Origin of the sequence: Shewanella sp. BC20 (genome assembly GCF_003129585.1) — a bacterium.
In the GTDB taxonomy this organism is placed as follows: Bacteria; Pseudomonadota; Gammaproteobacteria; order Enterobacterales; family Shewanellaceae; genus Shewanella; species Shewanella seohaensis.
In genome coordinates, this window is record NZ_NHRI01000001.1 from 57,672 (window position 1) to 115,342 (window position 57,671).

Annotated in this window: 49 protein-coding genes (2 of these 49 cut by a window edge); 16 read left to right on the plus strand and 33 right to left on the minus strand. The window is 49.6% G+C overall.

Going from position 1 to position 57,671, the window contains the following annotated elements; all coding sequences use genetic code 11:
• From CBX96_RS00275 to CBX96_RS00300, 6 genes are all read right to left on the minus strand, one after another.
• A protein-coding gene (locus CBX96_RS00275; protein WP_109285311.1) for an acetyl-CoA hydrolase/transferase family protein crosses the window boundary here: on the minus strand, nucleotides 1–86 show its beginning. It extends 1,201 nt beyond the left edge of the window; 86 of the gene's 1,287 nt are visible here — the first part of the coding sequence; its start codon is at nucleotides 84–86; its stop codon lies off the left edge, out of view.
• A 238-nt stretch (nucleotides 87–324) separates the two neighbouring features.
• Complete coding sequence (locus CBX96_RS00280) at nucleotides 325–1,446, minus strand: ABC transporter permease (RefSeq protein ID WP_011626661.1); 1,122 nt, start codon at nucleotides 1,444–1,446, stop codon at nucleotides 325–327.
• The gene (locus CBX96_RS00285; protein ID WP_109285579.1) at nucleotides 1,436–2,377 is read right to left on the minus strand and encodes an ABC transporter ATP-binding protein; all 942 of its coding nucleotides are present in this window, start codon (nucleotides 2,375–2,377) and stop codon (nucleotides 1,436–1,438) included. The genes CBX96_RS00280 and CBX96_RS00285 overlap by 11 nt, the downstream gene beginning before the upstream one ends.
• Before the next feature lie 95 nt (nucleotides 2,378–2,472).
• The gene (locus CBX96_RS00290; RefSeq protein ID WP_109285312.1) at nucleotides 2,473–3,486 is read right to left on the minus strand and encodes an HlyD family secretion protein; all 1,014 of its coding nucleotides are present in this window, start codon (nucleotides 3,484–3,486) and stop codon (nucleotides 2,473–2,475) included.
• Nucleotides 3,483–4,184: a TetR/AcrR family transcriptional regulator gene (locus CBX96_RS00295; protein WP_011623328.1), complete on the minus strand. Its 702-nt coding sequence runs from the start codon at nucleotides 4,182–4,184 to the stop codon at nucleotides 3,483–3,485. Before CBX96_RS00295 ends, CBX96_RS00290 begins: the two co-directional genes overlap by 4 nt.
• Nucleotides 4,185–4,406: 222 nt before the next feature.
• A complete protein-coding gene (locus tag CBX96_RS00300; RefSeq protein WP_011623329.1) occupies nucleotides 4,407–4,754 on the minus strand; it encodes a hypothetical protein in 348 nt (115 codons plus the stop codon).
• Between the two features lie 498 nt (nucleotides 4,755–5,252).
• Between CBX96_RS00300 and CBX96_RS00305 the strand changes: the two genes are divergently transcribed.
• The 8 genes from CBX96_RS00305 (at nucleotide 5,253) to CBX96_RS00345 (ending at nucleotide 17,230) form a co-directional block, all read left to right on the plus strand.
• Nucleotides 5,253–6,110, plus strand: a complete 858-nt coding sequence (locus CBX96_RS00305; RefSeq protein WP_109285313.1) for a hypothetical protein — start codon at nucleotides 5,253–5,255, stop codon at nucleotides 6,108–6,110.
• A 10-nt stretch (nucleotides 6,111–6,120) separates the two neighbouring features.
• Nucleotides 6,121–7,449, plus strand: coding sequence for a DUF4785 domain-containing protein (locus tag CBX96_RS00310; protein WP_109285314.1), 1,329 nt, complete (start codon nucleotides 6,121–6,123; stop codon nucleotides 7,447–7,449).
• A gap of 396 nt (nucleotides 7,450–7,845) precedes the next feature.
• A complete protein-coding gene (locus CBX96_RS00315; protein ID WP_109285315.1) occupies nucleotides 7,846–11,037 on the plus strand; it encodes a winged helix-turn-helix domain-containing protein in 3,192 nt (1,063 codons plus the stop codon).
• Between the two features lie 50 nt (nucleotides 11,038–11,087).
• Nucleotides 11,088–11,465, plus strand: coding sequence for a DP-EP family protein (locus tag CBX96_RS00320; protein WP_109285316.1), 378 nt, complete (start codon nucleotides 11,088–11,090; stop codon nucleotides 11,463–11,465).
• 322 nt (nucleotides 11,466–11,787) lie between these two features.
• Nucleotides 11,788–12,807 carry a sensor domain-containing diguanylate cyclase gene (locus CBX96_RS00330; RefSeq protein ID WP_089067446.1) on the plus strand — a complete coding sequence of 340 codons (1,020 nt, stop codon included), beginning with the start codon at nucleotides 11,788–11,790 and terminating at the stop codon, nucleotides 12,805–12,807.
• A gap of 60 nt (nucleotides 12,808–12,867) precedes the next feature.
• Complete coding sequence (locus tag CBX96_RS00335) at nucleotides 12,868–15,558, plus strand: FAD-binding protein (RefSeq protein WP_109285318.1); 2,691 nt, start codon at nucleotides 12,868–12,870, stop codon at nucleotides 15,556–15,558.
• A gap of 176 nt (nucleotides 15,559–15,734) precedes the next feature.
• A complete protein-coding gene (locus CBX96_RS00340) occupies nucleotides 15,735–16,631 on the plus strand; it encodes a DMT family transporter (protein WP_109285319.1) in 897 nt (298 codons plus the stop codon).
• A gap of 68 nt (nucleotides 16,632–16,699) precedes the next feature.
• Entirely contained in the window at nucleotides 16,700–17,230 is a 531-nt protein-coding gene (locus CBX96_RS00345; RefSeq protein WP_109285320.1) for a lipocalin family protein, read from the plus strand.
• Nucleotides 17,231–17,366: 136 nt separating this feature from the next.
• Here the strand turns inward: CBX96_RS00345 and CBX96_RS00350 are convergent, their stop codons facing one another.
• The gene (locus CBX96_RS00350; RefSeq protein ID WP_083757913.1) at nucleotides 17,367–18,959 is read right to left on the minus strand and encodes an ABC-F family ATPase; all 1,593 of its coding nucleotides are present in this window, start codon (nucleotides 18,957–18,959) and stop codon (nucleotides 17,367–17,369) included.
• A gap of 500 nt (nucleotides 18,960–19,459) precedes the next feature.
• Entirely contained in the window at nucleotides 19,460–21,736 is a 2,277-nt protein-coding gene (locus CBX96_RS00355) for a heavy metal translocating P-type ATPase (RefSeq protein ID WP_109285321.1), read from the minus strand.
• Nucleotides 21,737–21,873: 137 nt separating this feature from the next.
• Between CBX96_RS00355 and CBX96_RS00360 the strand changes: the two genes are divergently transcribed.
• Complete coding sequence (locus CBX96_RS00360; RefSeq protein WP_086902409.1) at nucleotides 21,874–22,263, plus strand: Cu(I)-responsive transcriptional regulator; 390 nt, start codon at nucleotides 21,874–21,876, stop codon at nucleotides 22,261–22,263.
• 123 nt (nucleotides 22,264–22,386) lie between these two features.
• Here CBX96_RS00360 and CBX96_RS00365 read toward each other — a convergent pair whose 3' ends face one another.
• From CBX96_RS00365 to CBX96_RS00420, 11 genes are all read right to left on the minus strand, one after another.
• Nucleotides 22,387–24,420 (minus strand): prolyl oligopeptidase family serine peptidase, encoded by a 2,034-nt coding sequence (locus CBX96_RS00365; RefSeq protein ID WP_109285322.1) that lies wholly within the window; start codon nucleotides 24,418–24,420, stop codon nucleotides 22,387–22,389.
• A gap of 57 nt (nucleotides 24,421–24,477) precedes the next feature.
• Nucleotides 24,478–24,720, minus strand: a complete 243-nt coding sequence (locus CBX96_RS00370; RefSeq protein WP_109285323.1) for a hypothetical protein — start codon at nucleotides 24,718–24,720, stop codon at nucleotides 24,478–24,480.
• Between the two features lie 207 nt (nucleotides 24,721–24,927).
• Complete coding sequence (locus tag CBX96_RS00380) at nucleotides 24,928–25,686, minus strand: SDR family oxidoreductase (RefSeq protein WP_011717645.1); 759 nt, start codon at nucleotides 25,684–25,686, stop codon at nucleotides 24,928–24,930.
• A 19-nt stretch (nucleotides 25,687–25,705) separates the two neighbouring features.
• The gene (gene mmsB, locus CBX96_RS00385; protein ID WP_011717646.1) at nucleotides 25,706–26,608 is read right to left on the minus strand and encodes a 3-hydroxyisobutyrate dehydrogenase; all 903 of its coding nucleotides are present in this window, start codon (nucleotides 26,606–26,608) and stop codon (nucleotides 25,706–25,708) included.
• Nucleotides 26,609–26,708: 100 nt separating this feature from the next.
• Nucleotides 26,709–27,860: an enoyl-CoA hydratase/isomerase family protein gene (locus CBX96_RS00390; protein ID WP_011717647.1), complete on the minus strand. Its 1,152-nt coding sequence runs from the start codon at nucleotides 27,858–27,860 to the stop codon at nucleotides 26,709–26,711.
• On the minus strand, nucleotides 27,860–28,633 hold the full coding sequence (locus tag CBX96_RS00395; RefSeq protein WP_011623346.1) for an enoyl-CoA hydratase: 774 nt from the start codon (nucleotides 28,631–28,633) through the stop codon (nucleotides 27,860–27,862). Before CBX96_RS00395 ends, CBX96_RS00390 begins: the two co-directional genes overlap by 1 nt.
• 64 nt (nucleotides 28,634–28,697) lie before the next feature.
• Nucleotides 28,698–29,855 carry an acyl-CoA dehydrogenase family protein gene (locus CBX96_RS00400; RefSeq protein ID WP_086902403.1) on the minus strand — a complete coding sequence of 386 codons (1,158 nt, stop codon included), beginning with the start codon at nucleotides 29,853–29,855 and terminating at the stop codon, nucleotides 28,698–28,700.
• Nucleotides 29,856–30,019: 164 nt separating this feature from the next.
• Entirely contained in the window at nucleotides 30,020–31,519 is a 1,500-nt protein-coding gene (locus CBX96_RS00405) for a CoA-acylating methylmalonate-semialdehyde dehydrogenase (protein WP_011623348.1), read from the minus strand.
• A 135-nt stretch (nucleotides 31,520–31,654) separates the two neighbouring features.
• Nucleotides 31,655–32,845 (minus strand): acetyl-CoA C-acyltransferase, encoded by a 1,191-nt coding sequence (locus tag CBX96_RS00410; RefSeq protein ID WP_109285325.1) that lies wholly within the window; start codon nucleotides 32,843–32,845, stop codon nucleotides 31,655–31,657.
• A 454-nt stretch (nucleotides 32,846–33,299) separates the two neighbouring features.
• Nucleotides 33,300–34,241 (minus strand): homoserine O-succinyltransferase, encoded by a 942-nt coding sequence (gene metA, locus CBX96_RS00415; protein ID WP_099457843.1) that lies wholly within the window; start codon nucleotides 34,239–34,241, stop codon nucleotides 33,300–33,302.
• Nucleotides 34,242–34,310: 69 nt separating this feature from the next.
• Complete coding sequence (locus tag CBX96_RS00420; protein WP_109285326.1) at nucleotides 34,311–34,745, minus strand: YbaY family lipoprotein; 435 nt, start codon at nucleotides 34,743–34,745, stop codon at nucleotides 34,311–34,313.
• 117 nt (nucleotides 34,746–34,862) lie between these two features.
• Here CBX96_RS00420 and CBX96_RS00425 point away from each other — a divergent pair, with 117 nt between their 5' ends.
• A complete protein-coding gene (locus CBX96_RS00425; protein ID WP_086902424.1) occupies nucleotides 34,863–35,606 on the plus strand; it encodes an SDR family oxidoreductase in 744 nt (247 codons plus the stop codon).
• Between the two features lie 84 nt (nucleotides 35,607–35,690).
• Here the strand turns inward: CBX96_RS00425 and ompW are convergent, their stop codons facing one another.
• From ompW to phhA, 7 genes are all read right to left on the minus strand, one after another.
• Complete coding sequence (gene ompW, locus CBX96_RS00430) at nucleotides 35,691–36,338, minus strand: outer membrane protein OmpW (protein WP_181382114.1); 648 nt, start codon at nucleotides 36,336–36,338, stop codon at nucleotides 35,691–35,693.
• A 455-nt stretch (nucleotides 36,339–36,793) separates the two neighbouring features.
• The gene (locus CBX96_RS00435; protein ID WP_109285328.1) at nucleotides 36,794–37,381 is read right to left on the minus strand and encodes a nucleotidyltransferase family protein; all 588 of its coding nucleotides are present in this window, start codon (nucleotides 37,379–37,381) and stop codon (nucleotides 36,794–36,796) included.
• A 300-nt stretch (nucleotides 37,382–37,681) separates the two neighbouring features.
• Complete coding sequence (gene maiA / locus CBX96_RS00440; RefSeq protein ID WP_109285329.1) at nucleotides 37,682–38,332, minus strand: maleylacetoacetate isomerase; 651 nt, start codon at nucleotides 38,330–38,332, stop codon at nucleotides 37,682–37,684.
• 83 nt (nucleotides 38,333–38,415) lie between these two features.
• On the minus strand, nucleotides 38,416–39,402 hold the full coding sequence (locus CBX96_RS00445; protein ID WP_011717657.1) for a fumarylacetoacetate hydrolase family protein: 987 nt from the start codon (nucleotides 39,400–39,402) through the stop codon (nucleotides 38,416–38,418).
• Between the two features lie 338 nt (nucleotides 39,403–39,740).
• The gene (gene tyrR / locus CBX96_RS00450; protein ID WP_011717658.1) at nucleotides 39,741–41,279 is read right to left on the minus strand and encodes a transcriptional regulator TyrR; all 1,539 of its coding nucleotides are present in this window, start codon (nucleotides 41,277–41,279) and stop codon (nucleotides 39,741–39,743) included.
• A gap of 275 nt (nucleotides 41,280–41,554) precedes the next feature.
• On the minus strand, nucleotides 41,555–41,893 hold the full coding sequence (locus CBX96_RS00455) for a 4a-hydroxytetrahydrobiopterin dehydratase (RefSeq protein ID WP_069454624.1): 339 nt from the start codon (nucleotides 41,891–41,893) through the stop codon (nucleotides 41,555–41,557).
• A gap of 82 nt (nucleotides 41,894–41,975) precedes the next feature.
• Nucleotides 41,976–42,791 (minus strand): phenylalanine 4-monooxygenase, encoded by an 816-nt coding sequence (gene phhA, locus CBX96_RS00460; RefSeq protein ID WP_011626687.1) that lies wholly within the window; start codon nucleotides 42,789–42,791, stop codon nucleotides 41,976–41,978.
• 322 nt (nucleotides 42,792–43,113) lie between these two features.
• On the opposite strand from phhA, the gene galU reads away from it, so the two are divergent.
• The 6 genes from galU (at nucleotide 43,114) to CBX96_RS00490 (ending at nucleotide 50,216) form a co-directional block, all read left to right on the plus strand.
• On the plus strand, nucleotides 43,114–44,022 hold the full coding sequence (galU, locus tag CBX96_RS00465; RefSeq protein WP_109285330.1) for a UTP--glucose-1-phosphate uridylyltransferase GalU: 909 nt from the start codon (nucleotides 43,114–43,116) through the stop codon (nucleotides 44,020–44,022).
• The gene (galE, locus tag CBX96_RS00470; protein ID WP_109285331.1) at nucleotides 44,022–45,035 is read left to right on the plus strand and encodes a UDP-glucose 4-epimerase GalE; all 1,014 of its coding nucleotides are present in this window, start codon (nucleotides 44,022–44,024) and stop codon (nucleotides 45,033–45,035) included. Before galU ends, galE begins: the two co-directional genes overlap by 1 nt.
• A 73-nt stretch (nucleotides 45,036–45,108) precedes the next feature.
• A complete protein-coding gene (napF, locus tag CBX96_RS00475) occupies nucleotides 45,109–45,594 on the plus strand; it encodes a ferredoxin-type protein NapF (RefSeq protein WP_109285332.1) in 486 nt (161 codons plus the stop codon).
• A gap of 93 nt (nucleotides 45,595–45,687) precedes the next feature.
• On the plus strand, nucleotides 45,688–46,128 hold the full coding sequence (locus CBX96_RS00480; protein ID WP_109285333.1) for a polymer-forming cytoskeletal protein: 441 nt from the start codon (nucleotides 45,688–45,690) through the stop codon (nucleotides 46,126–46,128).
• Between the two features lie 304 nt (nucleotides 46,129–46,432).
• Nucleotides 46,433–47,437 (plus strand): LysR family transcriptional regulator, encoded by a 1,005-nt coding sequence (locus CBX96_RS00485; RefSeq protein ID WP_109285334.1) that lies wholly within the window; start codon nucleotides 46,433–46,435, stop codon nucleotides 47,435–47,437.
• A gap of 490 nt (nucleotides 47,438–47,927) precedes the next feature.
• The gene (locus CBX96_RS00490; protein ID WP_109285335.1) at nucleotides 47,928–50,216 is read left to right on the plus strand and encodes an OmcA/MtrC family decaheme c-type cytochrome; all 2,289 of its coding nucleotides are present in this window, start codon (nucleotides 47,928–47,930) and stop codon (nucleotides 50,214–50,216) included.
• Between the two features lie 92 nt (nucleotides 50,217–50,308).
• Here the strand turns inward: CBX96_RS00490 and CBX96_RS00495 are convergent, their stop codons facing one another.
• The 7 genes from CBX96_RS00495 to CBX96_RS00525 form a co-directional block, all read right to left on the minus strand.
• The gene (locus CBX96_RS00495; RefSeq protein ID WP_109285336.1) at nucleotides 50,309–51,004 is read right to left on the minus strand and encodes a DUF2982 domain-containing protein; all 696 of its coding nucleotides are present in this window, start codon (nucleotides 51,002–51,004) and stop codon (nucleotides 50,309–50,311) included.
• A gap of 4 nt (nucleotides 51,005–51,008) precedes the next feature.
• Nucleotides 51,009–51,743, minus strand: a complete 735-nt coding sequence (locus CBX96_RS00500) for a YdcF family protein (protein ID WP_109285337.1) — start codon at nucleotides 51,741–51,743, stop codon at nucleotides 51,009–51,011.
• A gap of 107 nt (nucleotides 51,744–51,850) precedes the next feature.
• Entirely contained in the window at nucleotides 51,851–52,771 is a 921-nt protein-coding gene (gene mak, locus CBX96_RS00505) for a fructokinase (protein WP_109285338.1), read from the minus strand.
• 62 nt (nucleotides 52,772–52,833) lie between these two features.
• A complete protein-coding gene (gene cysQ, locus CBX96_RS00510; protein WP_109285339.1) occupies nucleotides 52,834–53,640 on the minus strand; it encodes a 3'(2'),5'-bisphosphate nucleotidase CysQ in 807 nt (268 codons plus the stop codon).
• A 346-nt stretch (nucleotides 53,641–53,986) separates the two neighbouring features.
• On the minus strand, nucleotides 53,987–55,036 hold the full coding sequence (gene rfbD / locus CBX96_RS00515; RefSeq protein WP_109285340.1) for a dTDP-4-dehydrorhamnose reductase: 1,050 nt from the start codon (nucleotides 55,034–55,036) through the stop codon (nucleotides 53,987–53,989).
• Nucleotides 55,037–55,073: 37 nt separating this feature from the next.
• Nucleotides 55,074–55,832: a phosphatase gene (locus tag CBX96_RS00520; protein WP_109285341.1), complete on the minus strand. Its 759-nt coding sequence runs from the start codon at nucleotides 55,830–55,832 to the stop codon at nucleotides 55,074–55,076.
• Between the two features lie 85 nt (nucleotides 55,833–55,917).
• Nucleotides 55,918–57,671 carry the 3' portion of a DEAD/DEAH box helicase gene (locus CBX96_RS00525; RefSeq protein WP_109285342.1) on the minus strand. Its footprint extends 1,495 nt past the window's final position, so 1,754 of the gene's 3,249 nt are visible here — the last part of the coding sequence; its start codon lies off the right edge, out of view; the stop codon is at nucleotides 55,918–55,920.

The following is a 57,671-nucleotide window of genomic DNA, read 5'->3' on the forward strand; positions in this document are numbered from 1 at the left end:
GCCCCCATGGAATGGGTCCACAGGGTTTCGCCACTTTGAATGAGCGATACCGCTTCGAGGGCACTTTGACACACAATCGCAGGCATACTGAATTCCTTCGCTAAACTGATCCCCATCCCTTTGCGCATCTTGTGGCGAGGATGCGCCACACGCTTTGTGTCTCCGCTCCCCCAAGGGATCCGCAAAGCCAATACCGCAAAGGAACATTTTATTAGCAGCAGTGTAAGCGAGTTCTAAAGTAACTAACATCCATTTCAACGACTTAGTCCGATTCTTTACCAATACTTTGCGTTAAGTCAAAACTCGCACCCAAAGCGAGAGCCGTTAATCCAAACGTTTAGAGAATCGCAGGCTCGCCACCAGCAGCCCTAGGCAGGTAAAGCCAATCATCCACAAGGCATCAAATTGCAAGTCACTCACCTCGGCATCCCTCAGCACAATCGCGCGGGACATGCGCATAAAGTGCGTCGCGGGTAACGCCTCGGCAATCCACTGCGCCGCCACGGGCATGGCCTCGTAGGGGAACATAAAGCCCGACAACAGAATCGACGGCAGCAGGATAAACACCGTCATCTGCATCGACTGTAACTGGGTTTTCGCTATGGTCGAAATCACTAGGCCTAAGGTCAAACTGGCGCAGATAAACAGCATGGCCGCCAGCGCAATCGAGTCCAAACCGCCGCGGATCGGCACGGCAAACAGTAAATGTCCGGCGGTGAGAATAATGGCCAATTGCACAAAGCCCACTAATACATAAGGGGTGATTTTCCCAAGCATTAGCTCCAGCGGCCTCACCGGCGTAGTGATTAAAAACTCCATATTGCCCTGCTCTCGCTCGCGCACAATCGCGGCCGAGGTAAACATCACCATGGTCATAGTTAAAATGACCCCTAAGAGGCCGGGGACGATATTCACCACAGAACGCTGCTCAGGGTTAAAATACTGCACCACCTCAAAACTAGGGGGATTCGATTTGACCGCCCTGCCCGCAATTTCATCCAGTGGCATTTGCCTTAAACTGCGAATGGTGGAGGCAACCACAGTATCCGAGCCATCCACCAACCATTGCCCCACGGGCTCGGCAAAATAGGCCTGCCCCGCAAAGGCGGGATGTCGCACTAAACGCTCGTCGAGATCGGCGCCCAAATACAGCACGGCTTTTACTTCGCCCCGAGTAATGGCCGCATCCGCCTCGGCGGCGCTCAAATAGCGATGTTTAAAATCAACGACTTGAGTCGCTTCTACCGCTTTGACCAAGGCGCGGCTATAGGCGGAGTCGCTTAAATTCACTAAACCTGCGGGCAAATGGCGCGCATCGGTGTTGATAGCATAGCCAAACAGCATCAACTGCACTAAGGGGATCATCACTATCATGCCGAAGGTCATGCGATCCCGCGATAGCTGCCTGAGTTCTTTGACGACCACGGCCCAAATTCTACGTAGCATCTTGAGCCTCCACTGTCATGGCCTGACTGCCGTTTGGCGGTGTTAGCTGGGCACGCCCGCCCGTACAAGTGACAAACACATCCTCAAGGCTTGGGCGCACCTCGGTCAGTGCCCGCCCCGCTACCCTTGGGCTTAGCCAAGCCAGCGGATCTGCAATCGAACTTTGCACTAATACCCGTAAACGACTGCCAATCTGCGCCGCCGATAACACGTTGGCGTCGCTTATCAGTGATTGTTTAAGCTTGCGTAAATCCTCCCCCGACACTTCAATGACCCGCGCCCCCATGGCCGCCATGAGTTGTTGCGGCGAGCCGTCGGCGCGTTTTATCCCGCGCTCTAAAATCGCGAGACCATGGCAACGCTCAGCCTCATCCATATAGTGGGTCGAGACTAAAATCGTGGTGCCTTGGGCACAGAGGTCGAACAACCGCTCCCAAAACTCGCGGCGATTTTCAGGGTCGACCGCCGACGTCGGCTCATCGAGAAATAACAGCTCGGGGTGATGCAAGGTCGCGGCGGCTAAGGCTAAACGCTGTTTCTGCCCGCCACTCATGGAGCCAGCCATTTGCTTCTCGCGCCCCGCCAAATCGTACAGACTTAATAGCTCGGCCAAACGCGCCTTGGTTTGGCGACGATTCAGCCCATAAATTTGCGCCACAAACTCAAGGTTTTCCCGCACCGACAAATTGTCGTAGAGGGAGAATTTTTGCGTCATATAGCCAATGCGGCGGCGCAGTTTTTCCTCGGCGCCGGGCAAGGTTTCGCCCAGCACCCGAATATCCCCCGAGGTTGGACTCAGCAGTCCAGTTAACATCCGAATAGAGGTCGATTTACCGCAACCATTGGGGCCTAAAAATCCATAAATCGTGCCCTTAGGGATAGCTAAATCGAGATCTTCGACCGCATTGATGCCACCGAAGGCGCGGGTCATGCCGCGGGTTTCGATAGCAAACTCAGAAGCCGCGTTTGATGTTTCTGCCGCTGATGTCCCAGCGACGGATATCCCTGCTGAAGCCTGTTGAGCACTCATGGCAGCAGTACCTCAAGGGCCATTCCCGTGGGTAAATCCTCTCCCTCTGGCGCAATATCGATATCGGTGAGATACATCAGTCGTGCCCTATCACGTTCATTTAACGCATAAAAAGGAGTGTAAGCCGGTTGACTGCGAATATTACGCACTGTGCCTGCAATAGGCTGGGTGCGACCATCGACAAGGATCTTCACTTGGCTCCCCGCTTTGACCCTATCGAGCCAAGTTGCTGGCAGATATACCCGTACATAGGGATGTTCAATTGCCAATAAACCAATAAGTTGGCTACCTGCGACCACCCTGTCCCCCACCCGCCAAGGCAAGGTATCCACCACTGCGGGTCTTGCTGCCACTAGGCTTAAATCCTTGAGGGCTTTTTGCTCCTGCGCCACGCCTGCCATCGCCGCCTCGACTGCGGCTCTGGCTTGCTCGAGTTGCTCACTACGGGTGCCGTTTTGCAGCAGTCTAAGGCTCTGCTCGGCTTCGGCCTGCTTGGCAAGGCTGGTATCACGCGCCGCGCGCGCCGCATCTAAGTCCGCTTGGCTGAGCACCTTAGTCTTAAATAACTGTTGCGTACGCTCAAAATTCTGCCGCGCTTCTTTCACGCTGGCATTGGCGCCATCGAGGGCCGCGCGGGCTTTATCTATGTCTTCCGAGCGAGCCCCCGTCACGGCTTCTTCCAGCTTGGCCTGCGCCTGTTTAAGCTCGGCCTGACGCTGGCCAAGGCGCGCCTGAGCGGCTGTGCTGTCCAACTCGAGTAACACTTCCCCCGCCTGCACTTGCTGGCCTTCGACCACATTAATCCGATTAATCAGCTCCCCCACGGGGGCGGTGAGGGTTAACCTGTCGCGCTCGACGGTGCCCAGCACGCGGGGCGATTCATCGCCGCAGGCCGTCAATTGCAATAACAGCGCCGCGCCCAATAGACTCGCCACCAGCTTGCCCCATCCTCGGGGAGAAGGTTGCCGCACCTTAACTGACCTAACTGTTAACCTATTGGTTAAAATCATAATTCACTCCTAGGTTCACGCATCACCCCCTGCGTAAATACCTGCATATTGTGTAGCGCTAACCGTTGTAAATCCGTGCCACTGGTACTAAAGAGGCCAAACTGACGCATCAATACCGGAGGCGCGATCAGCGGAAACACCATCAAACTGACAAAACTGAGTCGCACAAAATTCGGATCTAGCCCCTCCTTGAGAATGCCAGCGCTAACAAATGAGGCTTCGAGCCATTGGCGCGAGAGGGACAGCATTTGCTCAAACACAGACAGCATGATCCGATAGGCTTCGGTGCCATCACTCTCCTGCAGCACACGGACAATCAATCGCGGTAATCCGGGGTTGGGCGCCATCACCCGATAATAGGTTTGCATTAAATCGCCCACATTATTAGGCGCTTGCGCCGTGGACACTTCTCGTAAACGGGTAATCACAGGCTCGAGGGTTTCTCGCACCATCTGCTCAAACAGCCCAGCCTTAGAGCCAAAGTAATAACGGATAAGCGCCGCATCCACCTCGGCCACTCGAGCAATTTCACGGGTCGACACTGTGGGATAACTGCGTTCACTAAAGAGGCTGACGGCGGCGGTGATCAGCCGTTGGCGCGCATCTGAGTTGCCCTTAGGGCGGCCTGCCGCCTGAGAGGTGTCGGCATGGGTAGCAAATGGAACCACCCCACGGGGGCGGCTGGGAATAAGCGACATAACCAGCTCCAGCAGAATTCATCTATTGATGAATATACTGAAAAGCTGCTGGAAAAGGCAGCAGTTAAATTCCTCATTTTGATTCAAATTGAGGAATTTAACCTAAAAGGCTTAAGGTAGAGGTTTCAGCCGCTTAAGCCACTTTTACCTCTCACTCAACGGCTTAAACGCAGGAGTTGAGCTTAAGGCTCAGGGTTCAAGGCTGAGATTTTAGGCTACAGCTTACGCCCCTTTAACGATGGCGCTTAAACGTGCGATAAATTGCTGCACAGCTTCAAGGGTATCAAAACTAAACGCCAATCCGTAGTGGGTTTCGTTAAGGCTTTTATGTAAGCGCTTGGGAAAACGCGTCATTTCCGCATTGTGGTAATAGTCATACTTGGCATGTACGCCCGCTAAGGTGGCTAGTTCGCTTGAAAACACCTCAAAAGCTGGGCGAATAATCAGCTGCGCGGTTTTGCCCTCCATATGCAGATAAAATGCTTCCTTGGTTTCCGGCAACATGTATTCGGTAATGCTCTTCACCGAAAAATTGCTGCGACAATTTAGCTCGGTTAAACAGCGGCTCATTTCCTGTTGTGTAATAGCCAAAAGTGCCTCCTGAAAGTGTAAACATCTTGATATACAGAACAATAAACTGATTAGCCTATCAGTGTTAATAAAAATAATTTCCCACAGCTTTAGGCAAATTTAAACAGCTTAATACGCCATGCGTTTTATTAGCGTTTACTGATCAAGTAATTAGCGTGTCCCTCCCCCCTATTAAAACACAGTCAAAAGATTGTCGCTATGTCATTAAATTGTATGGTGAATTTTTGCTTGCTAGCAGAAAATGTTGCGACTAGGTTAATAACCCAGAGTGGAAGTCGGGCCAGTTTAACCCTCGATGCTAAAGCCTAGTAATGATGTGTTTTAGGCTTCCATTCCCAAGGTTTCGCCGTATTGATTAAACCTGACAAACGCTTGCCATGCCGAACGCTGCGACTTAACGCCATTCACCCGACACTCAATGGCCGTTAGCAATGGACTGCAAGGCCGTGCTCAATCACTAAGAGATGAGAAACACCCATGAAGATAAAAAACACCTTAATGCTCTTGGGTCTGTTAGCTGTCAGCCCCACGGTATTTGCTGCAACGGGTATCGCCTTTGTCCACGGAACGGGACACCAAACCAATGCGTTAGCCGACTATTGGACATCGGAGTTTGTTAACTCGGTGCGCCAAGGGATCCCCGTTCCCAATAATTACACTGTCATCAACTGTGACTTCGACCAATATATGTGGGAAGAAACGGCCGCTGGCTGCCTTGCCACTCAGCTCAATAGCTTTATTCAAGCCAAGAATATTGATGATTTAATCCTGCTCACCCACTCCAATGGCGGCAATGTGGTGCGCTGGATTTTATCCAACCCCACCTGGGACAGTCGTTATCCTGCGGTGATCAAAGCCACCTCCAGAGTCATCGCCCTCGCCCCCTCGAGTGGCGGCACGCCGCTGGCCGATGCGGTCAATCAAGGCAATGTGTTCGAAACCAGCCTAGGTTGGCTATTAGGTTATGGCAGCAATGCGGTCAAACAGCAGCAAGTCGGCTGGATGGCAAACTACAACAACACTTGGCTCTATGGCACCTCGGGTCGCCCAAGTTTAGGTAAACCCTTCGAGGTGGTTGTCGGTTCGGATGTGGATTCCGCCATTTGGGACAGCGACAGCTACTGCGCTGGCTATCAATATCAGGTCGCCCTCGAAACCACCCAAAACTGGCTCGATAGCTGCTCCGACGGCTTCTTAAATTGCAGCTCGCAAAAAGCCGCAGGCACAGTCTGGTTTACCGATAAACAAAAGACCCGAGGCCAAGAACCGTTAAGCCATCAGCAGAGTCGCCGTGCCTGCTTTAACTTAGACACGCTGATCCGCAACCATATTTAAGGAGCCTAACATGCAACCTTTTACACTCCGCACCTTAAGCAAAATGGTCAGCCTCGTTATCTTAGGTGGCCTGCTCGGTGCCTGTCAGGATGAGGCGCCCGCGCCAGAGCCACAAAAAGAAGCCAGCCCAATGTATGCCAAGGGTTTAACCTTAGCCGCGCCGACGCAGAGCGATCTTGTCGATACTAATATCGCCTCGCCAACCCTCGCGCCGATTAATACCAGTACCGATTACGTCAGCTTTATCACCCCTCTCTACGGCGAATACCAAGCCAGTCAGCCCATGCTTGAGCAGGCAAGCCAGAGTGATGAGTATTGGCTCAATGTCACCGGCGCCGAGCTAAATGCTGGTGTGCAACTCAACTTAAGCCAAGCGGGCAGCTTAGTGCGGATTGCGCCCCGCGGCGATGTCAGCACAGGTGCCTTAATGCATGCCGATGTCGTTTCCCCCGAGCGGGTGCAAATTCAGCGGATAGGCCAAACGCCGCAGGGGAAAAACGCCAGCCCACAAGCCACGGAATCCTTGGTTAAATCGCTGGTGAGCGCCGACGCCTTAGCCAGCGCAGGGTTAGCCGATGACTCCAGCGCACTGCAAATGTCTGAAAAGGCCACGGCCGGAGAATATCGCCTGCAAGTCAGCCAGCCCTTGGTCGCTAAGGCCAACTATCTGGTCAACGTGAAGGAAAAAGGTTCGCCCTATCAACTGAGTATCAAGGCGCCGAGCGCGATTGCGGCCGATGCCCAAACGGTTGGGGTAAAACTCGCCTTAAGCCAAAGCGACAATCAATTTGCGCCTCAGGCCAAACTCAAGCAAGCCGATGGCACAGAGCAAGCGCTGGCCATGGTGAAACAGGGAGATGAATGGCAGGCTTTAGTGCCCGCAGACTTACCGCTTGCCAGCAGCAATGCGGGGCTGAGTGAAATCGAAGTCACAGTCCAGACTCAGGTCGATGGCCGCCCAGTACAGCGCACGGTGAAAACCGCGTTTAAGTCCTTTGTGAACTCGGCCAGCATCAAACCCGAAGTGCTAACCGTCTGGGATAAAGGCGTACCAAATCAAGTCAACTTTGAGCTCGATATCGCCGAAGCGGGACGCTTTGGTTTGAGTGGCGTGCTAACGGGCACCAATGCCGAGGGTCAAAAAGTGGCGATTATGCGCACCCAAGCGGCGACTTGGTTAACGCCCGAATCCCCCAAACTCAAGCTGATGTTTGACCCAACGCTCATCCAAGCATCGGGTCTGCAACCGCCCTTCGAACTCAACGAGCTAGAGCTGCAAGACCAAGGGCAAATGGCGCGGTTAAGTTTTCAGGCCAACGCACTGGTGCTTACTCGCTAACTCAATTGAACCTAATCCCCACCCTTTTCTCCCTTCGCAACCGCTTTGAGTGCCCACCTTGGGCACTCTTTTTTTTTTGAGCACTGTCGCGAGCCAGCCACTGCGCAAGCTGCCTCAACTTAACAACAAAGGTTGCCGAGTGATAGCCAAAACCCGCAACCCTGTGATAAACAGAGTGCTAAGCCACGCAATATCGTCACAATGACGATATAAAATTTACATTGATTACCTAGGGTTATTCCTTTTAAATAACAAAGGGTCTAGGCATAATGTCAATGTTTTGACGTCATGCGAAATGATGACACTCAATGTATAAAACGCGCTAACAATAAAAATAACAGCGACTCGCGGCTCCCTATTTCCCGCCTGAGTCGATGCTCAAGCAATGGAAATCCTATGAGTGACAGCACATTTTTTTTGGGTGAATGGCAAGTTAATCCCAGCGCCAACAGCCTGCTTCTGGGTAAGCAAGTTAAACAGCTTGAGCCTAAGGCGATGGATGTGTTGTTATTTCTCTGCCAAAACGCCGGTGAAGTGGTTAGCAGCGACGAGATTGTCAGCCATTGCTGGCCGGGAGTCGACACAGGCGATAATCCACTGCACAAAATTATCAACCAGTTACGTCGCGCACTTGGCGATAGCGCCACCGAATCCCGTTACATTGAGACCATCCGCAAACGCGGTTATCGCACCTTGGCCGAGGTGCGCTTTCCCGTAGGCCACGAGGCCAGCGTCACGCCACAGACTTGGCAAGGTGGCTCGCCGTTTCCGGGCTTGCAAGCCTACAGCGCCAACTATGCCGACGTGTTCTTCGGTCGCAGCGAGCAAATTAGCACCCTGCTGAATCGCATTAGCCAACAAATCCAATTTGGCCGCGCCTTCTGCTTAATTTTGGGCCCCAGTGGTAGCGGTAAATCCTCCTTAATTAATGCTGGTGTATTGCCTAACCTCATGGCCGCCAATGGCTTTAATGGCGTCGGCGTTGTGGCCTATAGCAGCCTCGATTTTGCCGATGTCAGCAAGGGACAACTGCTCACCGATCTGGCCAGTGCCATGCTCGACTGGGAGCTAAACGACACCCCAGTCTTTGAGGGAATGAGCGCCGATACGCTTGCCGCCAAGCTTGAGCAAGATCCACAGAGCATTGTCGATATATGCAAACAAAGTCTTAAAAATCAGACCTATGCTACACCACGCTTTGCCCTATTTATCGACCGATTAGAAGTCTTATTATCATCGCCGCTGTTTAGCGACGCCGAGCGCAGCACCTTTATCGAGCTGTTAGAGCGCCTTGCCACTTCCCATGCGGTGTTGATTTTAAGTGCCTGTCGCAATGACTTTTATCCGTTGCTGGTCAACTACCCCAGTCTGATGGCAGGCAAAGCGCGCGGCGCCCATTTCGACTTAGCGCCGCCCACTCGCACCGAGCTGTTGCAAATGATCCGCCTGCCAGCCGTTGCCGCCAATTTAACTTGGGAAATCGATAGCGACACCGCCATGCCGCTCGATGAAATGCTCTGTAGCGATGCAGCCAGCAACCCAGATGCGCTGCCTATGTTGCAATACACCTTGCAGGCGCTGTATTTACAACGCAGTGACGATGACAAACTATTGGTTTCTGTGTATCGCACCTTGGGCGGTATCGAAGGCGCTATCGGTAAAAATGCCGAGCAGGCCATCTCCCATTTAACCGAGGCCGAAAAAGCTAGTCTTCCGCGGATTTTGTCCCTGTTAGTCACCCTGCGTGAGGATGAAAAATCCATCACCAGCCGTACCGCCCGCTGGTCACAGTTGCAAAGCGCGGCCGAAACCGCCCTAGTGCAAGCCATGGTCGATAGCCGCTTATTTGTGTCCCATCTGCAAAATGGTGAACCCTGTTTTAGCATCGCCCACGAAGCCCTGCTGCGTCGCTGGCCAAGGGCGACGGCATGGATCAGCGAACATAACGACAGCCTTAGCATTAAGAGCCGACTGCAGCATTTATCCCAGCGCTGGCTCAGCGAAGCCAAACACAGCGCCTATTTGCTGGCCGAGGGTAAACCCTTAAAAGAGGCCCAAAGCCTTAGGCAAAACCCCTTGTTTGACTTAGACGAGCGGGAAACCGACTTTATTGCCGCCTCCAGCAAACGCGCCACTATGCTGCGCTGGACGAGGCGCATCACAGTCGCCCTGCTGTGCGTACTCACCTTAACCTCGGTCATTATGAGCGTTCGCAGTATCGAAGCCGAAAAGCTGGCCCAGCAAAAACGCCTCGCCGCCGAAGATTTGCTCGGGTTTATGGTGGGTGACTTCGCCGATAAGATGCGCGGCATCGGCCGGATGGACTTACTCGACGGCATCAGTAATAAGGCCTTGGAATATTTCACGGATTTCTCCAGCCAAGACGATGAGAAGTACTTAAGCTTCGACGCCCGCTTCCAGCATGGGCAGACCTTAGAGGCCATGGGCGAAGTCGCCTATTCACGCAATAAAATCGATGAAGCCCGCAGCGCCCTACTCGCCGCGCAGGAAAAAATGCTGCCGCTACTCGAATTGCAGCCAGACAACTTGGCCCTGCTAAAAACCTTAGGCGCCAATGCCTTTTGGTTGGGTCAGCTTAAATATGATGTGAGTGATTGGGCATCAGCACGTCCTTTTTGGGAGCAATATTTACTATACAGTCAAACCATGTATGCCATTGCGCCAGATGATAAAGATGCGCAGATGGAGCTGTCCTATGCCCATAACTCGCTGGGTTCTGTATCAATGAACCAGCAAGAATTTGCTAAAGCACAGCAAGATTTTGAAGAATCATTACGATTAAAGTTATTGGCGCTCAAAAATGCCCCTGAAGATAGCCAACTGATTGCCGATGTGGCCAATGCGCGTTCTTGGTTAGCTAGTGCATTAACCTCCCTTGGCGATATAGATACCGCAATCAAGCTCCAAGAAGAAACTCAAAATCAATTACTCAACTCCCTAAATCAAAATGATGCCTATATGCGCGATAGATTAGCCAGTACTCTAGGCAGATTAGCTGAATTACTTGAGTACAAAGGCAATTTAAAAGCAGCACTTGAAAAATTGTTACAGGCCAAAAACTTAACAGAAAAATCTCTACTTTTAGACGCTGATAATGAAGTCTGGAAAAGAGATTTATTCTATATTCGGACAAGAATATTGTTTTTAAATAGTTTCATTAGTGACCCAAGAGTAAAAGAGACTTCTCAATCACTTTTAGAACTTTTTGACTCCAACTTTAAATCAATGGACAAACAAAGAAGAGATTATTTATATGCTAATGCATTATTCTCAGCTGCCATAAATGAAATTAAAAATAATTCACCCCTAGGCTATGACAGCCTAAAAAAATCAAATGCCATCTTCTCTGAGCTAGTAAAAAACGCCCCACAAGAAAGAAGATACATCATTGGTTTTGCAAAAACTAATATGGCAATAGTTGAAGCTAGGATGACAGTAGACAACAAAGAAGAGTATTTAACACTTTGCCAAGAAACCCAAAACATATTGCAACCATTAATAGAAAAAGATAAGAATCCCGAAATAACCATGCCTTACTTAGACTCGAAGAACTGTCAAGAAAGATAATCTTAACTCCCAAATATAATCAGTAACTGTACTTTAAAGAGGAAAATGAAATGACTACAACACAAGGCTTATCTCAGTTTATTAAAGTGAATGTCACCTTAGAAAACGGTGAACCTGAATTTATCTATACCGATGCCAGCGGTCAACAGTGCCCAGGTGATGTCACCATCACTCAAGCTGGTACTGTAACTTACTTACTCAATGACCAAACTGGTAAAGGTTTAAAATTTGTCGGTGTAGGTTTTGTGACCCCATTCGACGAAATCGTCGATGCAGTTACCATTAGTAATGATGGTATGTTAGTGCAACTCGTGGATCTCGATAGAACCCCAGGCACCACTAAATTCCAATTTGTATTAAGCAATACGGCAAATACCTTACTAATTTTAAGTCCTGATCCTGAAGTAATTAACAAGCCAAATCTATAATTAGAGCGGGACTGCTAAGCAGTCCCTTTTTTCCCTTCCCCCCCCTCTACTTGCCACAGCCAAACGCCTGAGTGTCAATTCCCCCCCTTTTAACCAATCCTTCTTTGCAAATTTGTGGATTATTTCACCTTCATACGACATTAATAGCGCCGAATCGGCGTGAATACTACCCAAAACCATTCGGAAGTTAATTTTTTATTCATTTATAAACAATAATTTAAAACAGAAGGTAAGCAGAAGGTATCTTTTCTTCCGCCAGAATAAAGTCATCCTCAGAAAAGCGCCTAGCGCAGATGATTAAAGTTCACGGAGAAAGATAACAATGACAAACTCACCGAAACTGGCTCGCCAACAACCCGCCTTATCCATTGTCGATGATGCTGCATTGCCCGCAACTCAACCTGCAAAGAGTGCCGAGCTACCGCTGAACTTTTTCGAGCATTCTTCCCTCGAGACCATTGAGCTCTTTATTCAACATTTAACCGAAGCCGTGATCTTAGTGAATGCCAATGGCTTTATCCGCTCGTGCAATCAGCGCAGTGCCGAGCTGCTCGATTGCCCGCAGGCGACTTTAAAGGGCCAAGACTGGCGCAATTTTTTGACCGAACATCATCAAGCGCGCTATGACAATCTTCTGAGCCACGATGTGCAATTAGGCACCAACTGCGGTCACCCCGTGCAGCACCCAGCGCAGGAAACTACGCTGATTTGCGCCTCTGGCAAGGCCAAAGATGTGGAGTTGTCTATCTCTTATATTCCCAGCCATGAACCAGTGTTTGTGATGGTGATGCACGATTTAACTCAGCATAAGGCGGAAAACCAAAAGCTGCGTAAGTTGGCCGCCACCGACTCCCTCACCCAACTGGCGAACCGTCGCTATTTTGATGAAATGCTGCAACAGCACTGGGAAGAATGCACCGCCAAACTGCGCCCTATCAGCGTAGTCATTATCGATGTGGATTATTTTAAGGTGTTTAATGATCAGTTCGGTCATATCCAAGGTGATGAATGCCTTAGAAAAATTGCCAAAGTGATCGCCACTATTGTGCCTATCGACATCGGCCTTGCGGCCCGTTACGGCGGCGAAGAGTTTGCGCTGATCCTGCCTAATCACAATGCCAAAATGGCGCTGACCATAGCGCAAAAAATTCAGCAAGAGATTAATAACATACGTTTTACTGACCAAGGGCTCAGGGATTATGTCTCGGTAAGCGCCAGCCAAGGGATTGCCAGTGAAGTCAATGGCCAGTTCCGTACCTCACTCGCCATGGTGTGCGCCGCCGATACCGCGCTTTACCGCGCCAAGGCCGATGGTCGTGACCGGATAAACGCCTCACTGTAGGTCGAAGCGATTGCAGCTTAAGCAATTGTCAGGGAATGAAATTAAACAAGGATGTTGCCGATGAAAACGCCGAAAACACCCCATAGCGCTTCGGATACGTTAATCAACACTGTGGCTCAAGCACAGAGCCAAGAGACAACCGCCTCAATGAATTCACTTTCCTTAACGCCATTGCCCCTCAGTCACACACTCGATGTATTTACTTTCCAGGCGTGGGTGAAAACCCTGCAGGGCGGGACTGTATTTCAATATTGCGACCAAGCCAATTATCCCAGCTTTATCGTACAAGTTACGCCACTTGGCCATATTGAGATTCGAGTTAATAGCCAGTTATTACAGATTGACACTATTTCCACCTTAGGCGGCTTAAATGATGGTTATTGGCATTTATTATCCATTACCTACCAATACCATGAATTAAGCTGTTTTATCGACGGAGATGAAATCCATTTACAACAGTATTCAATCCCCTTAACGGATGAGGCTCAATTAAAATTTGCCACGCAAACCACTACGGATTTTGATGGTGAGATAGTTAATATCAACTTGATTGAAAGCTGTTTAACAGAAGCCGAAATTTTAGATTGTTATTTACATCCACACCAACAAGCGGCGCTGATTGACAGTAATTTATATATTTATCCTAAAAAACATGCAAAGCATGAACTCCACTTAATGCCAACTCAATTGGCAAGACAGGAAGTCATGCTCATTATTTTTAATGACACCGAATATAGTTTTAATAAGCAGAACTTAAACAGCAACCACTTTAATAAGCAGCTACCCAGTATTATCCCTGCCCATGAACGCTGCGCTTATATGATTGAATCCAGCAGTGATAATTGGCCGCATTTTATTTATAAGGCGAACTATCAGGCGAAAGAAAGTGCCGATATCAAACTAAGCTTCGATATTTTAAAATCCCTCACGCCCCATCGCTCACACATTGATTTACAACTGAGCAATGAACTGGAATTTGATTGCTTTATTAGCCAGTCGACCTCGAGCCGATTAACGGCCGAGATCCGCATCAGTGAAAATGTGGTCACCCGACAAGCTAAGCATTTTATGCGCTTTATTAACGAAGTGCGCAGCCATATTGCCAGCGACCATATCATTACCGATGGCCAGTATTATGCTGAGCAGGATTTTTGGGTGAGCACGGGACAACAGATGTTGGCCTACGAAAAAGCCTGCCAACTGTTTAATCGCCGCTTGCAAAAAAAGCCCCTTGCCATCATCAAATGCCGCAGCAGCCAAGAGGTAAAACTGGTCTACAAGACGGCGGTCGATTATCACCTTGCGATTAGCGTGCGCTCCAGCGGCCATGATCACGAAGGGGAAAGTGGCGAGACCAATAGCATAGTGATCGACTTATCTTCGATGAACAGCATAGAGCTCGATCCCATCAGTGGCATTGTCGCCATTGGGCCAGGTTGTACCATGCAGGCCTTAACCCACTTTCTCGCCCAAAAGGGCTTAATGCTGCCCCACAGCACCAGCGCCTCCCATGCCTTGGCGGGCTTTATTATGGGCGGCGGTTGGGGACCTTGGTGCCGCAAATACGGCATGTGCTGCGAAAGTTTAGTGCAGGCGGAAATCGTGTTGGGCATAGGTGAAACCCAAGTGGTCTCGGCGGCCAATAAGCCCGAACTCCTTTGGGCGCTCAAGGGCGGCGGGGGCCTAAGCTATGGTATTGTGACCCGTTTTTTTGTGCAGACCTTTGCTCTGCCCCCAAGCCTGCTGAAATTTGAGCTGGAGTGGAACCCGTATCAGAAGGACAGCCAACAGCTACGAGAAACCACCCCGACCTTAAGATTATTGGAGCGTTGGGAGCAGATTATTCTGGCCGATAATCTGCCTTGCTTGCTCGGGACTAACCTTAAAATTCAAGCCAAACCCGCCCTGTTACAAGGGGTAAAACCGCCATTAAGCACTGTGATGCAGGCGCCCCAAGAGGCTAAACATAACTGCATTATGTATGGCTATTGGGAGGGCAATCCCGCAAGCCTTGCGCACTTTATTAAGGCCCAGTTTAGTGAAGTCGGTTTAAAGCCAAACCGGGTACAAATGGCGGCCATGGGCGGCTTAACCCAATCCTATGGCGATGAATTGATGGAGAGCTGGAACCGCGAAACGATTCAGGATTTACAACCCGTCTTAAACCATAGATTGGCTGAACTGCTTAATGATAAGGACATACAACTCTATAAAAATCAGCGGCAACACTCACAGGATCTACTCAGACCCGCGCCCCATAGGGTGACATCACGCTTGGCCCATGCGCAGGGACTAAAACAGGGGCACATCGCGCTTATCGACAGCCTCACCTCATCCCAACTGATTGATGGCAATCGGCAATTAGGCTTGTTTACCTATGTCACCCTAAGCGCAATTGCCGGGGATTTTTATCGCACGCTCAGTGAAGTACAAAAAAGCCAGAGCGCCTTCCCCTACAAGGAGCAGGCCTACATTATTCAGTATCAAGCATGGTGGAATAGTGAACTCCAAGAGCAAGCCTTAATGCAGGTGAACTCAGTGTATCCCCGAGTGAATAAGGCGCTCGACTGGATAGACACCTGCCGCGATGCCAGCATTGCCAATAGCTCTGGCGCCTTTATCAGCTTTAAGGACAATACCATACCGACCGCACGCTACTTTGGGCAAAATTACCAAATGTTGCAGCAGGTTAAGGCCAGTTATTGCCAAGACCCCTTAAATCATTTTCGCTCGCGTAAGTCGATTGTGTAGCTGAGGATTGATGGCTTGCTAGCGCAGTCAACCCATCAATCTCGGCTTGTGTCGGGCGGTCTGCATCTTTATCACACCGCGCCAACACAGGGTTCGCAATAGCACTCGCCTAGGCGGCATTTTTAAGGCAAACTCAGCTCCCTTCGTCGTTGAATTATTTGCATTAAAGGTGATACATGACACCGCCACCCGCACTGGCCATAGTGCTTGCCCTACTGGCCGCGAGCCTGATGGGCACCATTGGCGTATTCGCCCGTTTTGCCGCCCTGCCCGCCGAACATATTACCTTTTACCGCCTGCTACTCGGCGCGCTGTTTTTAATGGCCTATATGTTGTTAACGGGTAAGGGACAGCAAATTCGCCACAAACCCAGCAAGCGCACCTTGATAAATGGCGCTATGTTGTCGGGATTTATGGCTTTTTATATCGAGGCCATTGAATATACCCAAATGGCAACGGTGATCATGATTATCTATCTCGCCCCTGTGCTGGCGTCACTCTTTGCCCATTTTGTGTTTCACGAGAGGCTTAAGCGCTCCAGCATCGCCAGTGTGGTGCTCGCCTTGCTAGGCTTTATGCTGATGCTGCCCGTAACCTCGAGTCAGTCACTCTACGACAATGAAATCTTGGGATATTTTTATGCCCTGCTCGCATTGCTGACCTATTGCGGCTTTATCATAATCAACCGTAAACCGAGCGCCGCTTCGCCCTATCAAAGCACCTTAGTCCAGCTCAGTGTCGGCGCCCTCTGCTTACTACCCTTAGTGTTAACGACGCCCTTAGTGCCGAGTCTGAATCAATTTGCTTGGCTGCTGGCGATTGGCTTCTTTCCGGGATTTTTAGCCATTCTGTTTGCGGTAAAAGCCCTCGCGCAGCTGCCTTCGGTCACCTATGGCACCCTCTCCTACGTCGAACCAGTGGTCGTGGTCGCACTCGCTTGGTGGTTATTTGATGAGGCGCTCACAACGCAGCAAATGCTGGGGGTGGCGCTGATTATGTTGGCGGGTATGGCACAGGGCTACTTAAGCCAGCGCCACTCGGCCAGCAAAACCTTGAAGGATTGCCCGACTTAAGCGTACAGTTAAACGCACAATTAACCATATGGCTAATAATGGGCACTCGGGTTTAACAGGAGTCTTAAGTGAAAAAACTACTCTTACTTATCAGTGTATTAGTGCTATCGGGTTGTTTGGGCATGCCACGCAATGTCGAACCCGTTAAGGATTTTGAGCTCGAGCGTTACTTAGGCAAATGGTATGAAATTGCGAGGCTAGACCATTCCTTCGAGCGCGGATTAACCCAAGTGACCGCCGAATACAGCCTTAAAGCCGATGGTGGGGTGAAGGTGATTAATCGAGGTTATTCTGCCGATACCCAGCAATGGAAAGAAGCCGACGGTAAGGCCTATTTTGTCAACGGCGATGGGGAAGCCTATTTAAAAGTCTCCTTCTTCGGGCCATTTTATGGCTCCTATGTGGTCTTTGGGCTCGACCAGCAAGATTACCAATACGCCTTTATCTCGGGGCCTGATACGGATTATTTATGGCTATTGGCAAGAACCCCGACCGTGTCCCCTGAGGTGATTAAGCAATTTGTCGAGATGGCAAGCGCCCGCGGCTTTGATACCAGCAGCTTGATTTATGTCGAGCAAAAAGCCGAAGTTAAGCCATAACGGCTCAGCTTAGGCCAACACTCAAGCCCAATACTCAGGGCCAATACTCAAGCTAAAAGCCAGCAACAAAAACGCCGCTAATAAGCGGCGTTTTTTATCTGAACACTTAAGGCGAGTTAATCATTAAAGCCAGTGATTAGCCTTCGATGCCCTTGCTCACGAGGAACTCATCATAGGTGCCCTTGAAGTCATTCACGCCGTTCGGAGTGATTTCAAGGATACGGTTGGCCAGTGACGATACGAATGCGCGGTCGTGACTCACAAACAGTAAGGTGCCTTCGTATTTTTCCAGCGCGTTGTTTAATGATTCGATCGATTCCATATCCATGTGGTTGGTTGGTTCGTCGAGCATCAGGATATTTGGTTTTTGCATGATGAGCTTACCAAATAACATACGACCCTTTTCACCACCCGACAGCACTTTGACTGACTTTTTGATGTCATCGGCGCTAAACAGCATACGGCCTAAAATACCGCGTACCGCTTGGTCGTCGTCCTCTGGTTTACGCCATTGGCTCATCCACTCGAAGAGAGTCATATCGTTTTCGAAATCTGACTCATGGTCCTGCGCGTAGTAACCGATGTTGCTGTTTTCAGACCATTGGATCAGACCTTCATCCTGAGGAATATCATGGATTAAGGTACGCAGTAAGGTCGTTTTACCCACACCGTTTTCACCGAGGATGGCGATACGCTCACCCACTTCAACGATAAGGTTTAAGTCTTTAAACAGCGGCGTGTCGTAACCTTTGGCTAAGTTTTCAACCACTAATGCGTTACGGAACAGTTTCTTTTCCTGATCGAAACGAATGAATGGGTTAACGCGGCTAGAGGCTTTAACTTCTTCCAGCTTGATCTTATCGATTTGACGTGCGCGCGAAGTTGCTTGTTTTGCCTTAGAAGCGTTCGCAGAGAAGCGCGCCACGAAGGTTTGCAGCTCAGAGATTTGCGCTTTCTTCTTGGCGTTGTCGGCCAGCAGGCGCTCACGGGCCTGAGAGGCCGCTTGCATGTATTCGTCGTAGTTACCTGGGTAAACGCGCAGTTCACCGTAGTCTAAGTCTGCCATATGGGTACAGACTGAGTTTAAGAAGTAACGGTCGTGCGAAATGATGATCATGGTGCTGTCGCGTTGGTTCAGTACGTCCTGTAACCAGCGGATGGTGTCGATGTCCAAGTTGTTGGTGGGTTCGTCGAGCAGCAGTACGTCTGGATCGGAGAACAGCGCCTGTGCCAATAACACCCGCAGTTTTAAACCTGGCGCGATTTCAGACATCAGACCGAAATGGCTTTCGATACCAATACCGACACCGAGCAAGAGTTCACCGGCGCGAGATTCGGCGGTGTAACCGTCCATTTCGGCAAATTCCATCTCAAGGTTTGCCACGGCAATGCCGTCTTCTTCGCTCATTTCTGGCAGAGAATAAATACGGTCACGCTCTTGCTTCACCTTCCACAGTTCACGGTGGCCCATGATCACTGTATCGATTAGGGTGAATTCCTCATAACCGAATTGGTTCTGGCTTAACTTACCCAGACGCTCGTTGACGTCTAAGGATACGTTACCGCTGCTCGGCTCTAGATCACCGCAAAGGATCTTCATGAAGGTTGATTTACCGCAGCCGTTCGCACCGATAAGACCGTAACGGTTACCGCCGCCGAATTTAACTGAGATGTTTTCAAACAGTGGCTTAGAGCCAAACTGCATGGTGATATTCGCTGTAGTGATCAAAATGAACTTCCAAATCGAGTTAGGTTGGCCGGACGTCTGGCAAGGCAACTAAGTATAACCCTATTTGCAAAAGCCAAGCTGTCTAACCTGAGGGGGTAAAAATAAACGTGGCACTATAGCAGTTTGGGCTAAATTATCAACTAAAAAGGCCTAGTTAACCGCGAATCGTGAAGCAGAACAAGGAGCTATAGCACTCAATTTTACGCTGAGTTTTGGGCTGAACTTACTCCTTGATTTCGCGCTAACTTTGCCCTTATTCGGCTTTGGCTTTCCCCATTAGATAAGGATCTTTGTTACCTGCACTTTTGTCTGTAAGGCTCAGGCTAATTCAGTTGGATGACAGCAGGATGAATCGGCTTAAGTGAGCATCTATCCAAACGTTTGGTTTAGGTAGGCGTAAGAGCGATACAGCCCGCAAAATGCGGGCTGGATTGGGAGTGCTTACTCACTGTCTCTCGATTTAGTGAGGCAAAGTGTTATCACTCATGCGAGCGCAAGCGTTATAACTTTTGCTGTCTTAATCGGTTCGCATTGGTGACCACAGTTAGGGAAGACAGCGCCATCGCCGCCCCGGCAATCACAGGGCTTAACAGCATACCCGTGAGCGGATACAAGACGCCCGCCGCCACTGGAATACCTAAACTGTTGTAGATAAAGGCCCCAAACAAGTTCTGTTTAATATTGCGAATGGTCGCGCGAGAAAGTGCCAATAAGTTAGCAATCACTATCAGCTGCTGGGACAGCAGAGTCATATCCGCACTTTCGATCGCCACCTCAGTGCCCGATCCCATGGCGATCCCCACATCGGCGCTCATCAGGGCGGGTGCATCGTTGATACCGTCCCCCACCATGGCAACCACATGGCCTTGCTGTTGTAAGGCTTTAATATGCTGCTGCTTTTGCTCGGGTAACACGCCCGCAATCACTTCCTCTATGCCCACTTGTGCTGCTACCGCCTGCGCCGTTTGCGGATTATCTCCGGTCAACAGCACTACGCGAATCCTCTGTGAACGGATGGCGCTGATCGCTTCTTTAGCGTCGGCCTTGATCGGATCGGCAATGGCGATAGTGGCCACTAACTTGCCTGCCTTGGCGACATAAATCGCCGTCTTGCCCTGTTTGGCAAATTGCGCGGCGGCTTCTACCGCAAAGCCTGGGTGGCTGCCTGTGACGCCCTCAGTTGACTGCACATCAAATGCCGCCATTAAGGCTTGATTACCCACTAAAAAGTCGGCGCCATCGACTCGCCCTTCGATGCCCTTACCTTGATGATTGGTAAAAATCTCGGTCACGGGCAATGGAATCGAGGCTTGCTTAACATAGCTGACAATTGCACTAGCTAGCGGATGCTCTGAATGCTGCTCAAGACTGGCGATAGCGCCAAGTAGCACGCGCTTGTCTTCATCAGTGAGCGCTTGGTCATTAGGAGCTTGGTCATTACCTTCAATCCAATGGATATCGGTCACTTCGGGTTTCCCCTGAGTCACTGTGCCGGTTTTATCCAGCACCACACAATCGACCTTGCTGGCGCTTTGCAGTGCCTCACCATTTTTAACCAATACGCCCATTTGAGCGGCGCGGCCAACGGACACCATGATAGACATAGGTGTCGCTAACCCTAAGGCGCAGGGACAGGCGATGATCAGCACACTGGTGAGCACCACAAGTGCATGGCTGAGCGCGGGTTCTGGCCCTACAAAATACCAAATCGCCGCCGCGAGTAAGGCGATGACCACGACCGTTGGCACAAACACCGCCGAAATTTTATCGGCCAGACGACCAATCGGCATCTTAGAGGTTTGCGCCTCCTGCACCAGTGCGATGATTTTGGCAAGCCGCGTATCCTGCTGCCCCGCGGTCACTCGGTAGACTAAACTGCCGTTACCATTGACGGTCCCCGCACTGAGATTATCCCCAACATGCTTAGGCACGGGAATAGGTTCACCCGTCAGCATGGCCTCATCGAGTAATGACTGGCCGGACTCTACCACGCCATCGAGTGCAACCCTGTCGCCGGGGCGAAGTCTGAGTCTATCCCCCAGTTTGAGCTGGTCGATTTCCACCTCTTCATCGCCATTTTCACCAATACGAATCGCGGTAGAAGATTGCAGGCCGAGTAAGCGCTGTACCGCCTCGCTGGTCTTGCCCCGAGCTTTGAGTTCGAGGGCGTGACCTAAGTTAATCAAGCCTAAGATCATCACGCTCGCCTCGAAGTACACGTGGCGAGTGTCCATTGGAAACGCACTCGGGATAAGCACCACCAGCATAGAATAGAGCCATGCCGTACTCGTACCCAACACGATTAAGGTATCCATATTGGTGGTTTTGGCTTTAAGCGCGCGCCACATTCCCTGATAGAAATGGCGTCCGGTACCGACTAAAAGTGCCAGGGTAACTAAGCCCATAATGCCCCAACCAAGCTGCATGCTAGGGCTATTAATCATCATTTCGCCGCCCAGTAATCCCCATAACATCATCGGGATACCGACAGCGAGTGCGGCGATGGCCTGACGCATCCGCAGGCGATACTCGGCCGCATCTTCGACCCGCTTTTCCTCAGCAGCCGCCTTTGCGTCCACAATCAACTGGGCGGGATACCCCGCCTTATCCATTACTGCTAGCGCCGCATCGCTGCTCATCTTGCCATCCACAGTCACTTGCTTATCGGCGAGATTAATACGGGCACTCACATTCGGCTCGGCCGCAAAGGCCTTTTCAATTTTGGCGACACACCCTGCACAATTCATGGTGGCGACATAGAGTTTTATCTGCGACATGGGAGATCCCTCACTTGAACTTAACCGCTATAGGATTAAGATAAAGTCTCCCATCACGGGAGAGTCAAGCATGTTTTTGTGGCAAGTATCACACTTGTCTGCACGAGTCTTTAGAACAGATAAGAACCGAGGTCAGTATGAAAATTGGTGAAGTCGCGAAGCACACAGGGTTAAGCGTCAAAAGCATACGCTATTACCACGATATCGGCCTTGTCTGCGGTGAGCGTAACGAGGCGGGATACAGGGTGTATCGCCATAGGGATATCGAATCGCTGAAATTTGTCCACCAGTGCCGCGACTTAGGTTTTAGTCTCGAGGATTGCAAACTCCTGCTTGGCCTTCGCAATAACGACAGCCGCAATGCCGAAGAGGTGAAGCAACTCACCCGCAACCATTTGGCCTATGTTGAGGAGCAAATTGGTAAATTGCAGAATCTTCGAAGCCAGTTACAGCAAATGGTCAGCGAGTGCCAAGGTGGCGACCAGCCCCACTGCGCGATTATTGATAGCCTTAACCACCAGCACTAAATGCTTAATCATCTGCATTAACCCAGCCATAAAAAAAGCCTGCTTGGATGCAGGCTTTTTTATGGGGTAGTCACTAAGGCTTAAGCGCCAAGGCGTGAGTGCTTTTGTTTTAGCGCATTTGTTTTAGTGCTTTAGCGCGGCCACATTATCCAACTGCAAGGCTGGCAACTTACCCGCAGGGGTAAAGTGAAATACTTGGCCATAAAAGGCTAACTCGGTTTCTAACCCTGCGGCTTTATGCTCAGGCGTTCGCCCCTCATCGGAATCATCACCATAGTCGATATAGGCCGTCGGCACGCCTTTAGCTTTCAGTGCCTCATAAATTTGCCGCGACTGGGCCGTCGGCACAATCTTGTTTCTCAAGCCTTGGAAAATCAGCAGGGGTTCGTTCAAGCCATCTAAGTGATTAAGTGGCGATAACTCACGATAGCGTTGCTTCATCTCGGGATAGGGGCCGATAAGCTGATCTAAATAGCCAGATTCAAACTTATGTGTGCCCTTGGCGAGCTGCTCAAAATCGCTGATGCCCTCGTAGCTAACACCCGCTTGAAACACATCATAAAACGCCAATGAAGACATCACGGTTAAGCCTCCGGCGCTGATCCCGCGAATCGCCAACTTATTTGCATCGACCCAGCCCTTAGCCACTAAATACTTGGCCGCATTGACGGCATCTTCCACATCGCTTTCACCCCATTTGCCATACAGGCTCTGACGATAGGCGCGGCCAAAGCCACTGCTGCCACGGAAGTTTAAATCTAACACGGCAAAGCCACGGCTGGTCCAGAATTGGATCTCACTGCGATAGGCAAGTGAAGCGCGCGCCGTCGGCCCGCCATGTAACATCACAATAAGCGGCGGCCTTGTGTCGTGGGGCGCAATGTAATTGGGATTCACCGGACCATAAAAATAACCATAGGCCTGCTGATTTTTGCCCGTCGCGAAGGCGATATTTTTCGCCCGTGACACATAATTAGGGTCAAGATTCGGCAGTGCAGGCGCATAGACTAACTCTGTGCCACGGCCGACAACTCGATATATGCCCTTCTCTGGTGTCGCCTTAGCACCGACAAAATAAACCCCATCTTCGCCCTTCACCACCTGAGTAATCTCAGCAAAATCAACGGCAAGAGATTCGGTCAGCCCCGAATCTAAGTGCATACGCAGCAATGCAGCTCGATTACCTTCGACATAGCTGGCTATCAAGGTCGAGGCATTTTCGAAGGCGTAGTTATGATTACCTAAACGCCAATCGGCAACGGCAAACTCGGCATTTTTACTCAGCACTGGTACTAAGGTTTGTTGTGGCGTCACGCGGTAGATGTTCCACCAGTTACTGAGATCGGACACCACATACAAGTTGCCGTCCGGGCCGAATAAGGGTTGAGTCACCGAAGAATCCTTGGGCGTATTCACCTTACGAATATTTTTTAACTGGCCCTTACGGTCAAGATCCCCAAGCCAGAGCACGCTGTTATCCCAAGGCATATAGGGATGTTCCCAAGTGATCCACGCCAATTGCGTGTTGTCGGGGGAAATCGTGGGGGAAGAAATAAAGTCATGACCAGTGACAAAGGTATCGCCTTCACCGGCAAAGTTAAGATTGATGGTCACTAGGCTGGCTTTAGGTTCGCCGCCCTGACGGTGATCTTCACGCACACAAATAATCCGCGAGCCCTTGGGGTACGCCACGCAATCGGCATGACGGGTACCATTAGGGGTTAACGGCAATGGCGGTTGATTCGGGGCGAAACGATAAAACAGCTGATCCTGCAATTTAGTGGCGAACAAGCTCTGACCTATGCCTAGGAATGCGGCTCCGCCATACTCATGCACGGTAGATCTGACATTAAAATCAGGGGGAACTACTTCGGTCACTTTACCAAGGCCATCGAGGCGTTTAATGCCAACTTTGCCCTGTGCGCTGCCGCTGGATTCGGCAAAATAAATCGCGTCGCCAACGCTTTGCAACTCGGCAATATCATCGGCCTGCTCAAACACCGAGGCCGCAGACAAGGGTGATTGCCAGCTGCCATAGGGTGCAACTTTAATATCGCCATTTTCCTTGGCACTTGAATCGTGTGTATCCGTACGCTCACACCCGCCCAGCAGCAAAACTGCACTCAGCAGATATGGTAAATAGCGTCCTAACCCCATTGTATTCCCCAAGTTTGCCAATTGAACAAACCGAAATATGCTACTGCCCTTTTGGGCTTATTTTTTAACTTTTCTGATAAACCACTTGATGACATTGGCCTGCTGCACTTGCGTGAGACCAAAATAAATACAAATCCAAGGTGACAGCAGAAAAAACCACGGGATCACCGCGACCGAACGACCTGTAAAAAGAAGAAAGAAGAAGCCGTCGTAGATCACTATCACACCCAAGACACCGACTATCAGCATCATGCGCTTAGTGATTTTTTCAAGCCAAAGGGCCTTATCCTGCCATGACATTCAGATAATCAACTCCATCACTATAATGTCAACCCTATTTGTAAAGTTATGTAAAAAAAGTGGAGTGCGATTGTTGAAGGATAGCCAGTAAATGTCAACTCCGATCCACCGTTGTGCGGCGCGAAAATCGTCCGCCACACACAAATCTTTACCCAATAAAAAACCGAGCAAATGCTCGGTTTTGTTTAATATCAATAAGATACCATATTACAGACGGATACCGCCATCCACTTCAAAGACACGGCCATTTACATAATCGTTTTCAATGATAAAGCGTACGGTAGAAGCTATCTCCTCCGCCTGGCCTAAACGGCCAACGGGCACAAGCTTCTCTAATCGCTCAAGCGCTTCTGGCTTCATCGCCGCAGTCATTTCAGTGGCAATCACTCCAGGTGCTACCGCTGCGCTACGGATATTGTAACGGGCTAACTCTTTTGCCCAGCCCACAGACATGGCCGCCACACCCGCTTTAGAGGCCGCGTAGTTAGATTGGCCTACGTTACCCGCTTTGGCGAGGCTAGAAATGTTGACAATCACCCCAGCTTGACCCGATTCGATCATCGCCGCAGCCGCCTCACGGCCACAGAGGAAGGTGCCAGTGAGGTTAACATTGATCACCGATTGGAATTGGTCGAATGACATACGGTCAGTCACTTTGCCGTCTTTAGCTTTAACTAACATGCCATCGCGTAGGATGCCGGCGTTATTCACTAATACGTTGATTTTGCCGAAATCTTCCAATATGTAAGCAAAACCTGCGACCACATCTTCTTCGTCGGTAATATCTAACGCATAACCTTGGACTTCAGTGGCTGAGCCTAAATCGGCACAGGCGCGCTCGAGTTTTTCTTGATCAACATCGATCAGCGCCAACTTAGCGCCCGCCTGCGCAAAATTGTGCGCCATTGCTAAGCCTAAACCACCCGCGCCGCCAGTGATGACGACAACCTTATCTTTTAAATCCATCTGGTTATCCCTTGTTTATCTATTTTTTAAGTGGTGCAAATTGTTCAAAAATACTGGAGAAGTCTCGGCGACCATTGCCTTGTCTTGCATGATTCACATACAAGCTGCGCGCGAGTGAGCCCATGGGGGTACTCGAATTGCTCAATAATGCTGCTTCTTGAGAGAGGCCGAGATCTTTAACCATCAAATCTACCATAAAGCCGCCCTGATAGCCCTTAGAAGAAGGCACATTCTCCATTACGCCCGGGCAAGGATTGTACTTCTCTAAGGTCCAGTTACCGCCGCTGCTGACCTTCATAATGTCCGACAGCACTTTAGGGTCAAGACCATGGTCAATCCCCATTTGCAATGCCTCAGATGTGCCAACCATCAACACAGATAACAGCATGTTGTTGCAGATTTTAGCGACCTGACCCGCTCCGGCGCCGCCCGCATGGAAGATATTCTTGCCCATGGCATTGAGCACAGGTTGCGCGCGTTCGAAGGCGATATCAGAGCCACCACAGATAAAGGTCAAGGTGCCTGCTGCCGCACCCGCCGTACCGCCCGATACTGGCGCATCGATAAATTCGATACCACTCTTAGCCGCTTCGGCCGCCACCAATTGGGCGCTTTGGGCATCAATGGTCGAGCAATCAATCAACAAGGTATCGCCAGCGACTACCTCGAGTAGGCCTTTCTCGCTGCCATTACCTAAGTATAAGTTTCTGACATGCTTACCCGCAGGCAGCATAGTGATCACCACATTGGCGCCTGCCGCAGCGCCGCATGCCGTGCTCGACACTAAAGCGCCTTGGTCGGCCAAGGCTTGCATGGCGGCTGGTACTAAGTCGAAGACACGTACCGTCATGCCCGCTTTTAATAAATTGGCCGCCATTGGGCCGCCCATATTACCTAAACCGATAAATGCTACTGTACTCATGCCATCACTCCTGTGTTCTGGTGTCTTTATTATTCCAGATAGTTGTTATTCCAGACAAAAATGGCAGGCAAAGCGCTCGCTCTGCCTGCCATCGATTGGCTTAGCTTAATTGGCTTAAGGGATGCTCTTCTCCCCAAGGTGAGGTCAAAATGTCCTCGATAACGCTGTTTGGCACGGATTGCACATCGGCAAATTGCCATTTGGGCTGTCTGTCTTTATCGATCAGCAGTGCCCGTACGCCTTCACAGAAATCGCCCTTAGCGCAGGTGTTAACGCTGACGGTTAATTCCCATTTAAAACATTGCGCTAGGCTGAGTTTAGTGCCGAGTTGGGTTTGGATATACGCCAAATGCCAACTGATAGGACTGCCCGCGAGCATGGTCGCACAGGCTTTATTTAACCAGGCTTCTTCGGTGCTTAAGGTTGACATACGGCTGACGATATCCGTCAAGCTGCCCGCCATCAGTCGGTCGATCATCTCTTGGCTCTCAGCCAGTAAACTATCGCCCTTAGGGATGTCCACTTGGTTCGACAGTTCGTTGATCATCGTATCGAGTCGTTGATGGTTTAGCGCTGGCGTATCGCTCCAGTCGAGGGTCGCCATGGCATCGAACATCAGCTCTTTGTCGTCACGATTCAGATAATGATCGGCAAGGCCAACGTAACAGGCATCGGCGGCATTCATTTGATAGGCCGTTAGCCCTAAAAACAGCCCCATCTTGCCCGGCATACGGTTGAGGAAATAGCTGCCGCCCACATCGGGATAAAGCCCAATGGTGACTTCGGGCATGGCGATACGGGAGGTTTCAGTCACGACTCTATGACTTGCGCCCGCCATCAGGCCCAGACCGCCGCCCATCACTATGCCATCTCCCCATACCAGCACAGGTTTGCCATAGGTATGCAGTAGATAATCGAGACGATATTCTTCTTCGAAGAATACTTTAGCGACCTCAGTCACTTGTCCCTTAGCGGCAACAGACGCGTGATATAACGCGCGCACATCGCCACCCGCACAGAACGCCTTTTCTCCGCTGCCATCGAGTACCACACAGGCGATTAACGGATCTTTTTTCCACAAATTGAGCTGCACCGTCATGGCTCGAACCATATCGAGATCCAAGGCGTTGAGGGCTTTTTCAACATTGAGCGTCACCACCCCAACTAATTTACCTGAGGCGGTGGCTAAGGTTTGAAAAACCACATTTTGTGTGGTGGACGTGTGTGCAGCCTTATCTACTAAATTTGTCATTAGCGGTTCTTCCAATCAGCTTTACGTTTTTCCAAAAACGCGTTCACGCCTTCGGCCTGATCTTCAGTATCGAACAATCCGACAAACAGTTCACGCTCTATCGGTAAGGCTTGGCTGCGCGGCATTTGACGCCCAGCTTGGATAAGTGTCTTACAGGCAGTCACACTGCTTGGGCTCTGATTCGCCACTTTGGCGGCCAGTGCAATCGCCGCATTTAAGGCTTCACCCGTTTCAACCACTTCCTCGACTAAACGCAAATTCAGCGCTTGGGCGGCATTCACCCGCTCACCGCAGAGGATCATGCGTTTTGCCCAACCTTCGCCTACTAAAGCGGTCAGGTTTTGGGTACCGCCCGCACAGGGCAACAGGCCAACAGTGGCCTCAGGCAATGCCATCACGGCTTGGGTTTCGGCGATACGAATATCACAGGCCAGCGCGACTTCTAAGCCGCCGCCCATGGCATAGCCGTTAATGGCGGCAATCGACACGCCGCGGAACTGGCTTAAGGTTTCAAATGCTTCGCCAAAGTGTTTTGCCATGCTCGCCGCATTGCCCTTATCACCGTCGCTAAACAGTTTTAAATCGGCACCCGCGGAGAAAAACTTGTTGCCCTCGCCTGTTAACACCAGCGCGTAAATGTCCTTGTTGGCATTAAGCTCCAGCACTTTGGCCTTGAGCGCCTGCAAACTCTGGGCGGTCCAAGTGTTGGCCGGCGGATTATTCATCGTCAGAATCGCCGTGTGGCCTTCGATACGCTCAACTAAATATTCCATCTGTTTCGGCTCCCTTATATTTCCAATCGGTTATCGCCAAATCCTACAGTCCCATCTGGGCAGCTTAGAGGATTTGTCCGGCATTTTCGTCGAGTAAACGACGGGCGATAATGAGGCGCATAATCTCGTTAGTGCCCTCTAAAATCTGGTGTACACGAACATCACGGAAGTGACGCTCTAAGGGGTACTCCCTGATATAACCATATCCGCCATGAATTTGCAGCGCAGCGTCACAAACTTGGAAGCCGACATCGGTGGCAAAACGCTTCGCCATCGCGCAATAGGCGGTAGCTTCTGGGTCACCACTGTCGAGTTTAAAGGCGGCCAAACGCACCATTTGGCGCGCGGCCACTAATTCGGTCGCCATATCGGCCAGTTTAAATTGCAGTGCTTGGAAGGCTGCCAGCGGTTTACCAAATTGCTGACGCTCATTCATGTACTGAGTTGCACGCTCTAAAGCCGCCTGCGCCGTACCGACAGAGCAAGTAGCGATATTGATACGGCCACCGTCTAAGCCTTTCATCGCAAAGGTAAAGCCTTGGCCTTCTTCGCCGAGCAGGTTCGCCACAGGCACGCGCACGTTATCGAAGGTCACTAAGCGCGTCGGCTGCGCGTTCCAGCCCATCTTATCTTCGGCCTTGCCATAGATAATGCCTTCACTGTCGGCAGGAATGGCAATCGCGGAAATCCCCTTTGGCCCAGCTTGCCCAGTGCGGCACATTACAACTAATAATTCCGTTGAACCTGCGCCCGAGATAAACATCTTAGAGCCAGATACCACATATTCATCACCCTCACGCACCGCTTTGGTTTGCAAGGATGCCGCATCCGAGCCGGCACCTGGCTCAGTTAAGCAGTAAGAGGCGAGCATTTGGCCCGTGGTCAAAGGCTCTGACCATGCTTGACGCAGCGTCTCTGTGCCCCAAGTGGTGACCATCCAAGTGGCCATATTGTGAATCGTCAGCATGGCTGTTGTGGCTGTACAGCCTTTCGATAGCTCTTCGAAAATAATCGAGGCATCTAAGCGCGACAGTCCCATACCGCCTTCCGACTCGGGGGAATACAGGGAGCAGAAACCCAGCTCACCGGCTTTTTGGATCACATCCTTAGGGAAATGATGTTCTTCGTCCCATTTGGCGGCAAAGGGGGCGAGTTCATCCGCCGCGAACTGGCGGGCCAGATCGGCAAATTGGCGTTGGTCTTCGTTGAAATTAAAATCCATTTGGCTCTCCTATGACTCTTTGGCCATTTCTTTTCGTCAATATCTTTTGCGTAATACACAGTGATTTTATCGGCAGGCTTATCATCAATGGGCGCCAACTGGCGCCACGTTTAGACTAAAAAACCTGCTGTTTCACAATGCGTTGAAACTGTTTTTAAAACCGCTTAGCGCAAGTTAATACTCATATTTGGACCTGCGGCCACGGCAATGTCCGACTCGAACCAGCGGGAAGTAATGGTCTTAGTTTCAGTGTAGAAACGTACCGCTTGCTTACCGTAAGCGTGTTGGTCGCCGTAGAAACTGCCCTTCCAACCCGTGAATGAGAAGAAAGGTAATGGCACAGGGATAGGCACGTTAATGCCGACTTGGCCAACTTCGATTTCGTGTTGATATTTACGGGCGGCGGCGCCGCTTGCGGTAAAGATAGAGGTACCATTGCCGTAAGGGCTGGCGTTAACCAGTTCGATGGCATCTTCTAATGAATCGGACTCCATACAGCAAAGCACAGGGCCGAAGATTTCTTCTTTGTAGATGCTCATATCGGTCGTGACCTTAGTGAACATGGTCGGTCCTACCCAGTTACCCGACTCGAAACCGGCCACGCTAAAGTCGCTGCCATCGAGTAAACACTCTGCGCCTTCTTCCTTACCTTGGGCGATAAGTTTGAGCACGCGCGCTTTAGCGGCTGGGCTAATCAGCGGGCCGTAACCGGCTTCTTTATCGTCCCATAAACCTGGGCGAACCTTAGCTAAGGCTTCTTTAAGCTCTGGGATCCACTCTTTAGCCGCGCCGACAAATACCGCGACCGAAATCGCCATACAGCGTTGACCCGCAGCGCCAACCGATGCGCCCACTAGGTTGTTGATCACTTGCTGCTTATTCGCATCAGGCATGATCACGCAGTGGTTTTTCGCCCCAGCAAAGGCTTGCACGCGTTTTAAGTTATCGGTACCAGTTTTGTAGATGTATTGACCTACAGCCACAGAGCCGACGAAGGAAATAGCTTTCACCGCAGGGTCTGCCAGCAGGATATCGACCGCCGTTTTATCGCCATGCACCAGTTGTAATACGCCCTTTGGCGCGCCCGCTTCGACAAACAGCTCAACTAAGCGCTGCGGCGTCATTGGGTCTTGCTCTGATGGCTTAAGGATAAAAGTGTTACCGCAGGCAATCGCCAGAGGGAACATCCACAGCGGGATCATCGCTGGGAAGTTAAATGGCGTGATGCCCGCACACACACCAAGAGGCTGAGTGTAGCTGTAGGTATCGATTGAACGCGCGACGTTCTCAACGGTTTCGCCCATCAATAATGAGGCAATGTTGCAGGCATGTTCTGCCACTTCAATTCCGCGCCACACATCGCCCTTAGCATCTTCAAAGGTTTTGCCCGTTTCTTTGGCAAGGATAGTCGCAAGTTCGTCGTGGTGTTCTTTAAGTAAGTGTTGGTAGCGCAACATGACACGGGCACGCTCAGACACAGGTACTTCTTTCCACGTCTTAAAAGCCGCCTTGGCACTGGCAATGGCCGCGTGCACTTCATCGGCCGTAGCGCTGTTGATAAGGGCGATTGGCTCGTTATTAGCGGGATTGGTCACCACGATTTGTGATGTACCTGTGCCTGTGGTGAATTCGCCATCAATGTAATGCTTAACTTGTGTGGTCATGTTGCAATCCTTTTCCTTGTTTAGGGTCGAGCTGGCGGTGCGATATTATGTTTATCCTCAGCGGGATGTTTGCCCTTGCCAGCTCTGTCTTGGTCTTGTTGATTTTTTTGCCGTTATTCGCGATTAAGCCTTTGATTAGACTTCGATTGCCATAGCGGTCGCTTCACCGCCACCTATACAGAGTGAAGCTACGCCGCGCTTAAGCCCACGGGCTTTAAGTGCATGGATTAAGGTCACCAGCAAACGTGCGCCCGAGCAACCGATAGGATGACCTAAGGCGCAGGCGCCGCCATTCACGTTTACTTTGGCCATGTCTAAACCTAATTCAGAAACCGCCAGCATAGTCACCATGGCAAAGGCTTCGTTGATTTCGAACAGATCAACCTCATCCTTAGACCAGCCCACATTGCTTAGCAGTTTTGCCATAGCGCCAACAGGCGCCGTGGTAAAGAGTGATGGCTCTTGGGCGTGGGTGGTGTGGCCCTTAATAGTGGCAAGCACAGTTAAGCCTAACTGCTCGGCATTGGCGCGGGTGGTTAGCATCAGCGCCGCCGCACCATCGGAAATTGAGCTTGAGTTTGCCGCAGTAATAGTGCCGTCTTTAGCAAAGGCTGGGCGCAGTGCAGGGATTTTTTCAGGACGAGCGTTACCTGGCTGCTCATCGGTGTCGATAGTCACATCACCACGGCGATCGCTTACTGTGACGGGCACAATCTCCGCCTTAAAGGCGCCAGATTGAATGGCCGCGTTGGCTTTTTCCAGTGAGCTTAGGGCGAAGGCATCCATTTGCTCGCGGGTTAAGCCGTATTCATCGGCGGTTTTCTGGGCGAATGTGCCCATAGCGCCGCCAGTGTAGGCATCTTCTAAACCATCGAGGAACATATGATCTAATACCTTGCCATGGCCCATACGCATGCCTGAGCGCGCTTTATCTAGCAAGTAAGGGGCTTGGCTCATGCTTTCCATACCACCAGCAACCACCAACTTAGCACTGCCCGCCTTCAATAAATCATGGGCGAGCATCACGGTTTTCATCCCAGAGCCACAGACTTTGTTCACTGTGGTTGCACCCACAGACAGAGGTAAACCTGCACCTAAAGTCGCCTGACGCGCAGGCGCTTGACCCAGACCCGCTGGCAATACGCAGCCCATTAACACTTCATCGACCTTGTCAGGCGCAACTTGGGTATCAGTGAGCAGGGCTTTGATGGCGGTGGCCGCTAAGCTCGGAGACGTTACGCCAGACAAACCGCCTTGAAAACCACCCATAGGGGTGCGTTTAGCGGCAACAATAACGATCTCTTGGTTAAATTGTTCAGTACTCATGGGGACTCCAAGCTAAATGTGCCATAGCGGTAACACTCGCCAGTGGCGGATAAATAGTGACATTGAAACCACTCTGACGTTTACGCGAACGTAAAGCAAGTATTCCTTGGTCTAATGTGTCGATAAAATCCCACAAAAATTGTCAGTCAGGATTTACAGTCAAAGGGACGAAATGTTGAAGTGACGCGGTAAAATGAAATTTGCAAAAATCACAAACTGATTAGCTTGTGGCCAAAAGCTGAGTCATAAAAGAAGCTTATAACGCGAGAGAAAGGTAAATCAGGACTTGGAAGCTAAGATTGGAAGCTTGTGATGCAATCAACCGAATGATTAAGCCAGCCAGAGATTCTGTCAGTAAAAACAACATGGCAATAGCTACTTGATAAGGAGTGTGGCATTGGTTGCCAATGCCACACTGTTAAAACGAGCATCCCAATAAGAGCCAAGAGGAAAGCTACTGCGACTCCCACGGCGTCATCGCTGTCATATCACTCAGATCGTAAGGCGTTAATTGGTACACATAATAGTTAAGCCAGTTGCTGACTAACAAACTGCCATGACTATGCCAACGGGCAATGGCATCGGCCTTAGGATCGTCATTACGATAATAGTTTTGCGGCACATTAGGATTTAATCCCTGCGCCAAATCCCGATGATATTCATCGTTTAAGGTAGATTTTTGGTATTCGGGGTGACCCATCACAAACAGGTTGCGATTGTTACGACTGAGAACTAAGTAAGCCCCAGCCTCATCGGATTCCGCCAACACCTGCAGCTCAGGATGTTGTTTAAGTTCCTCGATATCCATCTCGGCAAAGCGGGAATGCGGTGCAAAGAACTCATCATCGAACCCGCGCAGCAACGGGAAATGTTGGCAAGTACGGCGATGCACAAACACTCCAGAACGCTTTTGCTGCAGGATTTTCCGATTTAAACCATAGAGATGGTAAAGCCCCGCATGAGCCGCCCAGCAGAGGAAGAGCACTGAGGTAACATGCTGCTGTGACCAATCGATAATCTCGCGGATATGATCCCAGTAAGTGACTTCTTCGAAATCTATTTGCCCAAGGGGCGCGCCTGTGATGATCAGGCCGTCGTAGTTTTTATGACGCACGTCCTCAAAGTCACGGTAGAAGGTGTTCATATGATCGATTGAGGTGTGCTTCGACTCTTTATCGTGAATACGCAGTAAATCCACATCCACCTGCAATGGCGTGTTACCTAATAGGCGTAGAAGCTGGGTTTCTGTCTCGATTTTATTGGGCATCAGATTCAGGATCAGCACCTTCATCGGTCTGATATCCTGATTGGCAGCCCGGGTTTCGGACATTACGAAAATATTTTCAGATTCTAAAATCCCTGCTGCAGGCAGATGATCTGGAATTTTAACTGGCATACCGCGCCTCTTCTATTTAACAATCAAAGGTTCCGGCGCGGGTATGCCACTCATCAAAGAGCAAACAAATTAGCGACCGACTTTCTCAAGCAGTATCGTCATAGGCTCAGTCGAATTGAGGTCGACATGATAGGCTTGAGTATTAATAAACAATAACTTATCACCGAGCATTATCCTTGCCCCAATGGCATAGGTATGCCCCGCTTCAAACTGATCACGCCCCATCGAAAAACTAAACGGCGTTGGGGTTTTCGCCCCTTGGGAAACGCGCTCTGCCATGACTACGGCGGGCACATCCATCTTAGAGACATCAAGCAACTGCACTATCAACTTGGCATCGGCGGGCAATGCGATACGTTCGCGGTACATGGCCTCACCTTTAATCTCGACAATCGCATTAGGTGTGGCACAACCTGAAATCACCGTGGTGACGGCGAGTAACACCATAGCCGCTAATTTTTGCCATGCAGATGTCAGTCCGCTAATCCTTAACCCTTGTCTCATTTCATTTCTCCTAATCATACATAAAGACTTCTGGATGTCTATACACCCAAGCTATAAATCTTGTCATGCTGGGCATATCTTCCTATGATAAGCCACCATTTCGTTGCCGAAAAATTTATGACCCAAGCAACTGCGATAATTGTGGGCGCTAGCTCACATTTAAGCCGCGAACTTGCCAAACAATTGGCCGATCAGCAGGTTGAATTAGCCCTTTTTGCCCAAGATGTCGAATCACTCCGCGAATTTGCCTCGACCCTGCCCACTAAAGTTCAGGTCTTTTCACTGCAAATTGAACAGCCAAGTGCCATCATCAAGCAACTCGAAAGCGTTTGGCACGACTTAGGTGGCGCCCACTTAGTCTTAGTGAATACCGGACTCAATAGCTACGATCCTGAGCTGCCATGGCTACCTGAGCAGGACATTATCGATGTCAATGTGCGGGGCTTTGCCGCTATCTGCAATACGGCATTTAGATTATTTCGCGAGCAGGGTTATGGCCAGCTTGCCGCCATCAACTCGATTGCTGGTCTGCGCGGCGGCCCAAGTGTGGCTTATCATGCCTCTAAAGCCTTTGCGCAAAATTATTTGGAAGGCTTAAGCATGCATGCCCAGCGGCTTAAGTTGCCCATTACCATTACCGATATCCAACTCGGTTTACTGGATAAGGCCGCCATGCAGCAAAGTACGCTATGGCTTGCCCCACTCCCGCAAGTGGCGGCGCAAATCATTAAGGCCATGCAGCAGGGTAAACGCCGCGTGTATGTGACCAAGCGTTGGCGCTTAGTGGCTTGGCTAACGAAATTGTTGCCAGAGTTTATCTACAACACGCGCCACTGGAAGCCGAAAAAGGCTAAAAAGTAGTGTTATGCCGCGTTTAGCTTTATAAACTGCGAAAAACAAAAAAGGAGCCACAGGCTCCTTTTTTGTTACTTTAAAATCAGATGATTAGAAAGTGTAACCTACGCTGACCATATAAACCCATGGGTTAATATCGGTATCGATAACCACTGTATCACCCGCTAATTTAAACTTCACATCGCTGCTAATTTGCGCGTACCACACAGAGGCGTTTACTAACCAGTTTTTATTCACTTGGTAGTCTAAACCCACTTGCGCCGCTAAGCCCCAAGAAGTGCTCATGCTTAGGTCAGTTAAGGCACCATTTAAATCGTTAGTGAATTCATTGTCGAAGAAGTTAGTGTAGTTCACACCAACGCCCACATATGGACGTAATTTAGATTGAGCATCACCGAAATAATACTGTGCAACTAAGGTTGGCGGTAAGTGCTTAGTTTCTGCAATTTTACCAACGCCTTTTAAAGACACATCGTGGCTAAATGGAGTCGCTGCTAATAACTCTACGCCGAAGTTATCGGTCAACATGTAGCCAAAGTTCAAGCCCAGTTGGGTGTTATTACTGATTTGAAACTCACCATTGCCCGCGACATCATCACTTGATTCATTGGGTGCGACAACCACAGCACCAGCACGAACAATGATATCGCCCGCTTGATGGGCAGAAACAGAAGCAGAGAAACCAGCGGCTAACAGGGTGGCGGCGATCAGTGTAGAAACAGTAGTTTTATTCATCATCATACTCCATATGTACAACATAGGTTTTTGTTTTACATTACATCCTTAACAATTGACGCCTACACTGCCAGATAAATTCGTTTACCTTATTGATCCAAATCAAGATTAAGTGGTGATACTTATTTTGAGGTATAAGCCATGGGATCCGTATCACGCTATCTAAACATTTATTGATAATACCAGTTCATTTTTTGTGACTTACCGCATTCATTAGCCACAGCTAAATACCTCCACAAGGAGTAATTGCGTCATCGCGCCGCTTACAAAATATTTACATCGGTTTTAAGAAAGCTCAGCTCATTGAGGTACAAGCGGGCATAAAAATAGGGAGAAATAAACTCGACATAAACTTCAATCAAGCTAGGAGTCATCACTCAAACTCGTTTATCTGGTGGGCTTGATATGGGTTTGAGTCACTAACGGGTGAAAGAGTCTGACGTTAACGATTGATGCTCTTACTCGGCCAAAGTCAGGTGCGGATATTGCGAAAGCCAACCCTTTGCGGCAAGGCGCTGCTCAAACACCGCCAACGCACGCTTGGGATTATGGGTTAACTGCAAGGCAAATAATGAGGTTAAACCGAAGGGGGCGATAAGCTGTAAGCTATCGATGACGGAAGTGGGTGTGTTAGGAATTGACGCAATATAAACAGCGACGGCAGTTTCCTGTTCTGGCCAATAAGTCATCGCATCCTGTGTCGATTGATAGGGGTTGTCGTGATTCTTACGGTGCATGCGCGCCTGATTTTTTACCGACCAAGGTAACTCTGGCGCCAGAGTTTGCAGGTATGCTTCTATCGCCCTATCCCGCTCGGGACGAGTATCCAAGGGGCAATAGTAAATCAGATCGATATCGTTTAACGGACGCTGCTGAATATCATGCAATTTGTCCCACACCAAATTGCGGACAAACCCCGCCGCCAAGCACCACTGCGGCAAACTATGCACTTGGGCGCATTGCTGCGCCAATTCAAGCGCCCTCATCCGATGCTTATCTTGGCTTAGCCATGTACGTAATACTGCAGCTAATTCCGTTTCAGTCATGCCTAAAATCCGCTGTTATCTTGGCTAGCACATAAGAATGGACTATCACTGGGCGTCGATTTATGCCATTTGTCATCGTTATTGAAATCGCTATTAGAGATCGTTATTAGAAATACTGCACTTAACCACTTGATGACAAAAAAGCCAATAACCTATTCATTTATTGAAAATCATCTTCCAATAACCGCCTTAGCAACGCCATTGCTATGATAAGACTCATAAAATGAGTCTTATCACTTAAGCTGGTTTGGCGACAAGCTTAACCTTATCTTGGACAAACGATACTCACCACAAAATGGCTTAAACCGCGTCGGCTTGACGCTCTGGCGCTGCATCCGCAAAGGCTGGCAACAGATTACACTCAGCCCATACCCGCATGATATTGGGGTACGGCGTTAAATCCACATTGAAACGCTGGGCGTTGTAAACCTGTGGTACTAAGCACAGATCCGCCAGCGTCACTTTGTCACCAAAGCAATAACGGCCACTATGGCGCGCAAGTTGAGTTTCGAGCGCCGCAAATCCGCTCGCCACCCAATGGTGATACCAAGCGGTTTTGGCTTCTTCGTCGACGTTCAGCTTCTGAGCTAAATACTGCAATACCCGCAGGTTATTGAGTGGATGAATTTCACAGGCGATGGTTAACGCCATGGCACGCACATGGGCACGTTCAAGCGCCGATGCAGGCAGCAGCGGCGTCTTTGGATAAAGTTCATCCAAATACTCGATAATGGCGAGGGATTGAGATAAGGCATCACCATCTTGCTCATCATCGACCACTAAGGTCGGCACCAGCTCCTGCGGGTTTAGGGCGATATAATCCGCCTTATGCTGCTCGCCACCATCACGCACTAAATGCACCGACAACTGCTCGGCGCTCACGCCTTTAAGATTGAGGGCAATACGCACACGATAGGCGGCGCTAGAGCGCCAATAACCGTATAGTTTCATCTCACTCTGTCCTTATGTCATCCTGAAAAAACGGGGCTAAAAGCCCCGTCAATATTATCTGTCACTGTGTAAACACAAAAGCCTTACGCCTTGTACTCAACCACTTTTTGATCGATAGAACCAAAAATTGAGGCGCCATTATCATCAAGCATTTCGATGCGCACTGTGTCACCAAAACGCATAAACGGTGTGCTAGCTTTGCCGTCGGCGATCACTTCGAGCATACGTTTCTCGGCCAAACAGCTTGAGCCGGCACTGCGGTCATAGTTAGAAATCGTACCAGAACCGATAATCGCGCCCGCGCCTAATGGACGGGTTTTAGCAACATGAGAAACTAACTGACTGAAGTTAAAGGTCATATCCACACCCGCATTCGGGCGACCGAATAGTTCGCCATTTAAGTGGGTGATAAGCGGTAAATGCACCTTTGAATCTTCCCAGCGATGGCCTAATTCATCTGGCGTGATGGCGACAGGAGAGAAGCTGCTCGAAGGTTTGGATTGGAAGAAACCAAAACCTTTGGCCAGCTCTGCGGGGATCAGGTTACGCAGTGACACATCATTCACTAACATCAACAGCTTAATATGCGCGGTAGCATTTTCAACACTCACGCCCATAGGCACATCATCGGTAATCACGGCGATTTCCGATTCGAAATCAATGCCCCAGTCTTCGCTCGCAAGCGGGATATCCGCCTTTGGCGCGATAAAGCTGTCAGAGCCGCCTTGGTAAAACAGCGGATCGGTCCAGAAGGTTTCAGGCATTTCAGCGCCGCGCGCCTTACGGACTAATTCCACATGGTTAACATAGGCGCTACCATCAGCCCACTGGTACGCACGTGGCAAAGGTGATAAACATTTGGCTTCATCGAAGGCTTGTGCGTTTGGTAATTTGCCTTCGTTCAGCGCATCATACAGTTCTTGCAATTGTGGCTTGAGCAGATCCCAACCATCGAGTAATTGTTGCATCGTGTGGGCAATCGCGGGTACGGCAACCGTTTGAGTAAGATCGCGGCTCACTAACATCAGCTGGCCATCACGGCGACCATTATTATAACTGGCAAGTTTCATATCTGCTCCTGTGCTTCTACGGCTCGGCGTACTGCGCTTTTTTATCTATTTATGGTTAGCCGATACGCTCAGCTAACGGGAATGGGTGACAACGAGTGCGGGCAATCTTGCCTTTTTAGACTCGGCGTTAGGGTTTGCTGCGCGTAGAAATACCCGAAGCGACGGCGGATTCCTATAGCGTGAGCAAAATCACATTTCACCCTATTATTTCACATTTTGTAAACTAATCATTACGTTTCATACCCTGCTGCCGCTTGTCACTATTTCGCAGAACGATATGGTGAAAAAGTCGGCAACAAAGTGGAACGATACTGTTACATCGTAAGCTTAAAGCAAAATTACTTTGGCTTGGCTATCTTGTATTCCCTGAGTTTGTTGGCGATGGCCGTGTGGGACACCCCTAATTTTTTCGCCAATTGGCGAGTACTGGGGTAAGCCGGATATAAGCGGCGCAGCAAGCTGGCCTCAAATTGCTTCATCGCATCATCGAGATTGCCTTCAAAAGCATTATCGAAATAGCCAAAACCTTCGGCGTAGGATGGCAACTTAAGTTGCTCAACGGTCAGCTCGCCCGAACCATCCCACATAGATACCGCCCTGAAGACCGCATTTTTAAGCTGACGCACGTTACCCGGCCAGGCATAGGTTAAGAGATGATCGCGGCATTGGGCCGAAATTCGTCTCACAGGGCTCGAGAGTTGCTGACTGTAGTGCTCGAGGAACATCTCCGTCAGCGGAATGATATCGACTTTGCGCTCGCGCAGTGACGGAATATGGTAGCTAAGCACATGGATGCGATAGTACAAATCTTCCCTAAACTCACCAGTTTGGCACAACTCGGCTAAGTTTTTCTGGGTCGAGCAGATGATCCGCACATCGGCGCGAACTTCTTCGTCGCCACCAATGCGTCTAAAGGTGCCATCCTGTAATAACCGCAGCAGTTTAACCTGCGCCGCTTTGGACATTTCGGCCACTTCATCAAGAAACACTGTGCCGCCCTTCGCCTCTTCAAAAAAGCCGCGCTTAATGACTTTGCCCTGGCTGACGTAGCCAAAGAGTTCCTCTTCGGCGGCGCTATCGGGCAATGCCGCACAGTTAATGGCGATAAAAGGTTTTTCGCGGCGCATGCTGGCATCATGGCTGGCTCTGGCCATCAGCTCTTTTCCCGTGCCAGTCTCGCCAGTGATTAATAGCGGCGCGTCGAGCTGCGCCATACGGCGAGCTTGTTTCAGCACTTCTTTCATCTTGTCACTGCTGGCTAACACATTTTCAAAACCCGCGGTTTGATTTTGCAGTGCATTGAATTGCTTGCCGACCCGCGCCGGCGATTTAAGCGATACCACAGCGCCCACGAGGATAGTCTTATCATCCTCATCGGGTAAGTAAATCGGTAACATTTCGGCCAGATATTCGTTTTGGCCGATATTGACCCGCGCCGCCTGCGGTAACACTTGGCTCTCACTGAGCCAGCGGCTGAAGTTAAACCCTTGCACCCAATGGTTTAAGGACTCATCGAGCACTTCGTGCTCCCCCATGCCCATATTGAGTAGCGCCGACTCGTTGACGATACGAATACGCGCCTTCACGTCGATGGAGAACACTGAGTCTGGGAGGGTTTTGAGTAAGGTTTTTAAGGCGTAGTGTTCCTGCTCCGAAGGCATAAACGACACAGTTCGCACATCGTGAACACTCTCCACTTTGCGGATCTGCGGCATCAAGGCACTTAAGGTATCAAAACTGACCTCGGCAAATTGCAGGTAGAGAAAGCCCTGGTTACTGGCATCGATGGCGATGAGATTAATGCCATAACGTTCTAACACGACTAAGATGTCTTTCGCTAAACCCACGCGATCTTGACAGCTAACTTCCAAGCGCATAATGACTGATATTCCCTATTTTGATTCGAATTTTGGGATAAACCGTGCAGAGCTATTATCTCGATGTTAATGCCCTAAGGCTTGGCCTCGTAAGACATTCGTTTGATGAAGCCTCTATAGTTTACGCAAACGTAAAAGGCAGGATAAATAGCTGGGCGTGTATACGTTAGAAGGTTACGCTCAAAGTGGCAAGTCTAGTTTACAGCGTATTTGTAACAGGAAGAAAAAATCAGCGCCCAAATATAATTAGAGCGCTGATTTTAAAATTGAATTTTTTAATCTAACAACTGGTCGGTCTTGGCTGCCATGATGAAGTCATTCTTATGCAGCCCCTTGATTGAGTGTGACCACCAAGTCACAGTCACCTTGCCCCACTCGGTTAAAATGCCTGGGTGGTGGAATTCTTCTTCGGCCAGATCCGCTAACTTATTGGTAAACGCCATCGCTAACTTAAAGTTTTTAAACTTGTAAACCCGTTCCAATTGCATAATGCCATCACGCACTTGCACGCCCCAATCGGGGATCATGCGGATAAGTTCGGCCAATTCTGCATCGGTCACTTTCGGCGCATCGGCTTGGCAAGCTTCACATTTCATTTGGGTTAACGCTGTCATACATACTCCTCTTGGCAACATTAGGGGATCAATCCGTTGCACTTATTACGCTTTATTCAATTCGTTTTTTTATGGTCAGCCATTAGCTGGCTTTCTTGGTCTTGGGCGGATACTTAGGAGCAAATAAGCCTAACTGACGCGCCTTAGCCACATAGGCCATGATGTCCATCTTGGCTATTTCGTCCAGCATATCAATATGTTCAATCACATAATAAATCGGCTGCATAATATCGATACGGTAAGGTGTGCGCAGTACATCTAACAGATCGAAGGGCTTACGCTCCGGCACTTGGCTTTCCATGGCATACAAGGTTTCGCCGGGAGAGCTTAAAATACCGCCGCCGTAGATACATAATTCGCCATCCTGAGGTTTGAGTAAGCCAAACTCGACGGTAAACCAATACAGGCGCGCTAAAAAGACACGGTCTTCCTTGCTGGCATTTAAGCCCAATTGACCATAGATATGGGAGAAATGGGCGAAAGAAGGATTGGTCAGTAAGGGGCAATGGCCAAAGATCTCATGGAAAATATCCGGCTCTTGCAGATAATCAAACTCTTCCTTGCGGCGGATAAAGGTCGCAACCGGAAATTCCTTGTTGGCCAATAGCTCAAAGAAGCGGCCAAAGGAAATCAAGGCCGGCACGGCCGCGGTTTTCCATCCCGTGGTGGCCTGCAATACTTTGTCAATCTCAGCCAATTGTGGAATGCGGTCCTTCGGCATCGCCAAGGCATCGAGCCCTTGGAGATATTCCTTACAGGCACGCCCCGGTAGGTTTACCGCTTGGCGAGCATACAATTGGCTCCAAATATCATGTTCTTCCTGAGGGTAATGGATAAACCCTGAATCATCTGCACTTCGCGCAACATAGGGCGCAGTGTGCGCTATCTCTTTAGTCATAAAATTCACTTCATGGCTGACGCTAATGCCTCCATAGTGATCTAAGCCTCGATTTTTGTTAACTCCCTCACAGTTTATTGTTTACGCGATAATGTGACGCAAACGTAAAGCAAATATTACAAGGCAATTAAATCCTTGGTCATTCCAAACCGGATCTCAGTTAGACCAGTAGCAAACCTTGACACTACCGCTCAAAAATGACGACGATAGACTGATAATATGCAGAAAAACCGACAAATTTCGGTGTTTGCAAATGGCTTTTCTGCGTGGGTCATTTACAATATTGCCCAATAACCGCCTCTCCTTAATCTGAAGGTTCGCAATGAAACAACATCAAATTCGTAAAGCCGTTATTCCCGTCGCTGGACTTGGCACTCGTATGCTTCCTGCGACCAAAGCAATTCCTAAGGAAATGCTACCCGTTGTTGATAAACCATTGATCCAATATGTAGTTAGTGAAGCCATTGATGCGGGGATCAAAGAAATTGTCCTCGTGACCCACGCCAGTAAAAACTCTATCGAAAACCATTTCGACACCAGTTTTGAATTAGAAGCGCAATTAGAGCGCCGCGTGAAGCGTCAATTACTCGAAGCGGTACAATCCATTTGCCCGAAAGACGTGACAGTGATCAGCGTGCGCCAATCCCAAGCTAAAGGCTTAGGTCATGCGATTTTATGTGCAAAATCCGTCGTCGGTGACGCGCCTTTTGCCGTGTTGCTGCCGGATGTGATTATCGATGATGCCAGCTGTAACCTGAAAACAGACAACTTGGCCGCCATGGTGAGCCTGTTTGATGAAACCCAAGTGGGTCAAATCATGGTGGAAGGTGTGCCACATCATTTAGTGAACCAATATGGTATTGCGGATGTGAATGGCCATGATCTACAACCAGGTGAGTCAGAGCCATTGGTCGAACTCGTTGAAAAACCGCCAGTTGACGAAGCACCATCTAACTTAGCCGTTGTGGGTCGTTACGTGTTGCCCGCAGCAATTTGGCCACTGCTGGCTAAAACCCCTGCTGGCGCGGGTGATGAAATTCAGCTAACTGACGCCATTGCGATGTTAATGAAGGAAGAAACAGTTAACGCTTACTACATGCAAGGTAAGAGTCATGACTGCGGAAACAAGCAAGGCTATATGCGCGCTAACGTGGAATACGCCCTGCGCCACAGCGAAATCGGCGACGATTTTGCACAATATTTGAAGACCATTGTAAAGGGAATTAAGTAATGACGATTTTAGTGACCGGCGGTGCTGGTTATATTGGCACTCATACCGTGGTGGAATTGCTCAATGCTGGGAGCGAAGTGATTGTATTAGACAACCTGTCTAATTCAAGCATCGAAGCCCTTAACCGTGTCGAGCGCATTACTGGTAAATCGGTCACCTTTTATCAAGGCGATATTCTCAATAAGGCCTTACTGCAGAAAGTCTTTAGCGACCACAACATCGATGCCGTTATCCATTTTGCTGGGTTAAAGGCCGTTGGAGAGTCAGTCGCTAAACCACTGAAATACTATGAGAATAACGTGACTGGCACCTTAATTCTTTGCCAAGTGATGGCAGAGTTTAAGGTGAAAAACCTCGTCTTTAGTTCTTCTGCAACTGTGTATGGCGACCCCGCCAGCCTACCGATTACCGAAGATTTTCCAACGGGTGCCACTAACCCATACGGTCAGTCTAAACTGATGGTGGAACATATACTGGCGGATTTACACCATAGCGATCCAAGTTGGAATATCGCCCGTTTACGTTACTTCAATCCTGTTGGCGCCCATGCCAGCGGCTTGATTGGCGAAGATCCTAACGATATTCCAAATAACTTAATGCCATTTATCGCGCAGGTAGCGGTCGGTAAACGCGAAGCGTTAAGTGTGTTTGGTAATGATTATCCAACCCACGATGGTACTGGCGTTCGCGACTATATCCATGTGGTGGATTTAGCCCTTGGGCACCTCAAAGCCCTTGAAAAGCTAGCCACCAAACCAGGACTTGTCACCTATAACCTAGGCACAGGCCAAGGCTACAGTGTGCTCGATATGGTCAAGGCCTTTGAAAAAGCCTGTGGTAAATCGATTGCCTATCAAATTGCGCCGCGTCGTCCAGGTGACATTGCCGCCTGTTATGCAAACCCAGATCATGCTAAAACCGATTTGGGCTGGCAGGCGACTCACAGCCTAGAGGATATGGCTAACAGCAGTTGGCATTGGCAATCAACCAATCCCAATGGTTATAAAGGCTAATCATCTAAATGGCTTGCGGTAACTCCCAAGCCATTTTTATTATCCCTTATCACAATCAAACTCAGTAAGACCTATGACAGAAAGCATCAATCACAGCCGCCGTAATCTCTTTAGCCGCCGGAAATCCTCGGCAATTAGACCACCATGGGTGCGTGAAGGCATTGAGTTTACTGACATCTGTACCCGATGCTCAGCCTGTATCAACGCCTGCGAAACTAAGATTATCTACAAGGGAGATGGCGGCTTTCCCGAAGTCTCCTTTAAGGACAATGAGTGCACTTTTTGTCGCCAATGTGCCACCGTCTGTCCAGAAGAAAAGCTCTTTGATCTCAACCAATCCCCATGGCAATACAAAGCCGTAGTACAAGATAACTGCTTAACATATCAAGGCATTTGGTGCCAAAGTTGTAAAGATGCCTGTGAGCCTCGCGCCATTAGTTTTACCTTAAGCGTGGGTAATGCCCCGATGCCGAAGATTGATACGGCACTCTGTACGGGCTGTGGAGCCTGTTTCGCCCCCTGCCCGAGCCAAGCCATCGGTATTAAGCCTGCAGAATAACCTTAAGCCGTGAGTGTTACTGGGCTTCACGGCGTATTTAGGTTACTATCTCGCGGTCTAATCCTTCTCCAATTACCTAGGTTTCCTATCACCATGTTTGGCAAAAAATTTACCTTTACCCGCAGCGCTTCCCCAGCACTGAGTTTTATCGCCGAAGGGACTAAGCTTACGGGCAATATCGAATTTGCCGGAGATGTATTGATAGGCGGTGATGTACAAGGGCAAATTTTGTCACAGGCCAATGTCATTGTTGAGCGCACAGGAAACCTCCACTGCGAGGTCAAATGCCGCGAGCTGATTATCGATGGCTATTTTAAAGGTCGCCTGATTTGCGAGCGCTTAGTCATCCAAGCCCATGGTATTGTCGATGGCGATGTGGCTTGCACCTCGATGCAGATCAGTGAAGGGGGTCAGTTTATTGGATTAAGGATTAAAGAAGATCATCAGACTATCCATGCCCATAGCCTGCCATCTGCAGCCTCAAGCAGCACGCTAATCACACCTGTGCCGACATTGTCACCCGAGCAGGAGTAACGCTCTCCTTCGCTAATGAGTGCACACAGCCAATCGAGATGATGCCCCTTTCACAGAGTAAAGACTTTTACTGGCAAGTCTGTCTGGTCAGCACCGCCATCATTGTCCACTTGAGCAAACAATCGTTAAGTAATTGTTAATTTAACGAGTAAGATCACAGTTACGCCGTACGGCAACTGCTAACCTAGCCTACCAGCAATGCATTTCGTGCATGATTTCTGCCGCTTAACAAAGTGTCCCCATGTGTTTTGCAAATAGGAGCACAGGGCCATTGCAGACTAAGACTCATACAAGGCGAGACCAAATGAGCAACCCATTACTAAAACAAATCTGCGAACTGGATGTCTTCACCTTATTGGTATTTAAAAGCATTTTTGATAACGGACACGCAAATAGTGCCGCCAAAGCGCTCAATGTGTCGGCGCCTAAAATTAGCCGCTGCCTGAATGCGCTTCGTCTCACCTTTAACGATGAGCTGTTTTATCGCCGTCAACAGGGCTTGAAACCGACGCCCCTCGCCGAAAGTTTGTATGTCGCCATTTGCCAATTTACTGATTCGGTGTACTACCTAGAGCAATCGGCACTACAAATTCAAAATGCGGCTAACCATGTTGAGCGGCCGCTACATATCGCCGCGAGTAATGGATTATTAAGCTTTTTAGCGCCGCAGCTCAGTACACCCGAGGCGATAAGTGAACTCGGCCAAGTTAGGTTACATAAATGGCAGGAAAACAGTCCTGAGCTAATCCATGCCGGAGAATTAGACTTTGGCATCACCATAGAGCAGACCGACACCAAGGAGCTCAGTGTCTCCCGCTTAGGCTGTATTTCCAATGTCTATGTGGTGGCCTCAAAGCAGCATCCCCTTTGGGAAAGCCAACTGGAAATCAGCTTAGAACAAATCTGCCGCTATGCCTTTTTGTGCCTCGAACTTAAAGGATTCAATAGCCGAATTGACCCACTCGAACTCTTTTGCCAACGCCAAGGGCTGCTGTTGCCATCGATTGAAAGGGTGATCGATCGGGAAGAATGGTATGCCCATTTACTCACCATGCAGAGCGTCGCCTTCTGCTCGAGTATTGATATGCATACAGTCAAACATATGCCAGGGCTGAAATTGGCGCCGCTGCCCGTTTCTGAGCAGCAGCGCTTGCATGACACTATTATGCCGCCGCAGTATTTTCTCATCGAAAAGCCCCGCAGCCACAGGCGCTATAGTCAAAATCAATGTGAATTAGTGGTCAGTTCATTATTGACCGCACTGACCGCACAGACGCCTCAAACTGCCAACCTACACGCCGCTCAATAACGCTTAAAAAATAGCAATTGAGACAGAACTCAACACCCTAAAGCATGGACGCTTTTTACTGTTAACCATTCGATGTTAACCAAATACATCGACTGTTAACTAACGGCATTTCGAGCCGGATTTTACCCCACATGCCCTAATCGCCCAGCTCGAAAAATGCGGTGTTCTTGACTCTTTTGTACCTCTTACCGAGAGTCATAAAAAACCATACATACAAGTTTCAACAGTCTCCTCCGTGAAAATTAATCGAAAATTAATCCGATTAAACCACTCAAAATAAAAACAAAATTTTGCTGCACAGCTCATGTTTTTAGCATCGAATTCTAAATTGAGAAATATTCAATTTCACAATCTAGAATTACCGTTTTGCTGTGTTAAATCATCGTTCACATATCGGATACAAACTTATAAATACCACTTTATAAGTAGGTGAATGGACCTATAGTAGAGTCACTGCACACGCAGTCTTATAGAAAGAAAAAGGGACGCGATGATGAAAAACTACAATAAATCTCTACTGGCACTAGCACTCACTAGTGCCATGTTTTTAACCGCCTGCGGGGACGGAGAAGACGGGCAAGATGGTGCGCCCGGAACACCAGGTACCCCTGGAACGCCCGGAACCCCTGGCACACCAGGTTTACCAGCGGGTTCTTTTGCTAAAACCGCAGAATCTATAACCGATCTGAAATTCACCCTCAGCCCAGCTGACATTAAAGTCACCAGCAGTGAAGGCTTTAGTGTTAAGTTCAGTTTAACCGGAAAGAGTTCAGGCAAAGATGTGCCCTTCATGGGACTCGATAAAATTGCCCTTTACTCATTAACGGCGAATGAAAACACCTCGGGCACGGGCGCTCCCATTCAGTGGCAAAACAATGCTATGGCAAACAATGCGGGCAGCTCATTAACTTGTACACTCAATGGCTTAAACGGTACTAAGAATGCGTGTACCTTAACCGAAGATACTGAAAATCCAGGTAGTTACACTGCCACTTGGACCTATGATGGCGCTGCGCCCATCATCAATCCAAACGATAATCCAAATGCGGTACACAGAGTCTTCGTTCGCGCTTACAACATTGTCAACGCCGCTGGCGTAGCCTTGTCAGATAAAGTGCTCTCAGTACCGGTTGATTTTATCCCTGCAACCGATGAGCTTGCCGCATCAGGCAAAGACACAGTATCAAGCGCTGCATGTAAAAACTGTCACGGTGAAGTGGACGGCCATATCGCTAAGATTGAAGCCCACCATAACTACCAAGACGTTAAAAACTGCGTAACCTGTCACAACCCAGAGCAAGTCCCAAGCGATGCGCAGCTCGCTGAAGGTTGGGTATTTGATTTCGCGCCGATGATCCACCGTATCCATGCCGGTGAACACAATGCAGACTACCTGTCTGGTGAAGCGAAAGAGTACTTCGGTGAAATTGGTTTCCCATCAGACTTGAAAGAATGTAAATCCTGTCACGATGGTGCACCAAGCTATAACACCAATATCTACGCTCAGGCTTGCGTGGGTTGCCATATCAATGTCAACTTCGCAACCGGTGAAAACCACTCAGAATTTGGTTTGGCTCAAGCCGATGATACTCAATGTAAATCCTGCCATGGCAGCGGTAGCTTAACGCCAGAAGCGGTTCACAGTGTCGGTAAACGTGCTGAATACGGCCCATTAATGACCGTCGACTTTACCAGTGCAACGCTGGGCACTTCAGCAACACTAGGTATGCAAACTCTGACATTGAAAGCCAATGTCACACTCAATGGCGCGCCTATTGCTGATGGTACTAGCCTGAAAACCTACAATGCCACCAGCAATCCAACAGGTATGTTTGCGGCAAACGGTCTGCTGCTAGGTAATGTCGCTACAGATGGTACTGTGTACTCATGGCGCGATGTTAAGCCTACTGCCATCAGTCTGAAACTGGAAAACGGTACCCTATCAGGTGGTGTATTAACCTTCGTGAAAGATATTCCAGATGCACAAGCAACTGGCACTATCTACGTTGGTTCTGAAGCCAACTTCTGTGCGAAAGCAGGTAAAGCGGTGAGCTGTAATACCGACGGACTTGAATATGGCCCAACTAGCCCTGTAGGTAACATTTCTGCGGTTAAATTCTTCAACTTAAGCGGTGGCACTCCAGCCGTAGCTCGTATGAAGGATCCAGCGCGGATTACCGTTGAAGAAGCAAAATGTAACGCTTGTCATGGCAGCTTGGACTATGCGAAAGGCTACAGACACGGGGTTTACACCTTCGATCAATGTATGAACTGTCACAACGATACCACTGGCGCTTCTGGCCATGGTGCAACAGGCTACAAAGGCGAAGATGGTAAGTTAGTCGTTAACCCTGATGTAACCTTCAACAACAAAGATCTGTTCACCGTGGCTCACCGTTTCCACAGTGGTAACTTTGGTGTTGTCGAAGGCATCTTCCGCAATGCAGCTGGCGAACTTGAAGGTTATCCATCACCAGAAACCGCATGTTCAGCCTGTCACAAAGATGGTGCAACGCTGTTCGCAGCTGATGGTGGCTTAACTTCTGGCAAACGTTCTATCAAAGTGGGCAGCAACTACATTAGCCCTGTGGCTGAATCATGCCGCACCTGTCACGCTCACTCAGATGCAGCAGCTGTGGCTCACTTTAGAAGTAACGGTGCGATTGTAGAAGCGGATGCAGTAACTGATCCTAACCTACCAGTAGAATCATGCGCGACCTGCCATGCTGAAGGTAAAACCTATGGCATAGATAAGGTACACGCAGAGGTAGCACACTAGTACTAGTACCTCCGGGTTGCCCCCTGCACAACCCGAACTTCCTCTCTGCAACTTATTGGGGCTCCTTCGGAGCCCCTTTTTTATTGGTACTTTTAATGAGTTGTGGCATCAACTTGAGTCGCACTTTGTGCGATGCGTTGCCTTAAGAGCTTAATAAACTCTCTCGGGTCACGGTCTAAACTGTCGTGGGGAATATAGAGATGGTAGCCAAGGTGAGTATTGAGCATCACGCAGCGATGACCAAACATAGCCAACACGCCGCGGTAACGGTCTCCCTCGATAACGAGCGGGCTAAATTCGGCGCCAAGATAGGTTTCTAAGGTCGCCAAATCCTCTTGCTGTGATGCTGCGGTCACCAATAACGGCCGCTGCTCAGTCAATAAACCCGCGGCAAGACGCAATGAAATATTATCGAGGATCGGGTTTAGCTGCTTGAGCTTAATGCCAATATAGGAAAGCTCAATAGTATCAACACCCTGAGTAACTCGAGGCATATCTACCCGTTGAATGTTACTCCAGTTTATTGCAACTTTACCGCGGCGATGAAAATAGGTCAGTCCCTGTTCATCCATGCTCAACGTGGTCTCAGGTTCATAGACCTTCGCCAAGCCCAATATCAACGCAATCGCACCTAAGCTGAAAAACACTAAGCCCACGGCAAATAGCTCGGGAAATAGTACAAATAGGCCAAAGCCTAAGACAAAGGCACTGGCGCCCACAATCGTTAAGGTTACACCATTACGTTTTGAGAGCGGGCGAACCGAGACAACATCGGACTCTAGCGTCATATTTTTATTCCTGTTTAATCCAGAGCCATAAACGGCCTATGTATTCATGTATCGCCCGTTGCGAAGCGAGCAAGTTATCCGCAGTTAAGCGCCAGTAGAAACCATCTCTGGCCCTAAAATCCGTCGGTGCGGCGCTCGCCGTTAATCCTTGACCGCTAAAAATCGCCATCGACCTTGGCATATGGGAAGCCGAGGTAACTAATCGTACAGCTCGATTGCCAAAGTGTTCTTTAAAATAGTGCGCTTCTTCAATCGTGTCGCGCGACAGGGGCAATTGAACGATACGTGACGCATCGACACCGAGTTCAACCGCCGCCTTGGCCATCACTTCAGCATGGGGATGCTGCGTTAGCTCACCCTCCCAACCACTGACCACTAAGGTGCAATCTTGACCTAATTGGAGTTGCCTCAGCCCTTCCGTTAGCCGCGCTAAGGCGACCGTCGATAAAGATTGTACCGCCGTTGCTCCTTGAATATCGGCATGTCCAGAGCCCAACACCATGACCACACAGGTACCCGCAATAGGCGTGGAGTTAATGGGATACTGAGTTTCTAAAGGCTTGACCAAGTAATCCACACTTAATTGACTGCTGAGCACTAAGAGCAGCGTAAACGCACCGCCAATCGCCCATTTTGCTAACCTAGGTTTGCGCCAAATCAACAAAGATAGCAGTAATAACAACAGGATAAATGGAATAGGCATGATTGCCTGAGAGACAACTTTCTTAACCCAAAACATGCGTTAGTGCCCAATTATTCAAAGGAGCGCAATCATAACATCAAAAGAAAGCAAAACGCATCGCAAAGGCGATGCGTTGTCACGAGGGAAAACCTAACGTTACTGGGTTATTTTTCCCATAACCAAGCGGCGCCGCGCACACCCGAAGAGCAGCCATAAAGGTTCTGTACGACAGGCGTTCGACACTCTCTTCCCACAACATAACGAGTTAATAATGCAGGTAATCTTGGATAAATTGCCTCAATATTAGACATGCCGCCGCCGAGGACAATCGCATCCGGGTCGAGCATATTAATCACATGGGCGAGTGAGCGCGCGAGTCTGTCCATATAACGATCAAAGGCCGCGATCGCCATTTCATCCCCCGCATCGACTAAGGCCATGATCTCAGTGCCAGATTTCGCGGGCGCAGTTTGTACATTCACCGCACGGCTTAGTGCCTCGTTGTAATCGCGAACAAAGCCGGTGCCCGAAATAAAGGTTTCAATACAATCAGGATTACCGCAGAAACAACGGGTAGTATTAAACTCCTCCTTGGTCATCCAAGGCAGCGGATTATGGCCCCACTCGCCGCCAATGCCATTCCCACCCGCGTGTACTTTGCCGTTAATGGCCACACCCGCGCCGCAGCCCGTGCCAATGATCACCCCAAACACCACAGATTTTCCGGCAGCAGCACCATCGACGGCCTCAGATACCGCAAAACAGTTGGCATCGTTAGCAACCCGCACTTCGCGGCCGAGCAGTTCCCCTAAATTCACATCGAGGGGATGACCGTTTATCCAGGTCGAGTTGGCATTTTTGACTAATCCTGAATAAGGAGAGATGACTCCCGGGATCCCCACGCCAACCGTGCCCTTTTCACCTAAGGTCGCTTCGGCCTCATTCACTAAATCGACGATGGCATTCAGGGTGCCCTGATAATCCCGAGGGGTATTGATACGCTTACGAAAAAGTTCATTACCTTCCTCACTTAAGGCGACGAGTTCTATTTTTGTGCCACCTAAATCGATGCCCATGCGTATCATGAATGACTTACTCCACTGTTATTCGACCAAGGCGTCAGTACAGACGCCCTTGGCATTGTTCGTTATTCTGCCCAGCCTGGCGCCGTGGCAATAAAATAAGGGTTTAATATGTCAGGTTTTTGATTGTAGGTTAAGGGTAAACCTGAGTCATAACACACAACTTTGCCGCCAGCGCTTTCCAGCACGGCCTGCGCGGCTGCCGTGTCCCATTCGCTCGTAGGCCCTAATCTGGGGTAGAGATCGGCCTTGCCCTCAGCCAACATACAAAACTTCAGCGAGCTTCCAACGCTTAACATCTCGTGTTGACCGAAATCCTTTAAATATTCCGCCACATCAGGGCTTAAATGCGAACGACTACCCACCACAATCGGTACTTGTCTTGGCGGGTTACAGCCCTGTAGCTCTCGCTCGTGTTGCCCATCCTGTCGCCAAGCGCCTAAGTGTCTGGCGCCAAAATAGACAGTATTGAGCACGGGCGCATAAACCACACCAGCAATAGCAGCACCTTGATGGATAAGCGCAATGTTGACGGTAAACTCACCATTTCGCTTAATAAATTCCTTAGTGCCATCCAAAGGGTCAATCAGCCAATAGGTCTGCCAGTGTTGACGTTCATCCCAAGCGATATCAGCCGCTTCTTCCGACATCACGGGAATGCCCGCAAATTGCTCGGTAAGCTGGGCTAAAATAACTTTGTGAGCCGCCAAATCAGCCGCCGTCACAGGGCTCTCATCACGCTTTTGCGTAACGGCAAAATCCTCTTGGGCATAAATCGCCATGATGGCGTCGCCTGCCGCATGGGCAATCTTTACCACCCGCAGTAAATCGGCCTTCGAAAAATGCGCTGCCATCGCTGTATTATCTGTCACTTAGCCACCTGTATTCGATTTGCTTTTCGGCATTATGCCACTGGCAGCAATTGATAATTAAGAACAAATTCATCATATATCGAGCAAAATCGACTAAGGCACTGACAAATTAAGTCAGGCGCAAGGCTTACGCCGTGAGCATAAACGCTAAATAAGTCGAGTCTAAGCCAAGCTGAATACGCTGAAAAGAGACATTGCCTAGGCTGCATTCGTATTCACAGCCTTGAAAACACTGCAAAGAGGAGAAAGAAAACGACGGAGTAAGATGAGGCCACTTGAAGCTAACACTTGCCTTAGACCAAGACTAAGGGCTTCATCTGCAACCATTTATTATGAGAGATAACGCTTAATAAACTTGCGCGGCATAATCCTCGAGCATGGCCTTAAGCTGCCATCGCCAGTCACGCCACAGCTCGGGGCAATGGGTTAATGCCGTATTTTGCCCAGTTAAGCACTGGCGCACTCTATCGCTATTTAACGCACTGTAACTGGGTCTTAGTGCCAGTTTATTGCCTTTCTCAAGCGCTTTTGCCGCATAACTCAAGCTATCTATGCCGCTAATCGGCACGGCTTTATCTAATAACTTCAGTGCCAAGGCTTGGCGCTGGATTTCGAGAGCAAATTCATACCAACTGCATTGCCCCTGCCCGGCATAATGGAATAATCCAGATCCGCAACCGACGTTTAACGGACTCGCTATCAACTGCCAAATAAGATGTGCGAGCGCATCTACCCATGTTGGCGAACCTATTTGGTCGTTTATCACGGTGAGTGGCTGAGCATCTGGCGCAGCAGCCATCAACCTCAGCATGGTTTTCACAAAATTATGCCCATCGACACCGTAGAGCCATGCGGTGCGAATAACAATCGCGCGCTCAGCCAAGATGCGCAGCACCGCTTGCTCCCCCGCGAGTTTACTCTGGCCATAGACAGATAAGGGCGCAGGCGTGGCGTTTTCGGTTAAGCCACAATTGGTTATTCCGCACTGATTTAATGCCTGTGCAGCTGCCTCCGCTGGCTCGCCGCTAAACACATAATCGCTAGAGATATGCACCAAACGCGCGCCCGTGAGCGCGCATTCGCTTGCCAATAACTCAGGCCCAAGGCTATTGACACGATAAGCCTCTTCAGCCGCCATTTCCGCCCTATCGACCGCATTGTAGGCGGCGCAGTTGATCACCCACTCAGGTTTAAAGCGGGCAAAGGCTGCTTCAACGCTCTGTCTATCTGCGATGTCTAACTGGGCATGGCTAAGCGCGTGCACACGAAAGACACGGCCATCGAATCTATATGCCGCCTTGGCAAGCACTCGTAATAAAGCCTTAGCGAGTTGGCTATCTGCGCCAGTTAACAATACTGTTGTTGTCGATTCTGGCTCGCCATTAGGCGCATGCATCTCCTTGATATCCTTTTGCATTCTTAACGTCGGCGCCTCAAGCGATATCGTCGTTAAACAGCGGCATTAAATCGGCAACGCTTTTATGCCCCCGCTGAGCTAAGAAGTTAAGCAGCGCCATCGGCGAGCGGTTGAGTAGCTTATCCTTTGGATAATCAACCGCTTCAATAATACTTAAGGCACGATCAAACCCGCCGAGACTAAAAGCCACATGGGAATCCGAGCCCATCACTAAGGTGGCCCCCAATTCTTTTGCCGCTTTGGCAATGGCGGTGCAGTTAGCTTCGCTGCCCTTGCGAGAGACTTCAAAGGAGGAATTATTGATTTCAAGCGCCACCCCATATTCGGCGGCAGCTGTGACTACAGCTTCAATATCAATGGGATAAGCAGGATTACCCGGGTGGGTAATAATATCAACCTTGCCGCTTTTAATAGCGTTAATCATCGCCTCGGTATGGGTGGCCTTATCCGAGGGCGGAAATACTGGTTCATGGAACCCTGCCAACACAATATCGAGCTGCGACAGATAATCGCCAAAGTAATCGATTTCACCTTCGCGGTTTTTAATGTTCGCTTCGATGCCGCGTAAAATCCCCACGCCATCGACCATACGCGGGAGCACACGTAAATTCACAAAATGCCAAAAATGCGGTGCATCAGCCATCGCCGGGCCATGGTCGGTAGTGGCAAACAGACGGATCCCCTTTTGCTTCGCCACCGCCAAATAATCGTGGATAGTGCTATAGGCATGGGTTGATGCCACGGTATGGGTATGAGTATCGACTGGGTACTGCATGGGTCACCTCTGTCTTGTACTAGTGTTCTGACTATTGTGATCTGTATGCGTTAACCATTAGTCGGTTAACGTCCCTTAGGCTCAGCTAGTGGAATAGCGAGAGCAATTCATCGGCACTGCCCTGCCACGCGCCTTTGCCTTTTCCTTCGAGAATGCTATCCGCTAAACCTTGCTTATGCTGCTGCATTTCTTGGATTTTCTCTTCGACCGTGCCTTCGGCAATCAGCTTGTAGACGAACACTGGATTTTCTTGGCCAATGCGGTGCGCCCTGTCCGTCGCTTGCTTTTCTGCCGCAGGATTCCACCAAGGATCATAATGGATAACCGTATCCGCCGCGGTGAGATTAAGCCCTGTGCCCCCCGCCTTTAAGCTGATTAAAAAGACTGGCGTATCGCCTTCTTGGAACTTATCAATTTGCCCCTGACGCAGCCGTGTTTGCCCCGTCAGTTTGCTGTAATCGATGTCGAGGGATTGCAGCAATTCCTCAATTAACAGCAACATACTGGTAAATTGGCTGAAGATTAAAATCTTGCGACCTTCCTGCACCATTTCCGGCAGGTTTTGGCTAAGCCAATTTAGCTTGGCATTATTTTTAACCTTTTGTGCTTGCTCGAGTTTAACTAATCGCGGATCGCAGCAGGCTTGGCGTAATTTGAGCAAGGCATCTAAAAACTCGATATGGCTGCCCGCCACGCCTTGGGTTGCAAACAATTCTCGAATTTTTTTCTCCATACTCAGGCGAATACTTTCGTATAGATTACGCTGATCTTTCTCAAGCTCTAGGGTTTGATGGATCTCGGTTTTAGGCGGCAGCTCAGTCACCACCTCGGCTTTGGTTCGCCTTAACACAAAGGGGGCGATACGTTGACTCAACACTTTCGCCTGCTCGCCATCGCCATAACGCTCAATCCGATAACGAAACGCCTTATTGAAATAGGCCGTTGTTCCCAAGAGTCCCGGTAAACAAAAATCCATCAATGACTTGAGTTCACCTAAATGATTCTCAAGGGGCGTGCCGGTAAGGCAGAGTCTAAACGGTGCTTGCAATGCCTTAATTTGCTGGCTCACTTTGGCTTGGGCGTTTTTAATCTGCTGCGCCTCATCGAGCACGATATGCTCAAACGCCTGAGCTTGATAATAATCGTAATCCCGCACCATGAGGGGGTAGGTAGTGACGACAACATCAAACTCGCTTAATCGCGATAACAGCGGGCCACGCTGGGCACCATGGATCACCGCCAAGGTTAACGATGGCGCAAACTTGGTCGCCTCCTTCGCCCAGTTCCCCACTAAACTGGTTGGGCAAATAATCAGGCTCGGCAATTTTGGCTGCCCTGCTAATTTAGCCTCCTGCTGCTTTAACAGAAACGCCAAGGTTTGAATGGTTTTTCCAAGCCCCATATCGTCGGCTAAGATGCCGCCAAGTTGATATTCCTTTAAAAAACAAAGCCAATTTAGGCCTTGCTGCTGATAAGCCCGCAGCTGTGCATTCAGTCCTGTCGGCGCGCTGACCGCAACCACACCATTAAATTCGGCTAACTTTGTCGCGAGTTGACGCACCCTTTCACCATTGAGCAGGCTAATCTCGCTTTCGGCTAACTCATTGAGTAAATGTGCACGGTACTTAGGTAAGGCGATACTGTGGCCGCGATGTTGTTCAAACAACTCTTGAATAATGCTCATTAATGGCTTGATAACACTGGCTTTAATTTTAAGCCATTCGCCAGAGGGGCTAGGTAGCAATAACTCGGCATCATCGGCCGGCTCACCATGTTGTTTTAACCAAGTGGCCACCAGCGGCAACATAGGCAAGCGTTGACCATTGATATCGGCATGCA

What these genes read in the sequence shown, in the direction of transcription:
- CBX96_RS00280 (WP_011626661.1), bottom strand. Translation starts at nt 1,446, where the DNA reads ATGCTACGTAGAATTTGGGCCGTGGTCGTCAAAGAACTCAGGCAGCTA.
- CBX96_RS00285 (WP_109285579.1), bottom strand. Translation starts at nt 2,377, where the DNA reads ATGACCCGCGCCTTCGGTGGCATCAATGCGGTCGAAGATCTCGATTTA.
- CBX96_RS00290 (WP_109285312.1), bottom strand. Translation starts at nt 3,486, where the DNA reads ATGATTTTAACCAATAGGTTAACAGTTAGGTCAGTTAAGGTGCGGCAA.
- CBX96_RS00295 (WP_011623328.1), bottom strand. Translation starts at nt 4,184, where the DNA reads ATGTCGCTTATTCCCAGCCGCCCCCGTGGGGTGGTTCCATTTGCTACC.
- CBX96_RS00300 (WP_011623329.1), bottom strand. Translation starts at nt 4,754, where the DNA reads ATGAGCCGCTGTTTAACCGAGCTAAATTGTCGCAGCAATTTTTCGGTG.
- CBX96_RS00305 (WP_109285313.1), top strand. Translation starts at nt 5,253, where the DNA reads ATGAAGATAAAAAACACCTTAATGCTCTTGGGTCTGTTAGCTGTCAGC.
- CBX96_RS00310 (WP_109285314.1), top strand. Translation starts at nt 6,121, where the DNA reads ATGCAACCTTTTACACTCCGCACCTTAAGCAAAATGGTCAGCCTCGTT.
- CBX96_RS00315 (WP_109285315.1), top strand. Translation starts at nt 7,846, where the DNA reads ATGAGTGACAGCACATTTTTTTTGGGTGAATGGCAAGTTAATCCCAGC.
- CBX96_RS00320 (WP_109285316.1), top strand. Translation starts at nt 11,088, where the DNA reads ATGACTACAACACAAGGCTTATCTCAGTTTATTAAAGTGAATGTCACC.
- CBX96_RS00330 (WP_089067446.1), top strand. Translation starts at nt 11,788, where the DNA reads ATGACAAACTCACCGAAACTGGCTCGCCAACAACCCGCCTTATCCATT.
- CBX96_RS00335 (WP_109285318.1), top strand. Translation starts at nt 12,868, where the DNA reads ATGAAAACGCCGAAAACACCCCATAGCGCTTCGGATACGTTAATCAAC.
- CBX96_RS00340 (WP_109285319.1), top strand. Translation starts at nt 15,735, where the DNA reads ATGACACCGCCACCCGCACTGGCCATAGTGCTTGCCCTACTGGCCGCG.
- CBX96_RS00355 (WP_109285321.1), bottom strand. Translation starts at nt 21,736, where the DNA reads ATGTCGCAGATAAAACTCTATGTCGCCACCATGAATTGTGCAGGGTGT.
- CBX96_RS00360 (WP_086902409.1), top strand. Translation starts at nt 21,874, where the DNA reads ATGAAAATTGGTGAAGTCGCGAAGCACACAGGGTTAAGCGTCAAAAGC.
- CBX96_RS00365 (WP_109285322.1), bottom strand. Translation starts at nt 24,420, where the DNA reads ATGGGGTTAGGACGCTATTTACCATATCTGCTGAGTGCAGTTTTGCTG.
- CBX96_RS00370 (WP_109285323.1), bottom strand. Translation starts at nt 24,720, where the DNA reads ATGTCATGGCAGGATAAGGCCCTTTGGCTTGAAAAAATCACTAAGCGC.
- CBX96_RS00380 (WP_011717645.1), bottom strand. Translation starts at nt 25,686, where the DNA reads ATGGATTTAAAAGATAAGGTTGTCGTCATCACTGGCGGCGCGGGTGGT.
- mmsB (WP_011717646.1), bottom strand. Translation starts at nt 26,608, where the DNA reads ATGAGTACAGTAGCATTTATCGGTTTAGGTAATATGGGCGGCCCAATG.
- CBX96_RS00390 (WP_011717647.1), bottom strand. Translation starts at nt 27,860, where the DNA reads ATGACAAATTTAGTAGATAAGGCTGCACACACGTCCACCACACAAAAT.
- CBX96_RS00395 (WP_011623346.1), bottom strand. Translation starts at nt 28,633, where the DNA reads ATGGAATATTTAGTTGAGCGTATCGAAGGCCACACGGCGATTCTGACG.
- CBX96_RS00400 (WP_086902403.1), bottom strand. Translation starts at nt 29,855, where the DNA reads ATGGATTTTAATTTCAACGAAGACCAACGCCAATTTGCCGATCTGGCC.
- CBX96_RS00405 (WP_011623348.1), bottom strand. Translation starts at nt 31,519, where the DNA reads ATGACCACACAAGTTAAGCATTACATTGATGGCGAATTCACCACAGGC.
- CBX96_RS00410 (WP_109285325.1), bottom strand. Translation starts at nt 32,845, where the DNA reads ATGAGTACTGAACAATTTAACCAAGAGATCGTTATTGTTGCCGCTAAA.
- metA (WP_099457843.1), bottom strand. Translation starts at nt 34,241, where the DNA reads ATGCCAGTTAAAATTCCAGATCATCTGCCTGCAGCAGGGATTTTAGAA.
- CBX96_RS00420 (WP_109285326.1), bottom strand. Translation starts at nt 34,745, where the DNA reads ATGAGACAAGGGTTAAGGATTAGCGGACTGACATCTGCATGGCAAAAA.
- CBX96_RS00425 (WP_086902424.1), top strand. Translation starts at nt 34,863, where the DNA reads ATGACCCAAGCAACTGCGATAATTGTGGGCGCTAGCTCACATTTAAGC.
- ompW (WP_181382114.1), bottom strand. Translation starts at nt 36,338, where the DNA reads ATGATGAATAAAACTACTGTTTCTACACTGATCGCCGCCACCCTGTTA.
- CBX96_RS00435 (WP_109285328.1), bottom strand. Translation starts at nt 37,381, where the DNA reads ATGACTGAAACGGAATTAGCTGCAGTATTACGTACATGGCTAAGCCAA.
- maiA (WP_109285329.1), bottom strand. Translation starts at nt 38,332, where the DNA reads ATGAAACTATACGGTTATTGGCGCTCTAGCGCCGCCTATCGTGTGCGT.
- CBX96_RS00445 (WP_011717657.1), bottom strand. Translation starts at nt 39,402, where the DNA reads ATGAAACTTGCCAGTTATAATAATGGTCGCCGTGATGGCCAGCTGATG.
- tyrR (WP_011717658.1), bottom strand. Translation starts at nt 41,279, where the DNA reads ATGCGCTTGGAAGTTAGCTGTCAAGATCGCGTGGGTTTAGCGAAAGAC.
- CBX96_RS00455 (WP_069454624.1), bottom strand. Translation starts at nt 41,893, where the DNA reads ATGACAGCGTTAACCCAAATGAAATGTGAAGCTTGCCAAGCCGATGCG.
- phhA (WP_011626687.1), bottom strand. Translation starts at nt 42,791, where the DNA reads ATGACTAAAGAGATAGCGCACACTGCGCCCTATGTTGCGCGAAGTGCA.
- galU (WP_109285330.1), top strand. Translation starts at nt 43,114, where the DNA reads ATGAAACAACATCAAATTCGTAAAGCCGTTATTCCCGTCGCTGGACTT.
- galE (WP_109285331.1), top strand. Translation starts at nt 44,022, where the DNA reads ATGACGATTTTAGTGACCGGCGGTGCTGGTTATATTGGCACTCATACC.
- napF (WP_109285332.1), top strand. Translation starts at nt 45,109, where the DNA reads ATGACAGAAAGCATCAATCACAGCCGCCGTAATCTCTTTAGCCGCCGG.
- CBX96_RS00480 (WP_109285333.1), top strand. Translation starts at nt 45,688, where the DNA reads ATGTTTGGCAAAAAATTTACCTTTACCCGCAGCGCTTCCCCAGCACTG.
- CBX96_RS00485 (WP_109285334.1), top strand. Translation starts at nt 46,433, where the DNA reads ATGAGCAACCCATTACTAAAACAAATCTGCGAACTGGATGTCTTCACC.
- CBX96_RS00490 (WP_109285335.1), top strand. Translation starts at nt 47,928, where the DNA reads ATGATGAAAAACTACAATAAATCTCTACTGGCACTAGCACTCACTAGT.
- CBX96_RS00495 (WP_109285336.1), bottom strand. Translation starts at nt 51,004, where the DNA reads ATGACGCTAGAGTCCGATGTTGTCTCGGTTCGCCCGCTCTCAAAACGT.
- CBX96_RS00500 (WP_109285337.1), bottom strand. Translation starts at nt 51,743, where the DNA reads ATGTTTTGGGTTAAGAAAGTTGTCTCTCAGGCAATCATGCCTATTCCA.
- mak (WP_109285338.1), bottom strand. Translation starts at nt 52,771, where the DNA reads ATGATACGCATGGGCATCGATTTAGGTGGCACAAAAATAGAACTCGTC.
- rfbD (WP_109285340.1), bottom strand. Translation starts at nt 55,036, where the DNA reads ATGCATGCGCCTAATGGCGAGCCAGAATCGACAACAACAGTATTGTTA.
- CBX96_RS00520 (WP_109285341.1), bottom strand. Translation starts at nt 55,832, where the DNA reads ATGCAGTACCCAGTCGATACTCATACCCATACCGTGGCATCAACCCAT.